The following is a 57,671-nucleotide window of genomic DNA, read 5'->3' on the forward strand; positions in this document are numbered from 1 at the left end:
CAGCCGTCGGACACAACTTCCGCCGCATCCTCGCCTGGCTGAGATATCTCTTGTGCCTGTTCCTGGCCCAGCTATGGCGCACGCTCGCCCGGCCAGCCTCGATCAATCCGGCTTCTTAACGGACGACTGTTCACCATCGAGAGATGGCGACATCACGATCCTAGCGGTGGAACCGATGCGTCCGAATTCACGATTGCGCGTCTTGCGCCGTTACCCGCCCGGCTGGGGACGGGGCGGCCCGATCGCTGTTCCGGTGGTCACTTCCGGAAGCCGCGATCGCGACCGCCCTCCCACTCCAGCCACGGTGCGGGAACTGCAATCGAACAAAAAAATGCGGGACGTTTGAAAATGACGGGAGTGGGCTTCGACGAAACGGCAAGATCGGCGCTTGCCGATCGGGCCAAGGATATTTCTGACTTCGTCACATTCCGCTCCCAACCGGGGACGTTTCTTCCTAGCAACAATTCGTCAATCGAAGGTTGCATAAGCCGGTCGGATTCGATTTTCAAGACACAGTCATCCGCGACGTTTTGTCCTGTTCCAGATGCCGGATGCGCGCGATGACTGTTTGAGCATCGGTTAACCATCGATGCGCGGCGCGAGACCTATGTGGCGCGCGAGCGGACGATCGACCGCGGCAACGACGCCAACAGCAGCACGAGGCAGACGCACAGAAGCACGATATCCTTGAACAGGAACTCGCCGGCCAGGTTCCAGGCCATCGGATCGGTCGACAGGCTCCATTTGACCACCCCCGGCGTCGTGAAGAAGAACGACCACGTCACCGCGAAGGTGATGACGCCCATCAGCGCGCCGATCGCCGAGAGAACCGGGCTGAACGCGCCGGCGGCGAGCAGCGCCGCGATGCCGAACTCGGTGACGCCGAGCACGTAGGCCTCGCCGCGGAGACCGAACACCGACAGCCACGAGATGAACGGGCTGTTGCTGATGAACTGCGCGATGCCCTGCGCCGATTGCAATGTGAACTTCTGCATGCCGAACGACACGAAGATCACGACCATGACCCAGCGCAGGATCGCGAGCGCACGATAAGACCCCTCGCCTTGTTCGGCGATGTTGAACGACAGATTCATGTGGATGTTTCTTCCCTCGCTGCGATGTCATCATCAGCCGCTGATGCGGCGTTCGTGGCAGAACTACGCCGCGCGCCGCGCGTTCGTTACGCGCGGGACAGCGTCTCGGCCTTCACGATGATGTGCGATGAGATGAGTAACAATCGCTGCGAGAGATGTCTTCGGCGCGCAGCCGGAGAGCGCGCCGCGTCGGTCTCAGGCGCGCTGGCGCAGCGGCCGCGCGGCGTCCTTTGCCGGCACCGGCATGGTGAAGCCGTACAGGAACAGGTCCACCACCATATCGGCGAACTCCCTTGGATCGATTCCGCCCTTCGGATCGTACCAGGTGTGGCTGAAGTTCAGGATGCCGAACAGCATCATGCTGTAGATCTTCTTGGTCCGCTTGACGATCTTGCCCTCCTTGTCGAGCTTGACCAAGAGATCCGAGACCGTGTCGACCAGCTGACGCTCCAGCGCCTTGATCGCATCCTGCTCGGTCTCGCCGAGGAACGAGAGGTCGTTGAGGATCACGCGCTGCTCGTCGCTCGAACGCGCATTCAGCGCGACGACGGCCTGGATCGCGGCGCGGAACTGCTCCAGCGTCGTCGCCTTTGCGGCCATCGCGGCTTCGACGTCCGCGATCATCTCGCGGATATGGGCGTCGAGGATCGCGAACAGGATCGCTTCCTTGGAGTCGAAATAATGGTACAGCGCGCCGCGCGACAGCTTGCAGGCATCCGCAAGGTCGGCGATCGAGGCACGCATGTAGCCCTGCCGCGCGAACAGGCCGCAGGCGGTGGTGAGAATGTTCCGCTGGATCTCGTCGTAATTTTCTGAGCGCGTCCGCGCCATTGCCGTCTCTCTCGTGCACCATCTGCGCCGCCGGAATCGGGCGACTGCCCCTCTCTATACTACCGCCGCCTCACGCTCTCCTCCCCTTTGCGGGCACCATCCACCAGAACTCTTCGATCGCCGATGATGACGCGACCTGCGTCAAAAGATAATTTGAACGACCGGTCGGATTATATTAGACTGCCTTCCATCAAGCAAGCGGATTGCGCACGCCGGGAGCAACCCGGCGGCATCGCGGGAGGTTGCGCGTGGATTCTCAGAGGATCGATGCTGTCGTGATCGGAGCCGGTGCCGGCGGGCTGTGTGCCGCGGCGCGCCTCGCCCATGGCGGGCTGCATACGCTCGTCGTCGACGACAGGGACCGGCTCGGCGGGCGCGCCTCGACCGAGGAGATCGACGGCTTCAAGGTCAATATCGGCGCGATCGCGATCGAGTTCGGTGGCGTGTTCGAGGAAACCTTCCACACCGTCGGCGCCCCGCTCGACATCCGCGCGCCGGAGCCCGCGAGCTCGTTCTTCATCGACGGTAAGGTGATCGATGTCGGCCGCGGCGGCTGGTCTCTGCTGCTCGGGCAACTGACCAAGCAGGCCTCGCGCATCCTGGAGAAATTCGCCGACGCCCGCTCCGGCAACCTGCCCGACGGGCGACAATCGACCGAGGACTGGCTGAAGGGCTACACCAGCAACGCCACCGTACACGCGCTGTTCCGCAATCTTTGCGCGGCGATCTTCGCCTCCAACGCCGCCGAGCTGCCGGCCCGCGCCTTCCTCACCTATTTCACCAGCAAGGGCGCCTTCAAGAAATTCGGCTTCTGCCCGCAGGGCACGATCGGCGTCTGGAACAGTCTAGGCAATGCCGTCAGGCGCAATGGCGACATCTGGCTGGAAACGCCGGCGACCACGATCCACACCGCGAACGGCAAGGTCGAAGGCGTCACCGTGCTCAGGAACGGCGAGCGGGTGCGGATCGACACCGATCTCGTGATCAGCAATGCGGGACCGAAGGCCACCGTCGCGCTCGCCGGCAGCGAGGCGTTCCCGGCGGATTATATCACCAGGGTGAAGAACGACCTTCGCCCGGCCGCCAACATCGTCATCAATGTCGCGAGCCGCGAGCCGCTGATCAGTCATCCCGGCATCGTCACCTTCGGCAAGACGCGCCGGCTCTGCAACATGGCCAACCTCTCCGCCACCTGTCCGGAATTGGCGCCGCCCGGCTGGCACCTCTATGTCGCCTATGCCGTGCCGGTACCCGCGCTCGGTGACTTTGACTCCGATGCAGAAGTCCAGCTCGCGCTCGAGGATCTGCGCGAGCAGTTCGCGAATTTCGACCAGGCAAAAATCCTCTCGATCCGGGTGATGCGCGACGACTGGCCGGCACAACGCAGCTGCGCCGGCTACGATTTGCCGCGCGAGACCGGTATCGAGGGCCTGTGGTGCGTCGGCGACGCGGTGAAGCAATATGGCAATGGCGGCACGCAGGCCTGCGCCGAGACCGCCAAGATCGTCACCGATGCGATCCTCGCCGCGCGCCCGCGCTTATCGGCAGGCCGGGTCTGAGCACGATGCCGACGACCATCCCGCATCCGATGCCGCAAGCAGCGCCGCAGGCCGCGCCGGCGCAGGATGGCTTGCTTGAATTCCGCAACATCCGGATCGTCTACGACAATGCGATCGAGGCGATCCGCGACGTCTCGATCGCGGTGCCCGAGGGCAACATCGTCGCCCTGCTCGGCTCCAACGGCGCCGGCAAATCGACGCTGCTGAAGGCGATGTCCGGCATCCTCTATACCGAGGAAGGCGTGATCGAGAACGGCAGCATCCGCTTCAGCAATGACGAGGTGCATCGCCTTGCGCCGGACGAACTGGTCCGCCGCGGCATCGTGCAGGTGCCGGAGGGCCGCCGCGTGTTCGCGGCACTCACCATCGACGAGAACCTGCAAATGGGCGGCTACACCAGGACCAGCGCCGAGGCGCGCGAGCGCCGCGACAAGGTGTTTGCGCTGTTTCCGCGGCTATATGAGCGGCGCGACCAGATCGCCGGCTACATGTCCGGCGGCGAGCAACAGATGCTCGCGATCGGCCGCGCGTTGATGACCGATCCCGTGTTGCTGGCGCTCGACGAGCCGTCGCTCGGCCTCGCGCCGCTGATCATCGACCGCATCTATGAGGTGATCGTCCGGCTGCGCGACGAACTGAAGATGACGGTGCTGCTGGTCGAGCAGAACGCGCAGCGCGCACTCGACATCGCCGACTACGGCTACATCCTGGAGACCGGTCGCGTCGTGCTCGACGGCACGGCAGCGAGGCTCACCGCCAACGAGGACGTCCAGGAATTCTATCTCGGCGTCTCCTCCGCCGGCCGCAAGAGCCTGCGCGACGTCAAGCATTACAAGCGTCGCAAGCGGTGGCTGTCGTGACGGCGCTGCTCACGGTCGAGAACCTGTCAAAGCGCTTCGGCGGCCTGCAGGCGGTCGCCGATGTCAGCCTGCGCGTCGCGCCCGGCGAGATCTGCAGCGTGATCGGTCCGAACGGCGCCGGCAAGACCACGCTGTTCAACATGATCTCGGGCGTGCTGCGGCCGAGCGGCGGCCGGATCAGCTTCGACGGCATCGACCTCTCGACGATCTCGCCGTGGAAATTCGCCGCCGTCGGTATCGGCCGCACCTTCCAGAATCTGGCGCTGTTCAAGCACGGCACCGTGGTCGAGAACATCCTGACCGGCCGCCACACCCATCTGCGCTCGACCGTGCTCGATGCGGTGTGGTTTTACGGGCGTACCCGCAAGGAGGAAATCGCGGCACGGCGGCGTGTCGAACACATCATCGAATTCCTCGAGATCGAGCACATCAGGGACGCCGTGGTCGGCACGCTGTCCTACGGCCAGCAGAAGCGCGTCGAGCTCGCCCGCGCGCTCGCCTGCGAGCCGAAGCTATTGCTGCTGGACGAGATGGTCTCCGGCATGAACCAGGAGGAGACCGAGGACATCGCACGCTTCGTGCTCGACATCCGCGACGAGCTCGGCATCACCGTCGTGATGATCGAGCACGAGATGCGCATCGTGATGGACATCTCCGACCGGGTCCATGTGCTGAATTTCGGCCGCAAGATCGCCGAAGGCACACCTGGTGAGATCAGGCGCGATCCGGCTGTTGCGGAGGCCTATCTCGGCGGCCAGCGCACTGACGCGATGGCAAAGGCAGGCGCGTGATGTCGACGCTGGATAGCCTGCGCACCGCTCATCCGCCGCTGCCAGCCAGCGCCGCACGCAGTGTGCCCGCGGCCGGCATCGACGCATTCCAGGTTGCGCTTGCGGATGCCGCCATCACTATCCCGCAATTGCTACGGCAGCGCGCAGCGATGCACGGCGAGGCGCTGGCGCTGCGCGAGAAGGACTACGGCATCTGGAATCCCTATTCCTGGCGGCACTATTACGACACCGCGCGCGCGTTGGCGCTCGGCCTGCTCTCGCTCGGCATCAAGCCGGGCGACCGGATCGCCATCGCCGGCGAGAACACGCCGGAATGGTTTTACGCCGATCTTGGTGCGCAGATGATCGGCGCGGTGGCGGTCGGCATCTATCCGACCAATCCCTGGGTCGAGCTGCAATATATCGTCAAGCATTCGGGCGCCCGCATCGTCGTCACCGGCGACCAGGAGCAGACCGACAAGGTGCTCGACGCGATGGCCAATAATGGCGGCCTGCCGGACCTCGAGGCCATCGTCTGCGTCGACATGAAGGGCCTGCGGCATTACCGGCAATCGGAGCTGATGTCGTTCGCCGCATTGTGCGAGCGTGGCAAGACCTACGCCCAGCAGAACCCGGAGGCCGACGCCACGCTCGACCGCCTGATCAGCCAGGGCGCGCCTGACGACGTCTGCATCCTCGTCTACACCTCAGGCACAACCGGCCCGCCCAAGGGCGCGATGCTGACCCATCGCAATCTCGTCTACGCCGCCTATGCCTATGCCAAAACCGTGGGCATTGCCGACAAGCCGTTCGAGGCGGTGAGCTATCTGCCGCTGTGCCATGTCGCAGAGCGCTGCTACGGCACGGTGACCCATCTGGTGCTCGGCGGCACCGTCTCCTTTGCCGAATCGATCGACACCGTCGCGATCAACATCCGCGAGATCGCACCGACCTTCTTCGTCGGCGTTCCCCGCATCTATGAGAAGCTGCAGCAGGGCTTTCTGTTCCGCCTCGGCGAGAGCGGCCGCCTGCGCCAGAGCTTCACCAGGGCCTGCCTCGCCTGGGGCCGCACGCTGTCCGACCGTCGGCAGGCCGGCAACGACAATTGGCTCAATCGCGCCGCCTATGGGCTGCTCTATCTCCTGATGTTCCGCAATTTGCAGCGCCATCTCGGCTTCGCCTACAGCCGGCACCGGCTCTGCGCCGGCGCCTCGATCTCGCCGGAGACGCTGCGCTTCTTCGACATCATCGGCCGCCCGGTGTCGCAAGGCTATGGCCTCACCGAAAGCGGCGGCGTCGCCTTCATCCAGACCGAAAACCATCACCGGATCGGCGGCTGCGGCGTGCCGCTGCCCCAGACCGAATGGAAGTGCGACACCGACGGCGAGATCCTGCTGCGCAACCCCGGCGTCTTCAAGGGCTACTTCCTCGACGAAATGGCCTCGACCGCCTCGCTGGAGCCCGGCGGCTGGCTGCGCACCGGCGACGTCATCGACGTGCTCGACAATGGCGAGATCGCCGTGGTCGACCGCAAGAAGGCGATCATCATCACCGCCGGCGGCAAGAACATCGCGCCGTCCGAGATCGAGAATGCGCTGAAGGATTCCGAATTCATCAAGGAAGCGATCGTGGTCGGCGAGGCCAGGAAGTATCTCGGCGCCATCATCCAGGTCGATTACGACAATGTCGGCCGCTGGGCGCGCGACCGGGCGCTCGCCTACACCAACTACAAATCGCTGTCGCAGCTTCCCGAAGTGAATGACCTGGTCGAGCGCGTCGTCAACGAGACCAACAAGCGGTTCGCCCGGGTCGAGAACATCAGGCGGTTCGCCATCCTGGAAAAGGAGCTCGACCATGACGACGGCGAGCTGACCGCCACCCAGAAGGTACGCCGCGCCATGATCGAGAAGAAGTTCGCCCGCGAGCTCGCCATCATCTACCGGGCGGAGGGCTGAATGCAGTATCTCATCCAGCTGCTGATCTCGGCACTCGCGATCGGCGCGATCTACGGGTTGATCGCGATGGGCTTTGCGGTGATCTACAAGTCCACCGGGCTGGTCAATTTCGCACAGGGCGAGATGACCATGATCACCGCCTATATCGCCTGGACGATCTCGACCACGGTCAGCGGCAATGTGTTCGTCGTCGCGGTGGGTGCGGTTCTCGCCGCTGTCCTGCTCGGCCTGATCATCGAGCGCCTCGTGATGCGGCCGATGCTGGGCGAGCCGGTATTCGCGACCGTGATGGTGACGATCGGGCTCGCCGTGATCCTGCGCTCCGCCATCAACTTCATCTGGGACGCCTATCCACACGGCCTCGACATCGGCATGGGCCGCGGCATCGTGCATCTCGGCGGAATCGGCGTGCGTACCGGGCAGATTGCCGTCATCGCGACGCTGCTTCTGCTGCTCGCCGCGATCTGGGCGTTCTTCCGTTACAGCAAGGTCGGGGTTGCGATGCGCGCGGTCGCGGCCGACGACCGCACCGCGCTATTGATGGGCATCAGCGCAACAAGAGTTCATGCGCTGGCCTGGGCCGCGTCTTCAGTGATCGCCGGCATCGGCGGCGTGTTCTTCGCGCTGTCTTATGATCTATCGCCAGCGATGTTCCAGCTCGGGCTGAAGGCGTTTCCGGCCACCATCCTCGGCGGCCTCGACGCCGTGCTCGGCTCCGGCCTCGGCGGCCTCCTGATCGGCATCACCGAAAACCTGGCCGGCGGCTATATCGGCTCCGGCATGAAGGAGGTCGCGGGCTTTGCCATGATCATCATCGTGCTGATGATCCGCCCATTCGGCATCTTCGGCGAACGCGACATCGAGAGGGTGTGATGCGCACCGGCGATTACAAGCAGAGCTATGGCGAACTCGTTGCGCTGATCGATTCCCCGCCGGTCTGGCTATGGTCAGCCGTGCTGCTGTTGGCGCTGATCACCGCTCCTTTTGTACTGAACTCCTACGCGCTGTCGTTCCTGATGATCATCCTGATCACGGTCACCGGCGCGCTCGGACTCAACATCCTGACCGGCTACACCGGTCTGATCTCGCTCGGCCATGTCGGTTTCCTCGTCACCGGCGCCTATGCCTATGCGGTACTGGTCTCGAAATATCACATGCCGCCGCTGGTCGGTTTCCTCGGCGCCGGCGTGGTGCCGACGCTGGCGAGCCTGATCGTCGGCGCGCCGTCGCTTCGGCTCAAGGGACTTTACCTCGCCATCACCACGCTCGCCTTCTCCTTCATCATCAACACCGTGATCCTGGAGATGCGCTGGCTCACCAACGGCGCACGCGGCATTCAGGTGCAGCGGCCCGAGATCTTCGGCATCAGCTTCGACGGCGATGCCGCCTTCACCTATCTCTGCCTCGGCATCGCGGGGCTGACGCTGTTCGCCACCCTCAACATCCGCCGCAGCCGGGTCGGCCGCGCCTTCGTCGCGATCAAGGACAACGACACCGCGGCGCGCGTCATGGGCATCAACCTGCATGCCTACAAGCTGTTCGCCTTCGTCACCTCGGCATTCATCACCGGCATCGCCGGCGCGCTGTACGGCATCTATCTCTCCTTCGTCAGCGTCGAGGGCTTTCCGTTCCTGCTCTCGATCGAGGCGCTGGCAATCCTGATCGTCGGTGGGCTCGGCTCGGCGCTCGGCGCAGTGCTCGGCACCATCCTGATCGTGCTGCTGCCCGAGGCGACACGGATCGTCTTCAGCCTGTTCAGCGCGCAGATGGACGCGACCTTCACGACCGGCGCGCAGGAGCTGAAGAGCATGCTCTACGGCCTCGTCATCATCCTGTTCCTGCGCTTCCAGCCGCGGGGGCTGGTCGGCGCCTGGCACGACATCAGGCGGGCCTGGGTGCACTGGCCGCTGCGCTACTAATCAAAAAAAGACGCAACACCATGAGGAGGAGACAATGATCAAACACCTGGCGGCGGCCGCGCTGCTGCTTTCCACGGCCTGTCTCGCGACCGGCCCGGCTGCTGCCGCCGATCCCGGGATCACCGACAGCGAGATCCTGATCGGCGACGTCGAGCCGCTGACCGGCCCGCCGGCGCTGCTGGGCGTCGCCGCCTCGATCGGCCACAAGATCGCGATCGCCGAGGCCAACGCCGCCGGCGGCATCAACGGCCGCAAGATCAAATATGTGCTGGAGGACGACGGCTACGTCACCGCGCGCACCATCCAGGGCGTCAAGAAGGTGATCGACGTCGACAAGGTCTTCGCGATGCTCGGCATCTCCGGCTCGGGCCAGTCGATCGCGGTGATGCCGGTGCTGGAGAAATCCGGCATCCCGACCGTGATCGACGTCGCGCCGGTCAAATTCCTGTGGGAGCCGGCGCGCAAGAGCGTGTTCGTGGTCGGGCAATCCTACGAGGAAGGCATCATCCATCTCGTCAACTTCCTTGCCGACAGGAACCCCGGCAAGAAATGGGGCCTGATCACCCAGGACGACGATTACGGCATCACGGTGCGCGACGGCTTCGATTCCGTGGTCAAAGTCAAGAAGCTGAACGTCGTCTACAGCGGCAACTACAAGAAGGGCCAACAGGACTTCTCGTCCGACATGCTGCAGCTGAAGGATGCCGGCGCCGAGGTGTTTTTGGCCGGCGGCATCATCGCCGAGAACATCGCGATGACAAAAGAGCTCGAGAAATTGAACATCAAGCCGGTGACCGGCATCTTCTGGCCCGGCCGCATCGAGCCGGTGCTGAAGCTGATGGGCCCGGCGGGCGATGGCATCTACGCGGTCGACTATGTCGAGCCGTTCGCCGGCGAGGCGGGCAAGGCGTTCCTCGAGAAGGCCAAGCCGCTGGTGTCTGAGGCCGAGTTCAAGGGCATCAACCGCTACACCATGACCGGCTATGCCGCCGCGAAGGTCTTGATCGCGGCGATCGAGCGCTGCGGCAAGCAGCCGACCTGGGCCTGCACCATCTCGGAGCTGGAGAAGACCAAGAATGTCGAGACCGGCGTGATGGCGCCGATCAGCTTCGGCCCCGGCGTCCGCTTCTCCAACCAGAAGCTGCAGATCATGCAGGCAGATGCCGCGACGCTCAGCTTCAAGCCGGTGAAATAGAGAGATGAAGGTCCTGATCGTCTTTGCCCATCAGGAGGCGCGGTCGTTCAACGCTGCACTGCTGGCGCGGTCGGTGGCGGAACTGACCGCGCTCGGGCACACGGTCAGGATCTCCGATCTCTACGCCATGCGGTTCAACCCGGTGGCGACCGCCGAAGACTTTGGCGCGCGGCGGTTTCCCGACCGGCTGCAATATGACCGCGAGCAGAAATACAATCTGCAGCACGGGGCGCTCAGCGGCGATATCGCCGCCGAGATCGAGAAGCTGCTGTGGTGCGACCTCCTGATCCTGCAGTTTCCGCTGTGGTGGTTCTCGGTCCCCGCCATCATGAAAGGCTGGATCGACCGCGTGTTCGTCAACGGCGCAATTTACGGCAGCGGCCGCCGCTACGACACCGGCGGCCTCAACGGCCGCCGCGCCATGGTCGTGACCTCGACCGCCGCCTATCCCGGCATGTGCGCGCCCGACGGGCTGGTCGGCGCGCTCGATGTGGTGCTGTGGCCGATCCAGAACGGCATGCTGGCCTATGCCGGCTGCAAGGTGCTGCCGCCGTTCGTGTCGTATTCAGTGAACTTCGTCGACGAGGCCACGCGGCACCGCTATCTCGACGACTATGCCGAACGGCTGCGGCAGCTTGAGACCACCGAGCCGCTGTTCTTCCATCCGCTCGCGGATTTTGGCGAGGACTGGCGGCTGAAGCCGGGTATTGCGGCGCAGACTGTCGGCCAGGGCAAGCCGCCGGCCCCGTAGGGGCTGAGCCCCTCACATCCGCTTGGCGACCTCCTCGAGCATCACCTCGGTGGCGCCGCCGCCGATCGTCAGCACCCGCGCGTCGCGCACCATGCGCTCGATCGGGGTGCCGCGCATGAAGCCTGAGCCGCCATGCAATTGCAGACAGCCATGCACGACCTCATGCAGCACCTCGGGCGACAGCGCCTTCACCATCGAGACCTCACGCAGGCAATCCTGCCCGGCCGCCGCGAGCTCGGCGGCCTGATAGGCCAGCGCCCGCGCCGCCGCCGCCTTCGCGGCAAGCTGGGCGAGCTTCAGCCGCACGCCCTGCTGATTCCAGAGCGGGCCGCCGAACGCCTGCCGCGTCTTCACGTAATTCGCCGTCAGCTCGATCGCCTTGGCGGATTCCCCCGCGCAGATGCCGCCGATGCAGATGCGCTCGTTCTGGAAGGTCTCCATGATGCCATAGAAGCCCTTGTTCTCCTCGCCGAGCAGATTCTCCGCCGGCACGCGCACGTCCTGGAACGCGATCTCGGCGGTGTCCGAGCAGAGCCAGCCATGCTTGTCGAGCTTGGTCGCCGTGATGCCCGGCGTGTTACGCTCGACGATGAACAGCGAGATGCCGCGGCTGCCCTTGGCATGCGGGTCGGTCCGCGCGGCGACGATCAGGATGTCGCCATAGACCGCGTTGGTGATGAACATCTTTGCGCCGTTGATCACCCAGCTGTCGCCGTCGCGCCGCGCCCGCGTCTTGAGGCCTGCGACGTCGGAGCCCGCATCGGGTTCGGTCACCGCGATCGAGCACACCGTCTCGCCGCGGATGATCGCCGGCAAATACTTCTGCTTCTGTTCCGGCGTACCGCGCAAGGAGATGTGCACCGCCGACATGTCGGTATGCACGAGGATCGACGAGGTGAAACCGCCGAAGCTGGAGCGCCCCAACTCCTCGGCGAATACCATCGAGGCCAGCGGCCCCATGTCGGTGCCGCCATAGTCGACCGCGTGGCGCATGCCGAGAAAGCCGAGCTCGCCCATGCGGCGATAGATCTCGCGCGGGATCTTGCCGTCGCGCTCCCACGCCTCGGCATGCGGCACCACCTCCTTCTCGACGAAGCGGCGCACCTGCTCGCGCAGCATGCGCAGCTCCTCGGGCAGATTGGGCTGTTCCGAAAAGTGGAATTCGGTCTCAGTGAACTGGCGCGGATCCGACGTCATGACGTTCATTGTGGCGCCCTCTCATGGCCGATGTGAAGATGGTTGCGCAAAAAAGCTGCCAGCGATGCGATCGCCTCGCTCGCCTGCGGAATCTCCGGGAACATCTGGAAGACGTGGATCATGCCGTCCCACACCTGCAGCGCGACGTCGACACCGGCAGCCTGCGCCCGTGCGGCCAGTTCCGTCGCATCGTCGCGCACGGTCTCGCGGTCGCCGACCTGCACCAGCAGCGGCGGCAGACGGCTGAGATCGGCATAAAGCGGCGAGGCCAGCGGATTGCTGACATCGCCGTCCTTGCCGAGATAATTCCTGGCAAGCGCCAGGATCATCGCACGCTGGTGGATCGGATCGGCCTCGGCCCTGCTCTGATAGCTGGCGCCGCTCGCGGTAAGATCGGTCCAGGGCGACATCAGCGCGGCGGCGGCGGGCAGCTGCAGGCCACGGTCGCGCGCCGCCAGCATCGTGCACAGCACGAGATTGCCGCCGGCCGAATCCCCGGCGAAGGCGATATCCGCCGGATGCAGCCCCTGATCGCGCAGATACTGATAGGCAGTCAGCGCATCCTCCAGCGCCGCGGGGGAGCGATGCTCCGGCGCAAGCCGGTAATTGATCGAGAGCACGCGGCAGCCGGATGCATCGGCAATCCGTGCGGCCAGGTCGCGATGCGACGCGACCGAGCCGATGCGGAAACCGCCGCCGTGAAAATAGAGGATCACCTTGTCGCGCGGTGCGTCCGTCGGCACGAGCCATTCGCCGTCGACCCCGCCGGCGGCGACCGGTTGGCGCGTCACCGGCACCGAGCAGCCGGCAAAGGCGGCGTCCCAGTCGTCGCGCATCTGCGCCACCGATGTATCGCGGGTCCAGCCGCGATAGATCGCGCGCAAACGCTCGATCGCGCGATCGACCGGCGTGATTGCGATATCGTCGTCTCCGCTGTCCATTTCAGCCGCCGATGCCCATGCCGCCGGAAACGCCGAGCGTTTCTCCGGTGATGTAGGCCGCCTGGTCGGAAGCCAGGAACAGCGCGGCAGCCGCGACCTCCTCCGGCTCGCCGAGGCGGCCGAGCAGCGTTGCGCCGGTCATTACCTGCAGGATCCTGTCGCCGCCTTTTGCCACGGCCTGCTCCAGCATTGGCGTGCGGATCGGTCCCGGCGCGATCGCGTTGGCGGTGATGCCATAGCGTGCATTTTCCCGCGCGATGCTCCGGGTGAACGAGATCACGCCGCCCTTGGCCGCGGAGTAGACGGCACCGCCCTTTGAGCCGAGCCGAGCCGCTTCCGAGGTGACGTTGATGATGCGGCCAAAGCGCGCCGCCTGCATCGCCGGCAGCGCGGCGTGGGTGCAGGCCAAGACCGAGGTGAGATTGACCGCGATCAGCCGCGCCCAATCTTCCGCCGTGGTATCTGTGAAGAAGGCGTGCTGATCGATGCCGGCATTGTTGACGACAATGTCGAACGGGCCGTCCTGCGCCATCACAGCCTGCACGGCCATGGCATCGCTAACGTCAAGTCCTGCAACGTTAGCGCCAGTCTCGCGCGCCTGCTCCGAGGCCGCGGCGACATCGAGATCGGCGATCACGACCCTTGCACCCGCGCCGGCAAAGCTGCGCGCGATCGCAGCACCGATGCCCCGCGCGCCGCCGGAGACGAAGGCGCGGCGGCCATCGAGACGTCCGAATGGCAAGCTCGCCACCTCAGCGCCCCGTGAATACAGGCTGGCGCCGCTCGATCACCGCGGCGAGCCCTTCGCGCGCATCGGCCATCCCCGAGAGTTCGGCGACGGTGCGCGCCTCTTCCGACAGGCACTGCTCGATGCTGGTGCCGGTGCCGGCCCAGACCAGCCGCTTGGTCGCCGCCAGCGCCTTCGGCGCGCCGGCCGCAAGCTCGCGGGCCAGCGCGAGCGATGCCTCGGCGAGCTCGGCATCGGGGACGACCCTGGTGACGATGCCGATCTGCAACGCTTCCGCCGCCGGGATCACCGGATTGGTCAGGAGGATCGACATCGCCCGCCGCAGGCCGACCAGCCGCGACAGCGTGACGGAGACGCCGGCATCCGGCGCCATCGCCACCCGTGTCGCGCCGGCAAGGAATTTTGCGGACTCCGCCGCGATCACGATGTCGGAAGCGCAGACCAGGCCGAAACCGCCGCCGCCTGCCGCAAAGCCCTGCACCGATGATATGACCGGCGCCTCCAGCCGCAGCAATCCGGTCACGGCATTCTGCAGATAGGCGGTGGCCTGGCGGATATAGTCCGGCAGCTTCTCGCCCATGGAGGCAAAGGCGCGGACGTCGCCACCGGCGCAGAAATTGGTGCCCTCGCCGCTCAGCAGCACGACGCGCAGATCGGAATGACCATGACAGACCATGATGGCGTCGCACAGCGCGCGGAGCAGCTCGACACTCATGCCGTTGGCCGCATCGGGGCGGTTGAGCCGCAACCGCGCGATGCCGTCGGTAATATCGAGCAGAACGGGGCCCTTGTCGATCATGGCGCGTTTCCTCTAGACCAGGAACGAGAGCGTGTAGATCGCCTTGTCGTTGTTGACGAGGATGACCTTCTTGGCGGCCATCCGCAATTCGCCATCGACATGGCGCAGCCGGTATTCATTGCGCGCCGCCCACAGCGTATCGTCGCGCAGGCTCGATTCGAAAATGAGGCTGTTGCTGGCGACCGCGATGTCGCCGTCGTCAGGCTGCTCGTCCATCAATTCGACGTTGGAGATCAGCCGGCGCAAATTCGACTGCGGCGTCTGGGTGAAGTGCTTGCCGGTCATCAGCTGCCGGACGCGCAGCGCAATCCGCGAGCGGTTGTCGTAGATGATCGACATCTGCCGTTCCGGATCGATGTCGGTGCCGTTGGCCGGCACCCAATAGACGCCGTCGTCGGTCCAGAGCTTTTCCCAGGCCTCGTATTGATGCTCGTCCTGCAGCCGCGCCTCGCGATAGAGGAAGGCGGTGATGGCGCTCATCAACGTGGCGCTGCTCTCGCGCGACAGCATCAGTTAGGCTCCATCAGCTTGCGATAATGAGTCCAGATGCCGCGCGAGGGCACCTCGTCGGTGACGTGGCCGACCGTGAAGCCGAGTTCGTCCTGCCGCTCGCGCTTCTCGCCGCGGCCGAGGAAGATCCACTCGGGATTGCGCGCCAGCACGCCGCGATGGCAGCGCTCGTACATTTCGGAATCGTCCGCCAGCAGGAAGCCGGCTGGGCCGACCGAGCCCATAGTCTGCTGGCGCAGCCTTCGGTTCAGATCGGGCGCGCCCTTGAACTGCAACGCGGTGACGTGCTGCACGCTGTCGTCGACTCCGAGCGGCTGGATCACGAACATCTGGATCTCGGCGATGAACAGGTTCGGGAAGATCATCACATGCGGCGTGCCGTCGATCATGATCTCCCGCGCGGCGGTGTCGCCATGGGCGGCCTTCATGCGGGCAGTATAGTCCGGCAACCGGTCCTCGCTGGTGCCGAACCAACTCATCGGCGCGTCGCGCTTGCGGAACTCGGGCCGCAGGTCGATCTCGGTATGGCCGTTGCCGTAGTCGCGCGTCAGCGCGGTCGAGGCGCCGCCATAGAGCTTGCCGATCATGCTGTCGGCGACACCGAAGATCGAGGTGTGCACGAAGGCCGGGTGATAGCCGTCGCACTCGTTCTCCAGGATGAACTTCCAGTTCGCCTTGACGCGATGCTTGAGGAAGCCCGCCGTGATCTCGACCTCGCCCTCCGGCGAGGTGCGCACCAGCCGATCGATGGTCTCGGCGGCGCCGCCGAGATGCTCCTTCAGCGTCGGGCCATCGGCCGCGAACGAGCCGAACACGAAGCCGCGATAAGACTCGACGCGCGTCACCCGCCCGAGCGCGAGCTGCGACTTGTCCTGCCCCTCATAGCCGTCGGGGAAGGCATAACCGACCAGGCGGCCGTCATTGGCAAAAGTCCAGGAGTGGAACGGACAGGTGAACGAGCGGGCATTGCCGCGGTCATAGGAGCAGACCTGGTTGCCGCGATGCGAGCAGCGGTTGAGCAGCAAATTGACCTTGCCCTGCTCGTCGCGCGTCATGATCACGGATTGCGGGCCGATCGACTTGACGACGTAGTCGTTGGCGTTCGGGACCTCGCTCTCATGCCCGACATAGACCCAGGTGCGGTACCAGATGTTCTTGAGCTCGGCCTCGAAGATGTCAGGGTCGGTGTAGAGCGATCCGTGCACCCGGTCGGGCCGGATCAGCCGCTCCCATGGCGGGACGCCGGTCATCATGTTCATCGCTCCGTCTCCCTCGCCGGCCGCTTGCCGCAGATGTCTATCGGCCATTCAATAATAATCCGAACGACCGTTCGGTGAATTAATAGCATGAGCGCCATGGACCGGCAAGCTTCTTTCCCGGGGCCATTAATGATCCCCGGAACACTGCGCAAAGATGCAATTCCGGGTAGCTAGCGATGCGACGGACTCAGTCCTGCGCCGCGCCACCGTCGCGTTCGCCGCCTGCGATCTGCTGCAGCATCGACTTCGGCGTTGTCGCGAGCTCGATCTTGAGCTGGTCGCAGGTCGCCCGCCGCAGCAGGCGTTCGATCTCGGTCGCGGCATTGCGATTGGCCACACGCGCGCCCTCGCCGGCCGCCCAGAGCAGAAGCTGCCCGAGCCGACGGTCGCCATCGTCGCGCAGCGCCTCGATCGCGCCAGCGTCGGACATGTCGCCCCGGACGCGGGGCGTTGCTGGAATCTCCGGATGCGTCATGCCGTCAGCCAATCGTTTGACTGCCACGAATGCATCGTCCTGCAGGCGCACCTGCTCGAGCAGCGGCGCGGCCTTCCAGTCGGCGGCGAGCTTCATGCTGTTCAGCGCGTAGATCGCGGAGAACACCTGACCGCGGACGAAATCATCGCTGCTGTTCGGCACGACGTGGCTTTGCAGTGCATCGATGATGCCGTCGATCAGCCGTTCGAATGACGCGCTCATGCCGCGGCCTCCAATGCGCGCTCGAAGGCCCGCACGATCGAGGGCATCTGGCTTGCCATCACGGCGAGCCGCATGTCGTTGAAGCGATCGACCTCGAAGGCGCGCACCGCGCACATCTGGATCGCTGCCGCCTGATACAGCGCATAGGCCTCGTAGAAGGCGAGGCTCTTGTCCGAGACCGAAATGCCGGAGGCGCGCTGATAGAGATCGATCACCTCCGTGCGCTCGAGCACGCCATAGAGCTTGCGGCTCCTGGCGTTGAAGGTCGGCATCATCGCCCAGGCCAGATCCTCGTGGGGATCGCCGAGATGAGTCAGCTCCCAATCCAGAATGGCGGCGATCCGCCCCTGGTGCTCGATGAAGTTCCCGATCCGGTAGTCGCCGTGCACGATGGTCAGGCGTGGCGGTTGCGGACAGTTGTCCTGCAGCCAGCTTCCACCCCAGTCGAGCAGCGGATAGTAACGCGCCGTCGGCCGCGCCAGCGAGGCGCGCCAGCCGGCGATGGCGCGGACTTCGGCACGTTCTCCGCTGTGATGCCGCGATGCGAATGGCGTCGCATCCGCGTCGATCTGGTGCAGCGACGCGAGGATCTCGACGAACTGCCGGGCGACCGCGCGCTTGTGGTCCGGATCGAGTTCGCTCGCCGCCCAGGGCGCCGGCACGTCGCCCTCGATGTGCTCGCAGATGAAGAACGGAAAGCCGATCTCGGCGCCATCCTGTTCTGATGACACCAACGCCGGCACCGGTACGCCGCTGCCGGCCAGCGACTGCAGCGCATAAACCTGGGGCAGCACCGAGTAAGGCGCAAACAGCCCGCTCGGTGGACCGACGCGCAGGATCAGTTTGCGGTCGCCTTCAGCCGCAGTGCGGGCCACGAACGCATAGGTGACCCAGGAGAAACCCGATGATTTGCGGCCGAAGCCGACAATCTCCGTCCGGCTTCCGGATATCCGCGACAGATGCTGAGCCAGTGCCGCCCGCACTGTATCGTCATCCACCGCGACCGGGCGAACCGGCTCCGGCGCGGCCGGTACATCATCGGATTGTTTCGCAGCCTCCGGCATCAATTGACTGACCTCGTATAGCCTTGCCACTTCTCCTCGCGCAGCGCTGACTTCATGATCTTGCCGGAGCCGGTCAGCGGCAATGGCTCGATGCGGATATCGACAGAACGCGGGCACTTGTAACCGGCGATCAAGGTGCGGCAGTGCGCGATCACCATGTCGGAATCGAGCCGCGCGCCGTCCTTCGGCACCACTATGGCGTGCACCGCCTCGCCCCATTGCGGATCGGGCACCGCGATAACGGCGCATTCCTTGACGTGCTCGTGCTGGAAGATGGCGTTCTCCACCTCGCCGGAATAGACGTTCTCGCCGCCCGAGACGATCATGTCCTTCAGTCGGTCGACGATATAGACAAATCCGTCCTCGTCCATCCAGGCGCCGTCGCCGGTGTGCAGCCATCCGTTGCGCAGCACGCGCGCGCTTTCCTCGGGCTTGCGCCAATAGCCGAGCATCACGCCGGCACCGCGGATCGCGATCTCGCCCACCGTGCCGCGCGGCACCTCATCGCCCGCGGGATCGATGATGCGGATTTCGACGCCTGGCGCTGCCCGCCCCGCCGATTTGCGCTTGCCCGCCAGCGGCCCTTCCAGCGCGTGATACTCCCACGGCAGGATGGTCGCCAGCGCTGCGCTTTCGGTCATGCCGTAGCCCTGATGGAAGCGCCAGCTCGGCAGCACGCGCATCAGCTTGACCAGCAGCGCGTCGGGCATCGGCGAGGCGCCATATTCGCAATCCTTGACGCTGCTCAGGTCATATGTACCGAAGGATGGATGGTTGAGCATCATGTTGAGCATGGTCGGCACGAACAGGCAGTAATCCACCTTGTGCTCGGCGATGGTCTTCATCGCGAGCTCGGGCTCGAACTTCGCGATGGTCACGTGCGTGCCACCGACCAGGGTCAGCGCGATCATCGGCGAGGTGCCCGCCAGGTGGAACATGCCGGCCGAGTGCAGATACCGGGTATCTTCACGGAACCGGAGCGCATAGATCCAGACCAGCGATTCATAGATGATGTTGGCGTGCGACAGCATCACGCCCTTGGGAAACCCGGTGGTACCGCCGGTGTAGAAGATGCCCGCGAGATCGTTGTAGGCGCCGGAGGCGTCCTCGATCGGCGCATGCGCTATGAGTTCGTCATAGCTTTGCATACCGTCGGGCACTTGCCCCTCGTCGAGATAGACCATCGCGGTTAGTGATTTTGCGCCGCGCAGCGCGGACGCAATCTCGGCAAAGGCCTTGTCGACCAGCAACAGTTTTGGCGTGGAATCGTCAATCGCATAGGCGTTCTCGGCGACCGCCCAGCGCGTGTTGAGCGGCACCGCGACCGCACCGGCCCAGGCGATGGCATAGAGCGCCTCGATATAGAGGTCGCTGTTGTGCGCGAGGATGGCGACGCGATCGCCGGCATCGACGCCGAGCCGTCGCAGCCCGCCCGCGGCACAGGCAACGCGCCGGCCGATCTCCTTCCAGCTCCGCGACCGTCCGGCGTGGATGGTGCCGGGTGCGTCCTTGCGCAATTGCACCGCCGCGATCAGCGCCTGCGTCAGCTTCATGTTTCCTCCACACCGTCATGCGGCCGCGCACGCCTGCGGATGTTTCCGTCCCGCATGAGGCCGATACGCCGTCCGGAGATTCCAGTTGATAATCCGGACAGACGGTCTATTATTGCATAACCGATGCGAGGGGTAAAGCCTTTCAAGGCTTCCATCGCCGGATCAACCAGCCCCGCAAAAGAGGGCATCATGGGAGGGGAAGATGCGGAAGCCAGTCGTCACGCTTGCCGTGTGGGCGTTCGCGCTCGCCGGCGCGCTCGGAACTGCGAACGCCCAGAAGGCCTATGGTCCCGGGGTCAGTGACAGCGAGATCCTGCTCGGCGCCAACGCGCCCTACAGCGGACCGGCGTCGATCTATGCGAGCTTCCCGAAAACCATGCTCGCCTATTTCACGATGCTGAACGAGAAGGGTGGCATCAACGGCCGCCATATCAACTTCCTGACCCGCGACGACGCCTATAGCCCGCCCAAGACCGTCGAGGTCACGCGCGCGCTGGTCGAGAACGACAAGGTGCTCGCGATCATGGCGCCGTTCGGCACGCCGACCAACGCCGCGATCCAGAAATATCTCAACAGCAATGGCGTCCCGCAACTCCTGGTGCAGAGCGGCGGCACCCGCTGGAACGATCCCAAGCAGTTCCCCTGGACGACGCCCTACTCGCCGACTTACGTCAACGAGTCCCGAATCATCGCGCGCTACGTGCTGCGCGAGAAGCCGGATGCCAGGATCGGCGTGCTGCTGCAGGCCGACGACATCGGCAAGGATTTTGTGCTCGGCCTGAAGGAAGGGCTCGGCGCCAAGGCCGAGACGATGATCGTCAAGGAGGCGATGTATCAGTCGACCGAACCTACGATCGATTCCCAGATCGTGAATTTGAAGGCGTCCGGCGCCGACACCATCCTGATCGCCGCGCAGAACAAGTTCGCCTCGATGGCGATCCGCAAGATCCACGAGCTCGGCTGGAAGCCGCTGATCTTCCTCGGCTCGACCGCGAATTCGATCGCCGGCGTGCTGGTGCCGGCGGGCATCGAGGCCTCGACCGGTATCCTGACCACGACCTCCTACAAGACACCGAACGATCCGGCCTGGGCCAATGACAAGGGCATGACCGACTATCTCGCCTTCGCCGCGAAATATATGCCGGGGATGGACCCGAACGACGTGATCGCGGTGACCGGCTACACCACGGCCCAGCTCGGCGCCATCATCCTGCAGCGCTGCGGCGACAATCTCACGCGCGAGAACGTGCTGAAGCAGGCCACCAACCTCAGCGGCATCGAGCTGCCGATGCTGCTCCCGGGCATCACGATCCAGACCACGCCGCAGGACTACGCAGCGATCACCGAGCGCCGTTTCGCCCGCTTCGACGGCAAGACCTGGGTGCTGTTCGGCGACATCGTGGGCGCGGGCCCGGCCAAGGACTGATCCCGCGCCACCCATCCGACCGAACCGGCTCAAACACAAGGACAAGAACAATGCTGACAGCCCAGGACGATCTCATCGGCCACCAGACGCCGCAACCGTTTGCCAAGGCAGGCGGCGGCGATGTCAGGTTCACCGAGCGCTACTGGTACACCGCGCATCCGATCGACGGCAGCGAACTGCTGATCGACATCGGGCTCGGCTATTACCCGAACCGTAACGTGATGGACGGCTTTGCCGGCATCACCATCGGCCGGCGTCAGCACAATTTCCGTGCCTCGCGCCGGCTCGGGACCCGTCCGCTAGAGACGGAAGTCGGCGGGCTCAGGATCGAGATCGTCGATGGTAACAGCCTGCATAGGATCTCGCTCGCCGACAATCCGTCCGGCATCAGCTTCGCGCTCGAATTCAAGGCGAGCTTTCCGGCGGCGCAGGAGAAGCAGAATTTTCGCGAGCGCAACGGGGTCGTCGAGGAAGACCTCGCGCGCGTCTCGCAATTCGGCCGCTGGCGCGGCTGGATCGTCGCCGACGGCAAGCGTTACGACATCGAGCCCGAGCTGTGGTGGGGGCAGCGCGACCGCTCCTGGGGCCTGCGCTCCGAGATGCGCACCGACGAGACCAGGCCGCCGGTCGCGACCCATCGCAATTTCTTCTGGACCTGGTCGATGTTCCAGTTCGAACAGTCGGCGCTGTCGATCTTCATCAAGGAGCGCACGCCGGGTAAGCCACATTACCTCTCGGGCACCGAGTTCCGCCGCGAAGCCGACGGATCGGTTTCGCATCGCGAAGTCACCTCGGTCGAGCACGCGATCGAATGGGCCGACGACGATCCGCTCGGCCAGACCATCGCGGTGGCCGACTTCACCTTCACTTTCGAGCGCGGCGAGCCGCGCCGCGTCAGGATGCACGGACTGCCGACGCGATTTTATCTGAAGGCCGGCATGTATGGCGGCCTGCAGGGCTGGACCCATGGCGACGACCGCGGCGAGAACCATGCCGCGCACGATATCTGGAACCTCGACGATGCGGCGACGCGCGCCATCGCACGGACGCTGTCGGATCATGTCGTCCGGCTCGAGAGCGGCAACGAGACCGGATTCGGCATCAGCGAATACGGCGTCGCCGCCGGCTATCCGCTCTACCCGGGACCGCAGAAATTCCCGGCGATGTGACCGGGATGGACGGGCAAGGCATGCGCGTCGCGGAGAGCAACGAAGCCGCGTGCGAACCATGGGACAACAAGGAAGCCGAGGCGCTGGTCTCGCTCGAGACCGTCGCACCGCTCCGCTATCGCAGCCGGTTCGGCGACGGCAATCTCAACGGCCGTTCCTACGGCGGCCAGATTCTTGGCCAGGCCATGATGGCCGCAACGCTCAGCGCGCCCGAAGATCGCCCGGCGGCGATGCTGCAGCTCTTGTTCCTGCGCGGCGCCGATCCTGTCAGGCGCATCACGTTTGACGCGGAGGTTCTGCAGGACGGCAAGCGATTCTCCTCCCGCCATATCGTCGGTACGCAAGGCGACGGGCGTACCGTGCTCAGCGCGCAGGCCACATTCTGCACGCCGCAGCCGGGCCCGCGGCACGGTGCCGTTCGCACGATCGGAGGATCCCGAAAGCCTGCCCGATCTGAGCATGATCCCCGACGCGCTGATGGCGCAGTTGCGGCCGCTCGGCCCATATTCCCAGCACATCAAGCCCAGCATGGATTTCCGCATTCCGGAGATCGAACGCCAGCTCTCGGCCACGACGGCAGGGCCATGTCTGCGCTTCTGGATCAGATGCAGGCAACCGCTCGCCGCCGGTTCCCGTGCCCAGGCCGCGGTGTTCGCCTATCTCTCGGATTGGTGGCTTAACTTCTCCAGCGTCGGCGGCCATCTCGGCGGTCTGCAGTCGCGCGCGCCACTCTATCTGTCGAGCCTCAACCATTGCATCTGGTTTCATCGCGTATTTTCGCCTGACGCCTGGATGCATGTCGAAACCGAGAGCCCATGCGCGGATGGCGGCCGCGGGCTGTCGATCGCGCGCGTCCACGACCGTGACGGCGCGATGCTCGCCACCGCGATCCAAGAGACGCTGATGGTCCATCCAGACGGCGATGCGTAGACGCCACGACGGTTGAGCTGATGCCGCGATCGCGGCTTAGTTGCAGTGCCGAGCTACGGCAAGTTCCACCCGGTGTTGAATCCTGGCAACACCGGCCAACAAAATGAACAAACGTTCAGCTTAGCTCGATCGCGACCACGACTGTGCCGCATCCCTGTCAAATCCTGCCTGCGGGTGGCGCAACAAAAACACTTTGGGGAAAACCTACATGCAGCAGGCACCGCTGGCCGCACGGAGTGCGGAATCGTCTGGATATGTTCTCTACTTCCAGCTCGCCAGCAACGGCACGAGGCGCGCGTGCAGTCTGACGATCCAGGCGGAAAGCGCCAACGAGGCGGCGCGGATCTTTCGCGAGAACTGGGGCACGATCGAATCCATGGCCCGCGACGGCGTGAGCACGGGAGTGGTCGGCAAGACGCCGGTCAGCCTGGCGTTGTCGTGAGGCGCATCGCGCAGCCTACGGCAAACCGTACACCTGAGATGTGACAGGACGACGGCTGCAGCCTCGGGCAACGATCGCACGGCCATTTGACGCGCAGACGCGACAAGCAGGTCACGAGGTTCAGGGCTCGCGCACACGCGCGAGCCCTGTCGTGTCTTAGAATGATTCAAATCTATTCCGGTTAGAGAGATTCAAGTCTGCTCCGGTTCTTTTCGCGCACGCCGACTGCTAGAGGCGCGCCGTGAACGAGTTCGCGTGAATCGGAAGTCCAAGAGTGCCTGTGAATGCTGATGGCCGGGTTGTCGGCGACCGTCGAAATGCCGCCGACAAGGGCCGCACCCATCTGCTGATCGGCGCAGCATTCCTGCTCGCCGATGTCGCCTCCCCGGCAACGCCGGCAAACGCCCAATCGAGCGTCCCGTTGCCGCCTGTTTCGGTCGACCAGCCGACGCCGAAGCGCAAGCCGGCCGCCGCGGCAAAGCCGGCGCAGCGAACGCTGGCGGCCGCCGCGGCACGGCAGCGCAGCCGGAATGCCCAACCGGCGCCGCCGACACCGTCGGAGCGCGCGGCAGCTGCCGCCGCGGCGCTCAACGAAGCCAAGCTGCACTACCGCGCGATGCCAAGCCCAACCACGCTGCGCAGCGGCGCCTCGCCGCTGGACACCTCGCAGACGGTCAACGTTGTGCCCGAGCAGGTGCTGAAGGATCAGCTGCCGCGCAACCTCGATGACGCGCTCGCCAATGTCAGCGGCGTCACCCAGGCCAATACGCTGGCCGGCACCCAGGATGCGGTGATGCGCCGCGGCTTCGGCGACAACCGCGACGGCTCGATCATGCGCAACGGCATGCCGCTGGTGCAGGGCCGCAGCCTCAACGCAGCGGTCGAAAGCGTCGAGGTGCTGAAGGGCCCGGCGTCGCTGCTCTACGGCATCATGGATCCCGGCGGCATCGTCAACACGATCAGCAAGCGCCCCGAGCTCTATCAGCACGGCTCGGTGACCCTGCTCGGCTCGACCTATGCCAACTCTAGGACCGGCGCCGACGGCACCATCGATATCACCGGCCCGATCGGCGATGGCGGTCTCGCCTATCGCTTTATCGGCTATGGCGTGAGCGAGGATTACTGGCGCAATTTCGGCCGCCATCGCGAAATGCTGGTCGCGCCGTCGCTGGCCTGGTACGGCGAGAACACCACCATCCAGCTCAACTACGAGCACCGCGAATTCATCACGCCGTTCGACCGCGGCACCGCATTCGATCCCGCGACCAAGGTGCCGCTGGCGATCCCGGCGACGCGGCGGCTCGACGAGCCCTTCAACAACATGTGGGGCACCTCCGACCTGATGCAGGCGTCGGTCGAGCACCGGCTGAACCAGGACTGGAAGCTGTTCGCGGCCTACAGCTACAACACCGAGACCTTCAGCGCCAACCAGCTCCGCATCACCGGCGTCAACGCCAAGACCGGCGTCGAGACCCGCAGCAATGACGGTACCCAGGGCTCGCTCAGCAATGCCAGCTACGGCACCTCCTATTTGCAGGGCAATGTCTGGCTCGGCAACATCCGCAACGAGGTGCTGTTCGGCGGCGACGGCCAGTATCGCACGATCTACCGCGACAACCTGATCCGGCAGGCAACGCCAAGCTTCAACTTCTACAATCCGATCTATGGGCTGATCACGCCGGGGACGACGGTGTCCGCCGCCGACAGCGCGCAGACCGACAAGCTCGGCCAGTGGTCGCTGTTCTTCCAGGACACGCTGCATCTGACCGAGCGCTTCGCGCTGGTCGGCGGTGTACGCTACATGGATTACGACCAGCTCGCCGGCAAGGGCCGCCCGTTCGTCACCAATACCAATGTCTCGGCCGACAAGGTGCTGCCGCTCGGCGGCGCCAGCTTCAAACTCACCGACCAGGTCTCGCTCTATGCGAGCTACACGCAATCGCTGAAACCCACCTCGACCATCGCGCCGCTTACCGGCGGCGTCGTGATCGGCTCCAACATCGCGCCCGAAGAGGGCACCCAATGGGAGACCGGCGTCAAGTTCGACTTCAACAAACAGATCTCCGGCACGCTTGCGCTCTACGACATCGACAAGAAGAACGTGTTGGTTTCGCAACTCAACGCCACGACTGGTATCGTCGAGTACCGTACGGCGGGCAAGGTTCGCTCGCGTGGCGTCGAACTCGACGTCACCGGCAGGCTATCAGACAATTGGAGCATGATCGGCAGCTATGGCTATACCGACGCACGCGTAACCGAGGACCCGACGCTCGCCGGCAAGGCCCTGCAGAACGTCGCGCTGAACACCGCATCGCTCTACCTCGTCTATGATTTCGGCACCACCCTGCCCGGCCGGCTTCGCCTCGGCGGCGGCGCGCGCTATGTCGGCGACCGGCCGGGCGATGCCGCGAACAGCTTCGTGCTGCCGGCCTACACGGTCGCGGACGTGTTTGCGACCTACGAGACCAAGGTCCAGTCGTTCCCGGTCATCTACCAATTCAACGTCAAGAACCTGTTCGACACGGTCTACTACCCTTCGGCCAACAGCATCCTGACGGTCGCGATGGGCGACGCGCGGCGCTTCTCGCTCTCGGCGACGGTGAAATTCTGATGAGTGACGTTTGGCGCCCGATCAAGGCTGCACTGCTGCAGGTCCATTCCCTGGTTGGCCTTGTGCTGGCGCTGCTGTGGGCCGTGGTCGGCCTCACCGGCGCGACGATGGCCTTTGAGGATGAGATCGAGGCCAGCCTGAACAGTCAGATGATGCGCGTCGAGGCCAGTGCGGCCCGGCGGCTCACGCCGGACGAGTTGATCGCGCGGCTAGCGGCGGCGGGCGATTTCGGCAAGGTCTCGGCCGTGACGATGTCGAGCGATCCATCGGCCGCGCACCGCATCCGTTTTGCTCGCAGCGAAGGCGGCACGCGGCCGTCCTCGGTCTATGTCGACCCCTATGATGGGCACGTGCTCGGCTCGCCGCGCGGCGAGGACTTTTTCGCAACCGTCCGCAAGCTGCATCGCTGGCTGCTGTTGCCGGGCGACGGCAATGGCATCGGCCGCAAGATCACCGGCTCAGCCGCAATCTGCCTGATCGTGATGCTGATCACCGGCCTCGTGCTGCGCTGGCCGCGTCGTGCGCGCAGCGTCAAGATGTGGCTGAAGCCGAATCTGGGACTGCGCGGCCGCGGCCTGCATCGCTCGCTGCACGCCGTGATCGGGACCTGGGTGCTGCCGGTCTATCTGGTGATGACGCTGACCGGCCTGTGGTACTCGTTCGAGTGGTACAAGGCCGGCGCCAACTGGCTGTTCGCGCGGCCTCAGGCCGCGGCGAACGCGACGCAGCCCAAACCGCCGCGCGGCGGCGCCGAGAGCAAGGGTGAAGCCAAGACCGAAACGAAGGCCGAGGCAAAGCCGCTTGCCTTCGATCACGTCTGGTCGGCGTTCCTGCAGCAAGAGAACAACAGTTACGGAAGGGCCCTCATAACGCTGCCGCCCGGCGCGGGCACGGCCGTGCGCGTGCGGTCATGGCCGCGGGACTCGTCGCGCGAGGCCGTGCGTGACGAATTCCGTATCGATGCCCTCACCGGCCGCGTCATCTCATCGGATCGCTACGACGACAAGACGTTTGGCGAACGCGTCCTCGCCAGCGTACTCGACATCCACCGCGGCGCCATCCTGGGATGGCCCGGCAAGCTCGCCTTCATGCTGGCCGCCGCCATGACGCCGCTATTCGCCGTGACCGGCCTGCTGCTTTATCTGTCCCGTCGCAGGCACCGGCGGCTCGCGCAGCAGCCGGTCGGCCACCTCGTTCCGGGCGAATGAAGCCGTCTCATCAATTTTGGCGATCAGCGAAATCGCACGCCGCGAGCCGGGCATGTAACTCTGCGTCCGTTTCGGCCGCGAGTTCAAGCAATCCACGATAGGGATCGCTTGATATCCCGAGCACGATAGCGAACGCAGGTTCGGTCTTGAGACCGCCTGCCCTCAATTCGCTGACGGCTCGCCGCAGCCGTCCATCATCCAGTGCAAGCAGCCGCCGTTCGACCTCGAAGTGGATCCAGCCCCGTTGCTGCTCCACCGGACGCTGATCACCGAACAGTTCGAACGGCCAGCCATCGCACACAAAGCGGGCAATCACCGGCCGCGTCCCCGAGGTCCATCGGAAGAGGACGAAATCATCGCACGCTTGATAGTGAGCCCAAACGATATCCGCAAATGCGTTCGGGTCGGACGCATGGCAGACGATATCGATGTCGCTGCCGGGAACGGCAAGGCCGAGCGGCAGCGTTCCGACGATACGGGGATCGAACGGCCTCAGCAGTTCCATCACGGCGGAGCTGGTGACGGCGGATGCGTGGTGCCCGACAGTCATCGCGTGGCATGCCCTCGAGATCGCAGCGACGCATTACCACACGGGCGTGCAACGCGCGAACCTCTGCAAGTGGGCGGGCTTGAAGGGAAGCGGGCCTAAAAAAGTCGCGGGGCGATCTCGACCGCGTTACCGTGGTCGAAAATCGCCCCGCCAAGGCGGACAGGCAAGGCTGCTCGCGCGCCAGCCTGTCCAGCCGATGTCGGAATGATCCGTTCGATCGATCAGCCGAACTGGTTCATCGTGTTGTGGGCGCCGCCCGCCTTGAGGGCAGCCTCACCGGCGAAGTACTCCTTGTGATCGTCGCCGATGTCGGAGCCCGCCATGTTCTGATGCTTGACGCAGGCGATGCCCTGACGGATCTCCGCGCGCTGCACGTTCTTGACGTATCCAAGCATGCCCTGCTCGCCGAAATACTCCCTCGCGAGATTGTCGGTCGACAGCGCAGCCGTGTGATAGGTCGGCAGCGTGATCAGATGGTGGAAGATGCCGGCGCGCTTGGCCGAATCCGCCTGGAAGGTACGGATGCGCTCGTCGGCTTCCTTCGCCAGCGGCGTGTCGTCGTACTCCGCCTTCATCAGCTCGGCGCGGTTATACTTGCTGACGTCCTGGCCGGCTTCCTTCATCGCGTCATAGACCTGCCAACGGAAGTTGAGGGTCCAGTTGAACGACGGCGAGTTGTTGTAGGCCAGCTTCGCATTCGGAATGACCTTGCGGATGCGATCGACCATGCTGGCGATCTGCTCGATATGCGGCTTCTCGGTCTCGATCCACAAGAGGTCGGCGCCGTTCTGCAGCGAGGTGATGCAGTCGAGCACGCAGCGATCCGCACCGGTGCCGGGACGGAACTGGTAGAGGTTGCTGGGCAGACGCTTCGGACGCATCATCTTGCCGTTCTGGTTGATGATGACGTCGCCGTTGCGCGCATTGGCCGCCGTCACTTCCTCGCAGTCGAGGAAGCTGTTGTACTGATCGCCGAGGTCGCCGGGCTTATGGCTCACGGCGATCTGCTGGGTCAGGCCGGCGCCGAGCGAGTCGGTACGGGTCACGATGATGCCGTCTTCGACGCCGAGCTCGAGGAACGCATGGCGGCAGGCGCGGATCTTCGCGATGAACACCTCGTGCGGCACGGTGACCTTGCCGTCCTGGTGGCCGCACTGCTTCTCGTCGGAGACCTGGTTCTCGATCTGCAGCGCGCAGGCGCCCGCCTCGATCATCTTCTTGGCGAGCAGATAGGTCGCCTCGGCATTGCCGAAGCCGGCGTCGATGTCGGCGATGACGGGCACGACGTGGGTCTGGAAGTTGTCGATCTTCTCGATCAACGCCTTTTCCTTGGCCTTGTCGCCTTCCTTGCGCGCCGCGTCGAGCGCGCGGAAGATGTCGTTGAGCTCACGCGAATCCGCCTGGCGCAGGAAGGTGTAGAGCTCTTCGATCAGCGCCGGCACCGAGGTCTTCTCGTGCATCGACTGATCGGGCAGCGGGCCGAACTCGGAGCGCAGCGCCGCGATCATCCAGCCGGACAGATACAGATAGCGGCGGTCGGTATTGCCGAAGTGCTTCTTAATCGAGATCAGCTTCTGCTGGGCGATGAAGCCGTGCCAGCAGCCGAGCGACTGGGTGTACTTGGTGCTGTCGGCGTCATAGGCCGCCATGTCGGCGCGCATCAGCGCAGCCGTGTAACGGGCGACATCCAGACCGGTCTTGAAGCGGTTCTGCAGGCGCATCCGCGCCACGGCTTCGGCGGTGACGCCGTTCCAGGTGTCCTTGGTCTTGAGCAGCGCTTCGGCCGCCTCGATCTCGCTCTGATACGAAGCCGGTCCCTGGATGGCCCGGTCGCTGATCCCGCGCGGTTGGAAGTTCATGTCCGTGATCCCTCGGTGACGAAATAACTGCACCGTTTGTGACGCGCGGCGTCATCGGGAGCTAGACCTGGCGCGGAAAACTTGTCATAACTTACAAGAAACCGATGTATTGTTGTAAGAACCTTACAAACCTTGGATAAGGCGATGGTAACCTCAAGCGCCCGTTCCGTTTTCATGGGCCCGCGGCTGCGCCGGCTGCGGCGCGACCTCGGGCTGACCCAGGCCGACATGGCCGCCGATCTCGAAATTTCGGCCCCCTATGTGGCGCTGCTGGAACGCAACCAGCGCCCGGTGACGGCCGACATGCTGCTGCGGCTTGCCCGCACCTACAAGATCGATCTGGCTGATCTCGCTGGCGATGGCGGTGCCGATCACACCGCCCGCATGCAGTCCGTCCTGAAGGAGCCGATGTTTGCCGACATCGACATCCCCGCGCTTGAGGTCAGCGACCTCGCGGTCAGCTATCCCGGAATGACCGAGGCCTTCCTGCGCCTCTACACCGCCTATCGCGAAGAGCAGCTGGCGCTTGCGGAGCGCAGGGCTCCGGACATGGCGATCGCTTCACCGGGCCAGGAGAACTTTGACGCCAACGATCCCGTTGCGGAGGTCCGACGTTTTCTCGCCGCGCGCCGCAACAATTTTGCCAGCCTCGACGATGCCGCCGAGCGGCTCGTCCACGAACCTGCCGGGCCCGCCGGATTTATCGAGCGGCTTCGGGAGCGACATAAACTCCAGGTCCGCTATCTGCCGCCGAACGTCATGCTGGGTTCGATCAGGCGACTGGACCTTCATCGCAGACAATTGCTGCTGGAGGACTCGCTCGATACCGCGGGCCTCAATTTTCAGCTGGCCAAGCAACTTGCCTATCTGGAACTGGAAAACGAGATCGGCGCCGCCGTCGAAGCCGGCAAGTTCACGACCAAAAGCGCCGAGCTGCTGGCGCGCCGTGCGCTTGCGGCCTACGCTGCCGCCGCACTCATCATGCCGTATTCGGTGTTCGCGAAAGCGGTCGAGGCGCGCCGCTACGATCTGGAGGCACTGGCGCGTCAATTCGGCACCAGCTTCGAGCAGATCGCGCACCGCGTCACGACCTTGCAACGGCCGGGTCTCGAGAAGGTCCCGTTCTTCCTGATCCGGGTCGATCCGGCCGGCAACATTTCCAAGCTGCTTGACGGTGCCGGCTTCCCGTTTGCAAAGCACGGCGGCGCATGTCCGCTGTGGTCAGTGCACGATATCTTCAAGACGCCGCGCCAGATCGTCACGCAATGGCTGGAATTGCCCGACGGACAGCGGTTCTTCTCGATTGCCCGCACCGTGACCGCCGGCGGCGGCGCGTTCGGCGCCATCCGCGTCGAGCGGGCGATCGCGATCGGCTGCGCCGCCGAACATGCGGGCCAGTTGATCTACACGCGCGACGGACAGGGACCGAATGCCGACGAGCCGACGCCGATCGGCGTCGCATGCCGGGTCTGTCATCGGCCGAGATGCGCGGCGCGGTCGGCGCCGCCGATCGGACGCGAGATTCTTCCGGACGATTTCAGGACCTCGAGTGTGCCGTTCGGGTTCTCGGCGGATTGACGAAGTCGATCACCCCTGCGGCCGGTTCGCGTCATACAGCACCCGCACGCGGATCGTGCCGTCGATGGCTTTCAAATCGGCCAGCAGTCCCTCGCCCTCGCCGCCGACCACGTCGGTCTCGAGCACGACATAGCCGACTTCCGGATCGGTCTGCAGATATTGCGCCAGGATGTTGATCCCGTGCCGGGAGACCGCGTCGTTGACCTGGCGCATGACGCCGGGAACGTTGCGATGAACATGGATGAAACGGGTGCCGGTCGGTCGCGCCGGCAATTGCACCTGCGGAAAATTGACCGCGCCGAAGGTCGACCCGACATCGGAATAGTCGATCAGCTTGCGCGCAACTTCGCCGCCGATGCGATCCTGCGCTTCTTCCGTCGAACCGCCGACATGCGGCGTGAGGATGACGTTGGGCAGACCTTGCAGCGGCGAGACAAAGCGCGCCTCGTTCGACACCGGCTCGACCGGAAACACGTCGACCGCAGCACCCGCCAGCCGGCCCTCACGCAGGGCGCTCGCCAGCGCCTCGAGATCGACCACGGTGCCGCGCGAGTTGTTGATCAGATAGGCCTCAGGCTTCATCAGCTGGAGCTGGGCGGCGCCAATCATGTTGGCGGTGGCCGGCGTCTCCGGCACATGCAGCGATACGACATCGCTGGCTGCGAGCAACGCGTCGAGCGATTCGGCGGGCTCGGTATTGCCATGGCGGAGCTTGTCGGTCTGATCAAAATAGATCACGCGCATGCCCATGGCTTCGGCGAGGTTCGACAGCTGCGAGCCGATGTTGCCGTAGCCGACGATGCCGAGCGTCTTGCCGCGCACCTCGCGGCTGCCTTCGGCGGACTTGTCCCAGCCGCCGGCATGTGCGGAGACTGAGCGCGGAAAGATCCGGCGGAACAGCATCACGATCTCGGCGATGGTCAGCTCCGCCACACTTCGGGTGTTGGAGTATGGCGCGTTGAAGACGGGGATTCCCAGCTTCCGCGCGGCGTCGAGATCGACCTGATTGGTGCCGACCGAAAAGCAGCCGACAACGAGCAATCGGTCGGCGGCCTCCAGGATGTCCGCGGTCAACTGGGTCCGCGAGCGAATTCCCAGCATGTGGATGCCCGACAGCGCCTGCCTGAGTTCTTTTGGTCCCAGCGCCTTGGGCAGACGCTGCAGCTCGGTATAGCCGTTCGCCTCGAACATCCGGGCCGCGGATTCGTTCACGCCCTCCAGCAGCAGCACGCGTATTTTGGTCTTGGGAAGCGACAGCATCATCGAGATCCGGATTCGTAAGGTTCGGGCAGATCCTGCCACGAGCGCAGTTTCGACGGATCGCGTGATAGCATGGAAAACGGTCGCGTCAGAAGCGGCCGTGGGCCGCCCGCTCCGCGATTCCCGATGAAGCCTCTCGATCCGCGCATCCAGGCGCGGAACGGGAACCCGTTCAGTCAAAGGTCCTGGCCAATTCGCCGGCAGGAGCCGCGTTTGTGGCTCCTGGGGCGCTCGAAAACCTGCTCCGGCTCACGGGCCGGAGCTCCATTCGTGCTCAGCGCGGCGCCGAGGGTTATTGTCTGGCGCGGCAGTTTCACTCCGCCGTTCCGGCGCCGCAAGCCTGCGGCTGTCTCACTGGCAAGGATACCGCCGGCCGTCCTTTGCCTGGAACGTATTCGAGGCCGCATCGTAGGAGCGATAGCGCTGGGCGCAGGACGCCGCGTGCTGCTGGGCGGCGGCAGCTTCCTGCTGCGCGGCGGCGTTGGCTGCACCGGCCGCGATGACGCCGCCGATGAGACCACCGACCAATCCACCGACGGCCGCGCCGCCGCCATTGTCATAGCACTGCCCGTAACGGCACCAGACCTTCTCGGTCAACGACGGCACTGCCGCCGCAACGCCGGCAGCGTGCTGCAACGGAGCCGAAATGGCGGAGGCCGAAAACGCCATGGCACCGGTGGCGGCCATCAAAACAACTTTCACAAAGCGAGCCCTACTCATCACATCTCCTGCTTCATTGCTGTCGGCGCAGGCCGGCACCTGCGTCCCGATTCCCTCGACATGGATGGGCTCGTCTGGTTCCGGACCGGACGACACCCGGACACGCGCGGCCGGTTACAATTCGCGCGTCAGCCTGCTTCACGGATGGGCGGCGTTCATTGGCCGGCCGCGTTCACGACGCGGCAGAGGTTATCGCCGACACCCGGAGCCAACTGTCCCGGCGGCAAGCTGAAGGTCGCATCGACGCGGCTACCCTTGCCGTCCTTGCGGACGACGACCTGCAACGTTTGTGGCCGGCCGGATCCGGTGGTCTCCTGCTGGGTGGTCAGCGTGCCGAGTTTCTTGTCGACGTTTACGCCGACAAAGCCCTCCGCCAGAACGGCACGGGACACCTTGTCGAGGGCGGCACCGGGATTGACCGCCGGAAAGATCATCCAGGTCTTGTGCGTCATGCCCGTTACCATGGGAACGCCGGTGCTCTGGACGTGATCCGCGCAACCATCGGCCAGCGCAGGCATGGACGAAAGAACTGTAAGCGCGAGTACGCAAGTAATCCTTGTAAGCATGCTCTCATAACCCGTTTGAGTTGGTCGTGACGATTTAGGCCAAATGGGCTACGAGTCCATGGACGACGTCGCATTCCGGATGGAGGCCTTCGGATTGTGGCTAGAACAGTCGATCGCGAATGCTGTGCATTCGCTGCGGCTCTCGAACGTTGGCGCGGCGGATTGAATCGGAACTGTCGCGCGATGCAGGCGAGCGGATGAGATCTAATGTCAGCTTTCGCGGCTCGATTGCGCGATCTGGATATTCTGTTCGTCATTCGGACATTGAAGGAATTGTGAGAAAGGGCACGCGCCCCGAAATCACCTAAGCTGTGCTAGTGTGTGGACGGCGCCCTGAACGGTGGAAGACCGGCTTGATGGATCGGGCAATCCGCGAACAGCAAAACATCCGATGGTTGGGATTTGATGGTCGAAGACGTACTCGCTGCACCTCCCACGCGATCGGGATCTTCGTTCGAAGAACTCCTTGAAATGCTCCACCCCCACGGGATCAATGCGCATTCCTCGCCGCGGCCTGACGAATCGTTTCGCTGGCATGCGGATATAGCCATCGGCGCGGAAATTGACGTCGTGCGGGCCGATCTGTCGGCCGGTTGGGATTGGCGCTATTCATACGAGAATTCTGCCGGAGAGCTTGCAATAAGCCTGCTGAATGCCGGCCAGGCCGAAATGCTCATTGCAGGAAAGAGCATCCAGCGGACTCCCTCCGAGATCGCCATCGTGCCCCTTCCAACGATGCAAGCGCAGCGGGTCGAAGCGGTCGATGGACGATACTCAAGCGTCACGCTCACCTTGCATACGGGCGTAGTTGCCAAGGTGCTGTCTGCGACGTTCGGGAGCACAGCGCTGGAAGATCTCAACCTGACGCCGATCGTCGACTTGTCGACCGGCGTTGGACAGACCCTTCTTCAGCTTGTCCGTACGAGCACCACCGGTCTGTATGACGGGATCCTGGTACGCTCTCCGAAAGCCAGCGCGCTGCTATCCGAAGCGGCGATACAGCTCATCCTTGAGAACGTCCCCCATCGGTTGACCGACCGGTTGAGCCGCCACCCGCTGGATGCGCCGCCGCGCTACATTCGCCGTGCCGTCGAGTATATGCGGGCCAATCCGCATCTGCCTCTGACGATATCGGATATTGCCGCAACGGTTGGGGTCAGCAGCCGTTTGCTGCAATTGGGCTTCCGCAAAATTCACGGCACGACGCCGGTCGCCTATTTGCGGCAAATTCGGCTGGAGGCAATCCACGATGAGCTGTCGCGACCGGAGAACATGCTCCCGATCAGCGAAGTGGCGCTGAAGTGGGGCTTTACCCATATGGGCCGTTTCGCTGCGGTGTACCGCTCGGCTTTTGGCCTGTATCCGTCCGATACGGTCCGGCGCGCGCGAGGGTTCTGCAGCTAGGCAGGCGGTTGTCGAGCCAGGCTGCGGCGGATCAGCAAATAGCCGTCCCAGACGCCTTGTCGAACAAGTGCGTTCGCTCAAGATCGAGCGCGACGTCGATGACATGATCCGGTTCCGCGGCGACGCCGACCGGCATTTGCGCCGTGAACACGAATGGGCCGACGGTCCCGATCACCAGCGTGTGCGGTCCGAGCGGCTCCACGTCTTTCACAAGGATCCGGATCGAAGAGCCCGCCGGCGCGTCTTGCCGCAACACATGGTCGGGCCGGACGCCGAGCACCACGGGCTTGCCGATGCTGCCGGCATAGGCCGCCTCGCGTGACTTCGGCACTCTCAACGCCGTGCCCGACGGCTCGGTAAAAATGAGCACGCCGTCGCGGGCGACGAGCTCGCCATGGATGAAATTCATGCTGGGCGCGCCCATGAAGCCGGCGACGAAGAGATTGCTGGGCTTCTCGTAGATCGTGATCGGATCGGCCGCCTGTTCGATCCGGCCGCGGTTCATCACCACGACGCGGTCGGCCATGGTCATGGCTTCGACCTGGTCGTGCGTGACATAGACGATCGTCTTGGCGAGACGGCGGTGCAGCGCCTTGATCTCGGTCCGCATCTCGATGCGGAGCTTGGCGTCGAGATTGGACAATGGCTCGTCGAACAGAAACACATCCGGGCTGCGCACGATGGCGCGGCCGATCGCCACGCGCTGGCGCTGCCCGCCCGAGAGCTGTTTGGGCCGGCGCTGCAGATATTGTTCGAGGTCAAGCACGCGTGCCACGTCATTGACGGCCTTCTCGATGCTGGCGCGCGATTCGCCGCGCACCTTCATGCCGTAGCCGATGTTCTCTCCGACCGTCATATGCGGATAGAGCGCGTAGTTCTGGAACACCATCGCGCAATTGCGCAAGCCGGGACGCAATTGCGTCACGTCGCGATTGCCGATGCGGATGGTTCCGCTCGTCACCGCCTCCAGTCCCGCGATCATGCGCAACGTCGTGGTCTTGCCGCAGCCGGACGGGCCGACAAGCACGACAAACTCCTCGTCGGCCACGTTGAGGTCGAGCCCTTCGATGATCTTGTAGGGTCCGTATGCCTTGCTGACGTTCTCGATCTCGACGTGCGCCATGGAATCCTTTTCCGTCCCTTCGTCGACGGCAAGTAAAGTCCCGGACGATGCTCGCGCATCATCCGGGACGTCTCGCTGGAAAGCTAGTTCTTCGGCGGAAGACCCATCGCCGCGCGATAGGCCGCGAGCTGCTTGGCCCGGCCGAACTCGTCGGTCAGCCGATTCCACTCCTTGGCCATCGCGTCGAGCGCCGCCTGCGGCGTGGTCTGGCCGGCCAGCGCCTTGCCGAGCTCGATCTCGACCACCTCGGTGTAAGAGAAGTAGCCGGGCAGACGCATGTCGAGCGCGACGTTCTTGGCATTGATGGAGTCGGATTGCGCGCCGAGATATTCCTTGGCCTCTTCCGGCGAGAAGATCTTGCTCCACAGTTGCAGATTGGCAGTGTGCGATTTGCGATAGGGATTGACGCCGCTGCCGCCGGTGATCGCAGCCTGGCCCGACACTTCAGGGCTTGTCAGTGTCTTGACGAAATCCCATGCCGCCTTCTGGTTCTTGCCGGCCTTCGGCACCGCGATCTGCCAGCCGCCGAATGCCATGAACGGGCCCGGAAGCACGCTCGGGAACTTGTCCCACTTCTTGGTCTTGGCGTTCCAGATCTCGTCCGAGCCGGGCAGCATCGCCGAACCGACCTTGCCCGAGATCTTCGACTGCTTCGGGTCGGCGGCGATGACGCCGGTGTCGCCCCAGCCGATCGATTCCGCTACCTGGCCGCCGGCCACGGCGGCGTTCACCTCGCCGAACGAGAAATTCAGCGCGTTGGGCGGCCCGAGCTTCGATGCCCTGATGTATTCCTCGAGCCCCTTCACCCAGCCCGGATTGTTGATCTGCGCGTCCATCGTCTCGGGATCGAAGAACATCGCGCCCGGATAGTTCGGATTGTTGGCGTAGGCCGCCGCATGGCTGAAGAAGAACCAGAACTGCTGACCGCCGCGGCGGAAGGCTTCGGCCGTTCCCCACAGCCCCTTGTCGGGCCGCTGGAAAAACTCCGCAATGTCGAGATACTGCTTCCAGGTCTTCGGCGGCGCGAGGTCGTAGCCGTATTTGGCCTTGAAGGCGTCCTTCTCCTTGGGATCGCTGAACAGGTCGGTGCGGTAGGTATAGGTGTGGACGTCGCCATCCATCGACTGCGAGTAGATCTTGCCTTCCCACACCATCAGCCGTTCGCGATAGGCCGGCTCGATATCGTCCCAGTCCTTGCCGGACTGCATCTCCTTCGGCATCTCGCTGAGATAGGGCACAAAATCAGGCAGCCAGGCCGGCGCGAAGCTGACGAGGTCGAACGTCGCATCCGACGCCGTCAGCGATGTCGCGATCTTCGGATAGAGCTCGGACCACGGGAATTCGACGACATTGACCTTGCCGCAGGTCTTCTTGGCCCATTCGTCCGCGCCGAGCTTGAGCGCGGAGGCAATATACGGCCCGGTCTGCGACGCCACCGTCAGGGTGACGCCGGTATAGTCCGGACTGCAGGCAGCATTCGCCTGGCTCGCGGCACAGGCCATCGCGAGCGAGGTGGTCAGCATCAGGAACGTCCGTCGCAACATCGTCTAGTCCTCCCTACAAGGTTTTTTGCTATTTGATGGCCCCGAGCAGCAGGCCCGACCGCATCATCCGGCTGAGGAGGCCCGCCATGATCATCATGGGAACGATGGCGACGAGCGCCGCAGCCGATATCGCCCACCATTCGTCGCCGCGCTGGCTGTTCTGTCCCGCCACCAGGATAGGCAGCGTCTGCCATCTGGAATTGGTCAGGAACAGCGCGAACAGAAACTCGTTCCAGACGAAGGCCAGCGTGATCATGAACGTCGCGAGCAACCCGTTCATCGACATCGGCACCACGATGCCGAAGAAGATGCGCCAGCTCGGCACATTGTCGACCATCGCCGCCTCCTCAACCTCGATCGGCACAGCCTCGAAGAAGTCGCGCATCAGCCAGACGACGATCGGCAGCGAGAAAGCGACGTAGCACAGCGTCAGGCCGACAAAGCTGTCGATCAGCTGGAAGCCGAGCCGGCCGACCTCGCTGTAGAGCAGATACAGCGCAAAGGCGGTGACGATGGGCGGGAACATGCGCTGGCTGACGAACCAGAACAGGATGTCCTCGTTGCCGAGGATCGGTCCTGGCAACGGCAGTCGGTTGGCGGCGACGGCCACGATCAGCGCGATCGGAAAGGCCAGCAACAGGGCCTGCGGGCGGGTGAACCCGAACGTCGTGTTGAACAGCAGGTAGCCGCCGAGCGCGAGCAGGAAGAACACGAGGCCCGCGCCGAAGCGGACCTTGAACTCGAACCGCACCAGCGCATAGGCCGCCATCGCGCCGATCGCCGTGGCGATCGCCGCCGCGGACAGGCCAACGATGGTCGAGTTCAGGAAGGGCCGGAAGAACTCGCCGCGGATGCCCTGATAGAGATCGATGAAGGGCTGCAAGGTCGGCGTGAAGTCGATGAACGGCAGATAGGTAGGTCCGCCGACGACGCCGGGCGGCGTCTTGAATGCGGTCACCACCACCCAATAGAGCGGAAACACCGTGATCAGACACCAGATGAGAACGCCGGCAGCGACCAGGCGGCGGCCCCATGGCGACAGTCCCGTCAAGCCCTGCCCGCTCATCGGCGCTTCTCCAGATGCGGCCGCAGCAGCGCCAGATAGGTGACACCGATGATCGTGATCGCGATCAGGAACAGGAAGCTGAGCGCCGATGTGTAGCCGAGATTGAACTTCTTGAAGCCTTCCTGATAGGCGAACAGCGTCAGCGTCTCGGTGTCGACGCCCGGCCCGCCGCCGGTCATCACGAACACCGTGTCCATGATCTTGTAGCTCTCGATCAGGCGAATGAAGACGACGGCAGCCGAGATCGGCAGCATCATCGGAAAGGTGATGCCCCAGAACTGCTGCCAGGCGCTGGCATTCTCGAGCTCGGCGGCCTCGTACACGTCTTCGGGAAGCGTTTGCAGCCCGGCCAGCATCATCAGGATGACGAACGGGGTCCACTGCCAGACCTCGACCGCGATGATGCAGGCGAGTGCCCAATGTCCATTGGTAAGGAACGGCAGGTTCACGAGGCCGAACTTCGACAGGAACTGATTGAGCGGTCCCATCGTCGGATTGAAGATCATGCGCGCCACCAGCGCGACCGCGACGGGCGCCAGCAGCATCGGCAGCAGCAGGGCGACGCGGAACAGCCGCTCGCCCGGCACCCGCGCGTTCAAGGCCAGGGCGACGCCGAATCCGATCGCGTATTGCAGCCCGACCGCAATCAGCGCAATCAGCGTTGTGGTGAAGAGCGCATTCCAGAACCGCGGCTCCTGCAACAACGTCGCATAATTGCCGAGCCAGACGACGCGCGGCGGGATCGGCGGAATCAGGCGGTAGCTGAGGAAGCTCGTGGTCAGCGAATAGATCAGCGGAAAAATCGAGATCGCCAGCACGACGAGCACCGCCGGCCAGATGAAGACATGCTTGATCGGATCATTCCGCATCATCGCAGCATCATCCCCTCAGCAGCGCTTCGATCTCCGCGCGCCGCGGCATCGCGGGCGCGGTGCCCGGCCGGGTCACCGAGATTCCCGCCGTAGCCGAACCGAAGCGCGCGGCCTCGAGCGGATCGACGCCGTCCGCGAGCGCCGCCGCGAAGCCGCCGACGAAGGCATCGCCCGCCCCGGTGGTTTCGACGACCGTGCCGGCCGCGAAGGGCGGCACGTGCAGCGAGCGATCCCGCGCATGGAATAGCGCGCCGCGCTCGCCGAGGGTGATCAGCGCCGTGCCGGCGCCTTTGGCCAACAGGGCGTCGCCGGCGCGGCGGGCGCCGGCGAGGTCGCCCACCGCGATGCCTGTGAGCGCTTCGGCCTCGGTCTCGTTGGGAACGACATAATCGCACAGCGCAAACAGGCCATCGTCGAATTGGATCGCCGGTGCCGGATTGAACACCGTGATGCTGCCGGCGGCGCGCGCGATCTCGAGCCCGCGGCGCGCTGCATCGACCGGCTGCTCGAGCTGCGTCACGAACACGCGACTGTCGCGGATCGCGTCCGCCACCGCGTCGACATCGGCCGGGCCGATACCGCCCGCTGCACCCGGCACCACGATGATGGCGTTGTCGCCGCGCGTCTCATGGACATAGATAAACGCCGCGCCGGTCGGCGCATCCGCGGTCCTGGCCACGCGCGGCCGGATTCCCTCGGCCTCCCAGGTCCTGATCGCAAGCTCGCCGAAGGCGTCGCTGCCGATCCGGGAGATGAAGCTCACGCCGGCGCCGGCCCGCGCGGCCGCGACAGCCTGGTTGGATCCCTTGCCGCCGGGCCCCATCGCGAATCCTGAACCGGCGATGGTCTCGCCGATCGCCGGCATGTTGCCGGCGCGGAACGCCAAGTCTACGACGAAGACGCCGAGGACGGCGACGCCACTCTTGCTCATCTCGTCACTCCCCGTCCGGCCCGATCACGCCCTTGCTGAACAGGAAGCAGCCGTAGAAGCGCCGCTCGCCCGTCGCGATCACGCAATAGGCCGTCTTCGCCTTCTCGTAGAAAGCGTGGCGCTCGACGCCGACCAGCGGCCAGGACCGTCCCTCCGCGCGATCGATCGCGGCCTGCACCTCGCGCTGCACGGGTGGAACTTCCTGAGCCTGGCCGACAATCTCCATGCGGATCGCGGCATCGTCGACAAATGTATCGAGCGGCATCACCGACAGGATCGCCTCGATCGCCCTGGCCGCGCTGACATTGTCGATGCGCAGCAACCGGCCGAGAACTGTCTGCCGCGCGATCGAGTCGGCTGGAAAATTGGTATCGCACACCACCAGGCGATCACCATGCCCCATCGCCCGCAGGGCATAGAGCACGTCGGCATTGAGCAGTGGATCGATGCCCTTGAGCATGTTGCGTCCCTCCCTTGTCTTCAAACTCGCCGGACTCTGACGGTCCGAACCCCTATCGACATCACCGCAAGGTGACGTCGCTAGTCACCGTACGGAATCCAGATGTTCTTCACCTGCACCGCGTGGCGGAGCAGGATCGGACCCTCACTCGCGGCCTTGTCGTACCAATCGAGCGCGAGGCCATGATCGACCAGCGTCCGCTTGAGATTGCCGATCGAGTGCCGTTCGGCTGTCATTGAAGCGTCCTGCGATCCGAACGCCCAGAGCGCGTCGACATCGTCGTGCTCGGCAAGCACCCTGACCAACTCGCTGTGATCGCCGGTGACGATGTTGACCACGCCGCCCGGCACGTCCGAGGTCTCCAGCACCTGGTAGAAGTCGGTCGCGGCGAGCGGATGCCGCTCGCTCGGCACGGCGACGACCCGGTTGCCCATCGCAACCAGCGGCGCCACCAGGCTGATGAAGGCGAGCAGCGGTGCCTCGTCGGGACAGGCGACGCCGACCACGCCGATCGGCTCATGCATCGCGAGCGCCACGCCGCGCAGCGGCGGCGCGTGGATGGATCCTTCGAATTTGTCCGCCCAGGCGCCATAGCTGAACAACCGCTCGATGCTCGCATCGATTTCCGTGCGCGCCTTCGCAGCCGACACGCCGGTCATGTCGGCGATGCGGCGGGCGAATTCGTCGCCGCGCGCGGAAAGATTCTCGGCAAGGTAATAGAGGATCTGGGCGCGATTATGCGCCGTCGCCCGCGCCCAGGACTCGGCGGAGCGCGCCGCGGCCACCGCATTGCGGATATCCTTGCGATTGCCCTCGCCTGCCTCGCCGAGGCGCCGGCCTTTCGGCGACAGCACCGCACGCGAATAATTGCCGTCCGGGCGCACCTGCTTGCCGCCGACGAACAGTTTTGCCGTCCGATCGATCGGCGGCACATCGAATCCTGCGCTGGCGCCGGAAGCCGTCAGCAGCGGCGATGCCTTGGCCCGCGCCTTGCGCCCGCTCCAGGCCTTCGGCTTGAGATACTCGTACATGCCTTCACGGCCGCCCTCGCGGCCGAATCCGGACTCGCGATAGCCGCCGAAGCCGACGCTGGCGTCGAACAGATTGGTGGCGTTGACCCAGACCACGCCGGCCAGCAGCTTCGGCGCGATATCGAGCGCCAGCCCGATCGTCTCGCTCCACACGCTGGCGGCAAGACCATAGCGCGTGTTGTTGGCGAGCATCACGGCCTCGTCAGGAGTGCGGAACGTCATCGCCACCACGACCGGGCCGAAGATCTCTTCGGTCGCAACCGTCGAGGACGGATGCACATTCCAGAGCAAGGTCGGCGGATAGAAACATCCCTCCGCCGGGATCGCACCGGACCCCTGATATTTCTCGGCGCCTTCCCTCACCCCTGTCTCAACCAGCGACTTGATCCGTTCGAGTTGCACCGGCGCGACCACCGCGCCCATGTCGATCGCCTTGTCGAGCGGCATGCCGACGCGAAGCGTCTCCATGCGGCGGATCAGGCGCCGGCGGAAAGTCTCCGCGATCCCCTCCTGCAGCAGCAGTCGCGAGCCGGCGCAGCAGACCTGACCTTGGTTGAACCAGATGGCATCGACCACGCCTTCCACCGCGCCGTCGATATCGGCATCGTCGAACACGATGAACGGCGACTTGCCGCCAAGCTCGAGTGTCAGCGATTTGCCGGTCCCCGCGGTCGACTGGCGGATCAGCCGTCCGACCTCGGTCGAGCCGGTGAACGCGATCTTGTCGACGCCGGGACTTTCGACCAGCAGCGCGCCGGTGGCACCGTCGCCGGTCACGACATTCAGCACGCCCGGCGGCAGGCCGGCCTCGGCCGAAAGTTCGGCGAACAGCAGCGCCGTGAGCGAGGTGAACTCCGCCGGCTTCAGCACCACCGTATTGCCCGCGGCCAGCGCCGGCGCGATCTTCCACGCCAGCATCAGCAGCGGAAAATTCCACGGAATGATCTGCCCGATCACGCCAACCGGCACCTGATCGGCGAATTCGCGCTCCTGCAACTGCGCCCAGCCGGCGTGATAGAGGAAATGGCGTGCGGCGAGCGGCACGTCGAGATCGCGGGTTTCCCGGATCGGCTTGCCGTTGTCGATCGCCTCCAGCACGGCGAACAGCCGGGCGTGCCGCTGCAGCACGCGTGCCAATGCATAGAGATGACGCGCGCGGCCGTGGCCGCCAAGCTTCGCCCAGGCTGTCTGCGCGGTGCGCGCGGCGCTGACCGCCGCCTCGACATCGGCGGCAGCGCCCTGCGCGATGCGCGCCAGCGTCTTGCCGGTGGCAGGCTCGGTCGTCGTGAGGTGCTTGCCGGCATGCGGCGCCGTGAACTTGCCGGCGATGAAATGCCCGAACGTGGCGCCATGCCGCGCCAGCCAGGCGCGTGCCTCGCCGTCCGCCTCCGGCGCGGGGCCATACTCCATGGTCTCGAAATAGCTTGCGACGCTCATCGCTGGAGTCTCATCCCACGGGGTGGCGATTGAAGGCCGAATAGTGGCCGGTCACGTGATGCTCGAGCTGTCGCTCGATATCGGCGAGCAAGCTGGAGGCGCCGACGCGGAACAGATCCGGCTCGAGCCAGTCACGGCCCAGTTCCTCCTTCATCAGGAACTGATAGTTGAGCACGTCCTTTGCCGTCGAGATTCCGCCGGCCGGCTTGAAGCCGATCTGGTAGCCGGTGCGCTCCTGATAGGCGCGGATCATCCGCAGCATCGCGAGCGTCACCGGCAGCGTCGCGTTGACGCTTTCCTTGCCGGTGGAGGTCTTGATGAAGTCGGCGCCGGCCATCATGCAGACCATCGACGCCTTGGCGACGTTGCGCAGCGTCTTGAGATCGCCGGTGGCCAGGATCGTCTTCAGATGCGCGTCGCCGCAGGCGGCGCGGAAATCCTGCACCTCGGCGTAAAGCGCCCGCCAATCGCCGGTCAGCACATGCTCGCGCGTGATGACGATGTCGATCTCCTGCGCGCCGTCGCGGACCGACGCCTCGATCTCCTTCAGCTTCAGATCATGCGGCACGAGACCGGCGGGAAATCCGGTCGAGACCGCCGCGACCGGGATGTCCGATCCGTCGAGCGCTTCGACGGCGGTCGCCACGAACCGATGGTAGACACAGACCGCGCCGGTATGCAGCTCGCGGCCGGCAAAGCCGAGCCGCTCGAGAAGGTCGCCGCGCACCGGCGCTTTGGCCTTGGCGCAGAGACGCTTCACCCGTTCGGTCGTATCGTCGCCATTGAGCGTCGTCAGGTCGATGCAGGTGATCGCCTTGAGAAGCCACGCCGCCTGCGCGTCCTTCTTGACCGTGCGCCGGCCCGGCAGGCTCGCGACACGGCGTTCGGCGGCCGACAGATTGATCCTGATCTCATCGATCCAATCCATCTCGATCGCGCGGCCAGCGTTGCGCGGCAGCGGATGTTCGCCGCCCGGAGAAGGCGGCTGCGCGGCCAATGGGGACGGATTCTGTATGAAGACGCTCTGCGTCATGGAGGCGCCGTGCGGTCCTAGCGAATCGACGAGATCGCCAGATAGACTGAATGTGTCGATCGCAACTCCCCTGACCTTGCCGCGGGGTTTGCCGACTGCCTGAGGACGACACCGTCCCCGACCCTCGATCAGCCCGCCGGACTGGATGTTATTATTATAACAAATCGACGTTGATAAACTCACAACATTGTAAGATCATTGTCAATCGGATAAGCAAGCCCGGCGATCAAAATGGCTGAAACATCGAACGCACGACCAAGCGAGACGCGCGTGCAGCGCCTGCAGAGGCTGCGCCGCGCCGTCGAATCGAGCGGCACGCTGCATCTGAAGGACGCCGCCGAGCTCCTCAAGGTTTCCGAAATGACGGTCCGGCGCGATCTCGCCGGGCCGGACGCCGCGCTGGCGCTGCTCGGCGGGTACGTTGTCAATGCGGCGTCGCCGACCGGGGTCAAGTACACGTTCGAGCAGGAGATCGATCAGCACACCCAGGACAAGCGTCTCGCCTGCCGGTCTGCCGCGGCCTCGATCAAGGAAGGCGATACGATCTTCATCGATTGCGGCACGACGATGCAGTCGCTGGCGGACTGCCTGCCGGAGGACCTGCCGCTTTCGGTGATCTGCTATTCGATGAACGTGGCGTCGATCGTGACGCGCCGGCCGGCCACGCAGGTGATGCTGATGGGCGGCCTCTACCATCCGTCGTCGCAGTCCTTTGCGTCGGACGACGGCCTGTCCTATCTGCGGCGGCTCGGCATCAACAAGGCCTTCATCTCCGCGGGCGGCGTACACTGGACCCGCGGCGCGAGCTGCTCGAATTTTCACGAGGTCGCCGTCAAGCAGGCCGTCATCGAGACCGCGATGGAGAGCATCCTGGTGATCGACGCGAGCAAGCTCGGCAGCCTCAAGTCGGCATTCTTCTCCGATATCGGCGCGTTCTCGCGCATCATCGTCGGCGGCGCGGCGTCAGCGGACATGCGCAAGCACTTCCGGAGCCTCCCCGTAGAATACGTGACCAGCGCAACCTGATCCGAGCGGGGGCCGGCACGCCCGGATCAGGCTGCTCACGATGCGCGGGCTCGCGTGACCACGCATCGAACTCCTGCGGCTCAGTTGCAGGCAGGCTTCGCCTTGTTGCAGGCGTCGGTCAGCTCCGGCGGCGGCTCCTTCTTGAACACCGTCTTGTAGGATTCCAGCACGTTGGACTGCGTCACCGGCAGCGACTGCACACCGATCCAGCCCGGCGTTTCCTTGCCGAGCAGCGCGTTCATCATGGCCATCGCTTCGGCGACACCCTGGTCATAGGGGCGCTGCGATCCGGTCGCTTTCAGCGGTCCGCCCTTGGCGATCTCGATCGCCGATTGCAGGCCGAGGTCGACGGTGGTGACCGGAATGTCGATACCCTGCGCGCGCATCGAGCTCAGCGTATCCAGCGCCGGCTGATCCCAAACCGCGAACAGGCCCTTGATATCCGGATTGCCGGTGAGGAAGTCGCCTGCGATCTGCGACACCTTCGGCGGGTCGGTGAAGTCGACCTGCTTCATCTTGATGTCCGGGCGGTTCTTCTGCATCCACTCGCGGACACCCTTGGTGCGCTCGTTGGTGCTGAAATAGTCGACGCCGAAATTGACGAGGCCGATGGTGCCGCCCTGCGCGACGCAGGACGCCAGGATCTGGGCCGCGATCAGACCGTTGCCCTGGCTGTCCGCCGAGATCATCGAGGCATATTCCTCGGGATGCTTCAGTCCGGTCGGAATGCTGTCCATCAGCACGAGCTTGATGCCGGCCTTGGCGATCTTCTTGTAGGTCGGCGCGGTCGCGGTGAAATCGACCGGGATCGAGATGATGCCATCCGGATGCTGCTGGATGGTGTTCTCGATGTCGGCGATCTGCTTGTCGACCTGATACTCGGCGGACGCGACGCCGGTGACGGTCACACCATACTTCTTCAGCGTGTCGGTGATGCCCTGGATCTGCAGTTGCGCCCAGTCGAGATTGACGGTCTGCATGGAGATGCCGACCTTGAAATGCTTCTCCCTGATCTTGGCGGCATCGGCGTCCGACAGCGCCAGCACTTCGGGCGAGGCGGCCTTCTCGCCGTGCGGCCCCTGACCGACGATCGATTTCGGTCCAAGCGTCGCGAGATCGACGCCCTTGACGCAGGTTGCAGGCACTTCGGCGCGAGCCGAGGGGGCGATCGAAATGGCCGTCGCCGCGATCAGCGCGGTCAGCGGCAGGGTTTGTCGCAAGATTGGCTTCATTGTTTCCTCCCGTTTTGGTCGCCGATTGACCGGAGGCCGGCGACCTTGCCCTTACCCTTGCAACGCCTGGCCTTGCGGCCCATGCGCTGCGCCGTCGTGCTCTAGCGCTTCGTGAAGGCGACTGCGGCCACGATGATCGCTCCCTTGATGACGAGTTGCAGTGGCGAGCTGACGCCGAGCAGCACGAGGCCGTTGTTGAGCGTGCCGATGATGAGGCTGCCGAACAGCGTCCCGAGGATGTAGCCGCGCCCGCCGAACAGGCTGCAACCACCGAGGATCACGGCGGCGATGACGTCGAGCTCCATGCCCTGCACGACGTCGGGCCGCGCGGCGTGCGAGCGCGCGGACAGCACCAGCGCCGCAAGTCCGGCCAGCGCGCCGGTCAGCACAAAGGCCGCGGTCGTCACCCACTTGGTGTTGATGCCGGAATACAGCGCCGCGGTCGGATTGCCGCCGACCGCATAGATGCGGCGGCCGAACACGTTATAGTGAAGCAGCAGGATGCCGACGATCATCGCCACCAGCGTCCAGGCGATCGGAACCGGTATGCCCAGGAACGAGCCTTCGCCGAAGATCGCAAAGTATGTCTCGTTGGTGATGATGACAGGCTTGGTATTGGTCACCATCATCGCCAAACCGCGCGCCATGCTCAGTGAACCCAGCGTCACCAGGAACGACGGGATCGAGAGCTGCGTGGTCAGGATGCCGTTGAGCAGCCCGACCAGCGCGCCGGTGCCGAGCCCGGCGGCAGCGCCGACGATCCAGCTGTTGTTGATCTGGCTCATCGCGAGCGCCGCGGCCATTCCCGACAGCGCCAAGGTCGACGCGACCGACAGATCGATCTGGCGTGCGATGATCACAAAGGTCATGCCGACCGCGATGATCGAGACCAGCGTGGTCTGGCGTCCGATGTTCAGGAAATTGTCGACCGACAGGAACCAGGGCGAGGACAGGCTGAACACGACCAACAGCACCAGGAAGGCGATGTACAGCATGTAGGGCCGCTCGCCCCGCAGCAGATTCTGCAGCAGCTTGCGGCGACGATCGGATCGGGTCGACGAGGCGACGAGGTTGGGCGCGGTCAATTCGGTCATGCGGGCAGCTCTTGCAATACGCCTTGTTCGGAAGCCTGGTAGATCTGCAGCAGATGATGGAGCTCTTCGGCATCATCGATCTCCCCGCGCACCAGCGTTCGCGCCACGCGTCCATCGACGATCACGGAGATGCGGTCGCAGAGCTCGATCAGTTCGACGAGGTCCGACGAGACCACCAGGACGCCGGTGCCGTCGCGGGCGGCATTGCGGATCACGCCGTAGATCTCCTCGCGCGCGCCGACGTCGACGCCGACCGTCGGCTCGTCCAGCAGCAGCACGCGCGGCCGCGGATCATTCCATTTTCCGAACACGACCTTCTGCTGGTTGCCGCCGGACAATGTCCTGACCAGGCTCGAGGCGCCTTGCGCCTTCACCGACAGCCTCGCCACCGCAGCATCCGCACGCCGGGCGGCGGCGCGCTGCTGCATGAAGCCCCAGCGCGAGAATTGCAGAATCCGCGGCAAGGTGATGTTGCGCTCGATCGAATGATCCAGCACCAGGCCCTGCATGTGCCGGTCTTCCGGCACCAGCGCGACGCCATGGTCGATCGCATCGGCCGCGCCGTTCGGCAGCCACGGCCGGCCCTCGATCGCCAGTGTGCCGGTCTCGACCGGCCGAAGGCCGAAGATCGTCTCCAGGATCTCGGTGCGCCCGCTGCCGATCAATCCGGCAAGGCCGTGGATCTCACCGTTCATCACGGACAATTCGACGGCTGACAGGCGGTCGTTGGACACGCCCGACAGCGACAGAATCGGCGACGGATCGAACGAACGCGCGGCCGCAGCCTCGGCGCGCGACACCGCGGGCGCCAATCGATCGGTGCCGATGATGGCGTTCACCAGCCGCTTCATGTCGGTCTCGGCGGTGACGAATGTGCCGGCATTGGCGCCGTCGCGCAGCACCGTGACACGCTGCGAGATCTCGAAGACCTCGTTCAGCCGATGGGTCACGTAGATCACGCCGACGCCGCGGCGCGTCGCCTTGCCGATCGCATCGAACAGGATGCGAACTTCATCCGAAGTCAGGGACGATGTCGGTTCATCGAGGATCAACAGGCGCACCTCGCCCATCAGTGCCTTGGCGATCTCGGTCATCTGGCGGTAGGCGAACGGCAGCGAGCCGACTGTTGCCTTGGTATCAAGGGGAATGCCGAGTTCGCTCAGGAACGCCCCGGCCCTGGCCATCAGTTCGCGCTTGCGGACAAAGCCGAACCGCGTACGCGGCTCGCGGCCGAGCAACAAATTGTCGGCGACGCTCAGCGACTCGACGAGACTGAGGTCCTGATAGACGACGGCGATGCCTGCCTCGCGCGATCTAGCCGGACTGTCGAACGTAGCCGGTTTGCCGGCGATCTCGATCGTGCCGCTGTCGGCCGCGTGGACACCACTGAGGATCTTGATCAGCGTGGACTTGCCGGCCCCGTTCTCGCCCAGCAGCGCGTGCACCTCGCCGGCCCGGACCTCGAGGTTGACGTCGCGCAACGCCCGCACGCCGCCGAAGCGCTTGTTGATGCCACCGACCATCAACAGCGCCGTCGACGGCCGAGGCTCGGCTGCGATCGAACCGGACAATTCCAAATTTTCCTCCCGTCGACCGCGCGCGGCGCTGGTACGATGGTGACATATTGTTATTTTTGCAACTTATCTTGTTATAATTCTATCACATCGGCCGACCTGTCAATGGGAGATCGCGCTAGCGGGCGCTCGAATTGAAGGCGGCGATCGGATCCTGCACCGCCATACATGCGGCCGGCCTCCGCCAGGTACGATGGCAGCCGGAAGGTTGTGCTAAGCTGCAATTGCTCTCTTCATCAAAGCCAACGCCGGTGAATCACGATGAAACTGAGTGCTGCGATTGCCGTCGCCCTGATCTCGTCTTGCCTGCCCGCCGCGGCGCAGCAAGCCGGTGCCGACCTCTACGCGCAACGCTGTGCGCAATGTCACGACAGCAGCAACGCGGCTATTCGCGCGCCGAGCCGCACCGCGCTGCAATCCAGATCGTTCGACGAGGTGCTTGGTGCGATCTCCACGGGCCCGATGGCATCCTTCGCGCAGGGACTGACCAGCGACGAGCGGGCGGCGATCGCCTCGCTCGTCACCGGAAAGGCCGCGTCGCTCGCGGCAACCGAGAGCGCGGGCCAATGCCCGCAGAACGAGACCGGCTTTCCGACGCCGATCGACGGGCCGCGGTGGAACGGTTGGGGCGCGGATATCAACAACAGCCGGTTTCAGCCGGCGGCAATGGCCAGCCTCGCGCAAGACCAGGTCCCGCGGCTGCGTCTGAAATGGGCGTTCGGATTTCCTGACACGTCCAACGCCAACGCGCAGCCGGCTGTCGTCGGCGGCTTGCTGTTCGTCGGTGGCGGTGACCGCAAGGTCCACGCCCTCGACGCCAAAAGCGGCTGCACGCGCTGGGAGTTTCCGACCGAGGCGCCGGTGCGGACGGCCATCAGCTTTGCCCCGCTGGACAACGGCCAGCCTGCCATCTTCTTTGGTGATGTGCGCGCCAACGTCTACGCCCTGAATGCCGCGACCGGCAAGCTGATCTGGAAGAGCAAGGTCGACGATCATGTGGCGGCCCGGATTACCGGTGCGCCAGTGTTCTATTCCGGCGCCGTCTATGTCGGGGTTTCATCGATCGAGGAGGCTATCGGGTCTCGTCCCACCTACCAGTGCTGTACGTTTCGCGGCAGCGTCGTTGCGCTGAAAGCCGAGACCGGTGCGCAGATCTGGAAGGCCTATACGATTCCCGAGGCACCGCATCCGACACGGGCGAACGCCCTCGGGACCCAGTTGTTCGGTCCGGCCGGCGCGTCGGTCTGGTCCGCGCCGACGATCGATGTGCAGCGCCAGGCGCTCTATATCGCGACCTCGAACAGCTATGCCGACCCGGCAACCGACACCAGCGATGCCATCCTCGCGTTCGATCTCACGACCGGCCGAATGCTTTGGCACCAACAGGCCACGCCGAAGGACAGCTTCGTCGTTGCGTGTTTCGGCACCGATCAGAGCAATTGTCCGGAAGACCGCGGCCCCGACCATGATTTCGGCCAATCGCCGATCCTGGTGAGCTTGCGCAACGGACAGCGCGTGCTGGTGATCGGCCAGAAATCCGGCGTGGTCCACGCGCTCGATCCCGACCACGAGGGCAAGATCCTGTGGCAGACGCGGATCGGCAAGGGTGGCGCGTTGGGCGGGACCGAATGGGGTTCCGCCGCCGACCAGGACCGAATCTATGTCGCCAATTCGGACGTACGATTTCTCCGGGACGGCACGCGACGTCTGAATTCAAGCGAAGGTGGCGGCCTGTTCGGGCTCGATCTTGCGACCGGGAAGATCGCGATGCAGGTCGCGCCGGTGGCCTGTGGCGACCGCCCGCAGTGCAGTCCCGCGCTCTCCGCGGCGGTCACCGCCATTCCTGGCGTCGTCTTCTCGGGCGGCGTGAGCGGCTTCCTGCGCGCCTACGCGACCGATGACGCACGGCTGCTCTGGGAGATCGACACCGCCCGCGACTACACCACGGTCAACGGCGTTGCGGCCCATGGCGGCGCCATGGACGGACCCGGCCCGGTCGTCGTCGACGGAATGCTGTACGTCAATTCCGGCTACGCGCAATGGAGCGGGCTGCCCGGCAACGTTCTGCTGGCCTTTGAGGTCGGCAACCCCTGACAGGTATTTGCGCCGGCAAGCTGAGCACTACTCGCGGCGGGCTATTCGTGCTTTGATGTCGGACAGGATCAGCCGAGAGATCCGAAGGGAGAGCGTGTGGTGCTTGGTGACGTGCTACGCAACATCACGTCAGGGGCCGTTACCCTCGTGCGCTCCAATGGTCCCGAATCGCCGATATCAGGGACCGGCGTCCCGAAATCGACCGACATGGCAGCCGCGCTTCAAATCGATGCGCATGTCGTTGCGCACGAAAAACACAGAAACTATAAGTGCTTGAAAGAATGGTCGGAGTGGCAGGATTCGAACCTGCGACCCCTGCGTCCCGAACGCAGTGAGCATCTTCTAACTTATTGATTTTTCTTGTGTGGTGGCCACTCCCGTCCCGTTTTGTTCACGGTCGTTTCACCCAATTCATTGCGATTTCGTTGCGGCATTTCCTGACGAGAACGGCGCTCGCTGAGATGTCGAGCCGGCGAGCTGCAATGTGACCTGACCAAGTTCAAAATCAGCATCTGATCGCAACGAGAAGCAATCCTAGCGATTTCCGAGCGCCCCTAAACTCTGCCGCATGAACACTGGTTTTTACGTAACAAGCTCAGTTCTTTCAGAAGACCGACCCTGATGACGTCTCCGGAAAAGGTGATCTGGCGGCGCCCACGATCGGCACCGATTGCACCCGGCCATCGACCGGACCTGCCGCTCGCCAACTTCCTTGACTGCGTCGGTGACGAGTTACTCCACGACTGCTCCAAAGCGCCACCCTCGGGCTTGTCTGGGTAGCCAGCTAAAACAGTAAGCCAAGTCTTTTCACTACTCATGCATTTCATTGCTGGCGCGGGAGGGATCCGACCGCCGAATGACGAAAACAAGATACGTCGGCGTCGCCAGCTCTATGCTGTGGCTGGTCCACCGTAAAAATCTTGGTCCGTTTTCTGACAGCGACGTAAGGTCATGTCAGGATCGCCACACTGCGCGTCGGGTTCAGATTTTTCAAAGCACAGTTTGCCGCTTACTGCGCGCTTGCGGCGTTGGCACGACCATTGCTCCAGCAAAGATCAGCTTCAAAGATACAGAGGAAAACGGTTATGCTCTTCTTCCCTAGTTCGCGCGTCCTACACCGAACAGCGATCCGCGCGTTTACTTGACCGGGCGCAATACTAGACATACGGATCCGCAATTGTCCGATCGCAAATGCATTTACCGCCGCGGTACTTGCCTTAGGTTCATTCGCCCATGAAATCCGCGATTGTGTTCGACTGGAATGGCACGCTGCTCGATGATGCCAATGCGGTGCTTCAAACCATCAATGCAATTTTGAGCCGCTTCGGTCGCGCAGCCGTAGATATGCGCAGGCTTCGAGAGGAATTCGAACTCCCTCTTTCGGTTCTCTTCCGCAACCTAGACATGTCGAAAGATGAAATCGACGTCGTGGAGAGAAATGACAGCGCCATTTTTCATGACACTTACGAATTCTTGGCGCGCAACGCTGCCTTACGCAAAGGGGCACGAAATGTTTTGCTCGCCGCTGATCACAGAGCCGTTCACACCATTATTGTCAGCAATCACATTGTTGAACCAATTCGCGCGCAAGTGCGAAGACTTGGAATCAAGACTCACGTCACGGACATTTTGGCATTTGAGAACCGCGCAACCCAGTTTAAGAGCGTGAACAAGGAAGAACGTCTGCGCTTGTATATGCAGGCCAATGATATACCTCCACAAAGAACCGTCATCGTGGGTGACATGCCAGTTGAGACGGAGATTGCCCGCAATCTCGGTCTTATCAACGTATCAATAATGGGGGGATTCGTTTCCGAAGCACGCTTGCGCGCCGCGGGGCCTGATTACATGATTCATGACCATCACGAATTATTACCCATTTTGCAGAAGCATTGCATTCTTCCGATCGGATGAGTCACCACAATAGCAGAACAGAAGAATCTGCCGTTTGCGCGCTCTTGCTGTCCGCTTGGTCTTCACACCATTCGACGAGAGTGGTCGGCGATCAAGTTCTTTCGTCACACGGGCGAACTATCAGTCAGTTCAGTCCGAAAGCTTGCGCCAAATATCGCGATCCGCTCGGCGCCCATGTGAGTCTACATGGTCGGCCTGAGTCCGTCACATGGCACGATGCTTGCTGGAATCATTCGCTACCGAGAGGCGAGGAAGACACTGCGAGGGGCTTGGAAAAACAACATGAGCAGAACGACTGTGATCGGTGACGTCATTTCAGGCACCGATGTTGTGAAGCGTGCAGCGCGCATCGGTGCCGAAGTCAAAAATATCAAGCTATCGGGCGATCTACCGGACCACACGATCGACGCTATTAACAGCTTGTTGCTCGAGCACAAGGTGATCTTCTTCCGCAATCAAGGACATCTCAATGACGCCGAGCATGAGCGCTTTGCCGCTCGCCTTGGAAAGCTAGTTCCCCATCCGATGCTCGGTCCTACCAAGGGGATGGCGTCGCTCCTCGAACTGGACTCCAGTCGCGGCGGCGGTCGCGCCGATGTTTGGCATGCGGATGGGACCTTCGCCGAAGCCTATCCCAAAACTTTGGTCCTACGAGCCGTTGTAATGCCAACGTTCGGAGGCGACACCGTGTGGTCGAACACAGCGGCTGCTTATCTTGATCTACCGGCACCGCTACAGCGGCTTGCAGAGGAACTATGGGCCGTTCACAGCAACGTTTTCGATTACGCCGGAATCGCGCGCGTCCGCGAGGTCGACAAGAGACACTTTGACGAGGTGTTCACCAGAACGGTTTTTGAGACCGAGCATCCCGTCGTGCGCGTCCACCCCGAAACAGGCGAGCGGGCGCTGGTGCTCGGCGCCTTGGTGAAGCACTTTATTGGGGTCCCTAAGTACGACGGACAAAAGCTGTTCGATCTGTTCCAGTCTCACGTCACCGCGCCCGAAAACACTGTGCGCTGGAACTGGCTAGAGGGCGATATCGCGATATGGGACAATCGCGCAACACAGCATTACGCAGTCAACGATTACGGTGACCAGCATCGCGTCGTACGTCGGGCCACGATCGATGGTGACGTGCCCATCAGCGTAGATGGCCGGAGCAGTGTAACGCGCCTGAAGGTAACCGAATAGCGGCCCATCGACGCCCAGCGCCCTCGCATTGAGAATGGATAAACCTGGTTTGCCGGCGTTGCTTCGGGCAGAGGTGGAAACACGCATTCCCACACGATATGTCAGCTGTTGGGCCAAACTCGGCGGCGCCTAGGTTTATGCATCGCATTAAGCGTCGCGCGACAGCTTCGAGAAACCTTAGGCATCACTGTCTTGCGCCGGCGACCGGTGCGTCGCCTCGACGTTTCAGTTTAGAAAACCCTCGATCGGTGGCCATAAAGCGCGCTAACATGGGAGCGATAAGCTTAGTCGGTTCGACGACTTGACCACCTTGAAGCGAAAGGGCCTCTGCATATGCAATGAGATCACGATGCACGGCCGCCGGCAGCTCCGTACTCACTTTGACCGGCTTGTCGTCTGGAAGCTCTCCTATTTTGAGTTTTGGCATGTTGTCACCCTCTATACGGCGTAACTATGAGGTCACGATTGACAAGGACACGAACCGGGAAACCAGGCCGCACGGTCAAAGTGGGCTGGATATTGAGACTGCGTCGAACCACCTGCTGTCCGGTTTGGTTTAGTGAGTCGGAGGCGCCGTGTCGCAACGCCTGGATGATGGCGCTGTCGTTGCTATTGGTGTCCGAACCAGCCCCTAGTTCGGTCCCGACCGCCAGAAACGTCGATAGTGCCGCAGCCTTGAATAGCTCTGCCCAGTGATTGTCGACTTGGTCTTCCAGACCCGCATACCCAGCGCTATCAGCGCCAGGCTGCCGCTCGAGAACGATAGAATGTCCATTCGGCATAATCAGCCGCGTCCAGACCAGTAGGACACGGGACTGGCCGAAAGTAACCTGACTATCGTATGTGCCGATCAGACGCGCTCCCTGAGGCACAAGCAGAAAGCGGCCGGTCGGCGTGTCAAAAACATTCTCGGTGACCTGCGCGGTAATTTGGCCCGGCAGGTCCGATCGGATCCCGGTAATCAGGGCTGCCGGAATGACCGTCCCAGCCTGCACGACATATGGTGAAGCCGGCTTGGTGATGCGGTCGGGGCTGACCGTGCGACGGTCCACAGAAGCATTCACGAAGGCAAGCTTTCGGTCTTGACCGTTCTGCGCCAATCCGTCGTCGCCAGTGCTCGATAAGTTCGGCGACGCGACGCGGTCGCCTTCAACAGCCGCAGCGGCAGGCGGACGTCCTTCTCCTCCCTTGGTCGGAGCGAACAAATGGCTAATGCGGGCTGCGTCGGTCTCCTGGTCTCGGCGCTGCTGTTCCGCATCAGCCCCGATCGCCGGCGAGTGGCCTTGGGCAGCAAGGATTGGCCGACCGAGGTCGCCAGGGAGTGGCGGACCAAGCTGCGGTATTGGCTGGCGCGGAACGCCAGCATAATCCTTCGGCAGCGTCGTAAGGCCATCGGCAACATTGTGATGGTCAGTGCTGTAGAGTTCATCGGCCGCCTGGTTTCGGGGACGATTGTTCTGCAGCGACCACAGGACTGCTCCACCAATGACAAAGAGGGCAAGCGCGCTCCCTCCGGCCAGGACTTTTCGCGACAACCGTGTCACGCGCGGATGCTCCGCTCTCAGTCGGAAGCTTTTGGACTGCTCCTCTTGTGTCTCCGGCGGATCTGCTTGCTCGTGATCGTTTCCACTCTGGCTGATCATGACGACGGCCTCCCGTCGGTCCTGACAATCCTGACCTTTTGCTGGCGCTCACTGCCGAGCCTCAGCTCAGCTGCTCCAAACAGCCGATCGACGATTAACACGTTACCGTAGGCGCGATAGTTGACGAGCTCGGTCTTCCCGTCAGGGCCGATGACAAAGAGCGGTGGCATCTCTCCCTGGACGATACCTTTAGGGAATTCGACGTAGACCTTGCGGCCATCGTCGTATGCGGCGAGCGGCCGCCAGGGTGGACGGTCCCCTTCAATGGCATAGCGGGAGATACGCTGCCCTGGATCCGGAAGAGGGGGTCTCAGAGCGACTGAACGGGATCGTTCGCGCGCTGTTTCAGGATAGTACCAGGCAACAGACGGCATATATGGCCGCTCGCGGGAGCGGAGCTCAATCAGGTAGGTGCGCCGGTCGGTATTGACAATGAGGTTAGTCTCGATCGATGCGCGGGTCGGCTTGACCAGGATATGGACGCGTCGCGTATCGCCGCTCCCGCTCTCAGTATCGCCTACGACCCAGCGTACGGTATCTCCGGCCGCGATGGGCCCTGATCCCGTCAGTTGCTCTCCCTCCTCGAGCGCGACGTCCGTGATCTGCCCCGGCGCGGCATAGATCTGATAGAGCGCCCCGGGACTGTAGGCGTAGATCTGCGCTGCGTTGAAATATCCCCGCTTCCGCGGTTCGACCCGGGCTGCGCTGTTTGCCGTCTCAACCCGGCTCACAGGGTCGGGCTCTTCCTTCCCTCCTGACTTGCCGCCGAGAGCCGGCTTCCAGAGCGGTGGAACGTGAAGCGGTCGCGACTTGTCATCCAGAGGCGCTGGCGGCGCCGGCGGCGGCGGGATTTCCGCGTCATAGCTGATCTGTGGCGGGATGTAGGTCGCGCACCCACCGAGCGCCGACGAACAAAGCAGAAGAGCGGATAGAAATGCTCGCTTCGATGTCACAAGCTCGGACCAAGTCGAATTGCACCTA

Annotated in this window: 51 protein-coding genes and 1 tRNA gene (1 of these 52 running past the window's edge); 20 read left to right on the forward strand and 32 right to left on the reverse strand. The window is 63.9% G+C overall.

The window, feature by feature from the left end; translation table 11 throughout:
- Positions 1-605 precede the first annotated feature (605 nt).
- Together I6F38_RS04440 and I6F38_RS04445 are read right to left on the reverse strand one after the other, a co-directional pair.
- Positions 606-1,094, reverse strand: coding sequence for a DUF417 family protein (locus I6F38_RS04440; RefSeq protein ID WP_225159214.1), 489 nt, complete (start codon positions 1,092-1,094; stop codon positions 606-608).
- Positions 1,095-1,289: 195 nt separating this feature from the next.
- Entirely contained in the window at positions 1,290-1,925 is a 636-nt protein-coding gene (locus tag I6F38_RS04445; protein ID WP_225159215.1) for a TetR/AcrR family transcriptional regulator, read from the reverse strand.
- A gap of 248 nt (positions 1,926-2,173) precedes the next feature.
- On the opposite strand from I6F38_RS04445, the gene I6F38_RS04450 reads away from it, so the two are divergent.
- Genes I6F38_RS04450 through I6F38_RS04485 form a run of 8 tightly spaced genes read left to right on the forward strand, consistent with a single transcriptional unit; the run spans position 2,174 to position 10,934 of the window.
- A complete protein-coding gene (locus I6F38_RS04450; RefSeq protein WP_225159216.1) occupies positions 2,174-3,484 on the forward strand; it encodes an FAD-dependent oxidoreductase in 1,311 nt (436 codons plus the stop codon).
- 5 nt (positions 3,485-3,489) lie between these two features.
- Positions 3,490-4,344 (forward strand): ABC transporter ATP-binding protein, encoded by an 855-nt coding sequence (locus I6F38_RS04455; RefSeq protein WP_225159217.1) that lies wholly within the window; start codon positions 3,490-3,492, stop codon positions 4,342-4,344.
- Positions 4,341-5,135, forward strand: coding sequence for an ABC transporter ATP-binding protein (locus I6F38_RS04460; protein WP_225159218.1), 795 nt, complete (start codon positions 4,341-4,343; stop codon positions 5,133-5,135). The genes I6F38_RS04455 and I6F38_RS04460 overlap by 4 nt, the downstream gene beginning before the upstream one ends.
- Positions 5,135-7,069, forward strand: a complete 1,935-nt coding sequence (locus I6F38_RS04465; protein ID WP_225159219.1) for an AMP-binding protein — start codon at positions 5,135-5,137, stop codon at positions 7,067-7,069. Before I6F38_RS04460 ends, I6F38_RS04465 begins: the two co-directional genes overlap by 1 nt.
- Complete coding sequence (locus I6F38_RS04470) at positions 7,070-7,942, forward strand: branched-chain amino acid ABC transporter permease (protein WP_225159220.1); 873 nt, start codon at positions 7,070-7,072, stop codon at positions 7,940-7,942.
- The gene (locus I6F38_RS04475) at positions 7,942-8,988 is read left to right on the forward strand and encodes a branched-chain amino acid ABC transporter permease (RefSeq protein WP_225159221.1); all 1,047 of its coding nucleotides are present in this window, start codon (positions 7,942-7,944) and stop codon (positions 8,986-8,988) included. The genes I6F38_RS04470 and I6F38_RS04475 overlap by 1 nt, the downstream gene beginning before the upstream one ends.
- Positions 8,989-9,022: 34 nt before the next feature.
- Positions 9,023-10,183 (forward strand): ABC transporter substrate-binding protein, encoded by a 1,161-nt coding sequence (locus I6F38_RS04480; protein ID WP_225159222.1) that lies wholly within the window; start codon positions 9,023-9,025, stop codon positions 10,181-10,183.
- 4 nt (positions 10,184-10,187) lie between these two features.
- Positions 10,188-10,934 carry an NAD(P)H-dependent oxidoreductase gene (locus tag I6F38_RS04485; protein ID WP_225159223.1) on the forward strand — a complete coding sequence of 249 codons (747 nt, stop codon included), beginning with the start codon at positions 10,188-10,190 and terminating at the stop codon, positions 10,932-10,934.
- A 12-nt stretch (positions 10,935-10,946) separates the two neighbouring features.
- Here I6F38_RS04485 and I6F38_RS04490 read toward each other — a convergent pair whose 3' ends face one another.
- The 9 genes from I6F38_RS04490 to I6F38_RS04530 all read right to left on the reverse strand — a co-directional run bounded on the left by I6F38_RS04490 (position 10,947) and on the right by I6F38_RS04530 (position 19,702).
- The gene (locus I6F38_RS04490; RefSeq protein WP_225159224.1) at positions 10,947-12,140 is read right to left on the reverse strand and encodes an acyl-CoA dehydrogenase family protein; all 1,194 of its coding nucleotides are present in this window, start codon (positions 12,138-12,140) and stop codon (positions 10,947-10,949) included.
- Complete coding sequence (locus tag I6F38_RS04495) at positions 12,137-13,072, reverse strand: alpha/beta hydrolase (RefSeq protein ID WP_225159225.1); 936 nt, start codon at positions 13,070-13,072, stop codon at positions 12,137-12,139. Before I6F38_RS04495 ends, I6F38_RS04490 begins: the two co-directional genes overlap by 4 nt.
- Before the next feature lies 1 nt (position 13,073).
- Entirely contained in the window at positions 13,074-13,823 is a 750-nt protein-coding gene (locus tag I6F38_RS04500; RefSeq protein ID WP_225159226.1) for an SDR family oxidoreductase, read from the reverse strand.
- 1 nt (position 13,824) lies between these two features.
- Complete coding sequence (locus I6F38_RS04505) at positions 13,825-14,619, reverse strand: enoyl-CoA hydratase-related protein (RefSeq protein WP_225159227.1); 795 nt, start codon at positions 14,617-14,619, stop codon at positions 13,825-13,827.
- 12 nt (positions 14,620-14,631) lie between these two features.
- Positions 14,632-15,129 (reverse strand): aromatic-ring-hydroxylating dioxygenase subunit beta, encoded by a 498-nt coding sequence (locus I6F38_RS04510; RefSeq protein WP_225159228.1) that lies wholly within the window; start codon positions 15,127-15,129, stop codon positions 14,632-14,634.
- On the reverse strand, positions 15,129-16,388 hold the full coding sequence (locus I6F38_RS04515; RefSeq protein WP_225159229.1) for an aromatic ring-hydroxylating dioxygenase subunit alpha: 1,260 nt from the start codon (positions 16,386-16,388) through the stop codon (positions 15,129-15,131). The genes I6F38_RS04510 and I6F38_RS04515 overlap by 1 nt, the downstream gene beginning before the upstream one ends.
- Positions 16,389-16,575: 187 nt before the next feature.
- Complete coding sequence (locus tag I6F38_RS04520) at positions 16,576-17,085, reverse strand: hypothetical protein (protein ID WP_225159230.1); 510 nt, start codon at positions 17,083-17,085, stop codon at positions 16,576-16,578.
- Positions 17,082-18,179, reverse strand: a complete 1,098-nt coding sequence (locus I6F38_RS04525; RefSeq protein ID WP_225159231.1) for a phosphotransferase family protein — start codon at positions 18,177-18,179, stop codon at positions 17,082-17,084. Before I6F38_RS04525 ends, I6F38_RS04520 begins: the two co-directional genes overlap by 4 nt.
- The gene (locus tag I6F38_RS04530) at positions 18,149-19,702 is read right to left on the reverse strand and encodes a long-chain fatty acid--CoA ligase (RefSeq protein WP_225159232.1); all 1,554 of its coding nucleotides are present in this window, start codon (positions 19,700-19,702) and stop codon (positions 18,149-18,151) included. The genes I6F38_RS04525 and I6F38_RS04530 overlap by 31 nt, the downstream gene beginning before the upstream one ends.
- A gap of 202 nt (positions 19,703-19,904) precedes the next feature.
- Here I6F38_RS04530 and I6F38_RS04535 point away from each other — a divergent pair, with 202 nt between their 5' ends.
- Entirely contained in the window at positions 19,905-21,128 is a 1,224-nt protein-coding gene (locus I6F38_RS04535) for an ABC transporter substrate-binding protein (RefSeq protein ID WP_225159233.1), read from the forward strand.
- Between the two features lie 50 nt (positions 21,129-21,178).
- Positions 21,179-22,297, forward strand: coding sequence for a hypothetical protein (locus I6F38_RS04540; protein ID WP_225159234.1), 1,119 nt, complete (start codon positions 21,179-21,181; stop codon positions 22,295-22,297).
- Here I6F38_RS04540 and I6F38_RS43925 read toward each other — a convergent pair.
- Entirely contained in the window at positions 22,264-22,839 is a 576-nt protein-coding gene (locus I6F38_RS43925) for a hypothetical protein (RefSeq protein ID WP_276573475.1), read from the reverse strand. The genes I6F38_RS04540 and I6F38_RS43925 overlap by 34 nt on opposite strands.
- On the opposite strand from I6F38_RS43925, the gene I6F38_RS04550 reads away from it, so the two are divergent.
- The 4 genes from I6F38_RS04550 to I6F38_RS04565 all read left to right on the forward strand — a co-directional run bounded on the left by I6F38_RS04550 (position 22,826) and on the right by I6F38_RS04565 (position 27,488).
- Positions 22,826-23,227, forward strand: a complete 402-nt coding sequence (locus tag I6F38_RS04550; protein WP_346657088.1) for a hypothetical protein — start codon at positions 22,826-22,828, stop codon at positions 23,225-23,227. The two genes, I6F38_RS43925 and I6F38_RS04550, sit on opposite strands and share 14 nt — an antisense overlap.
- A 208-nt stretch (positions 23,228-23,435) precedes the next feature.
- Positions 23,436-23,669, forward strand: a complete 234-nt coding sequence (locus tag I6F38_RS04555) for a hypothetical protein (RefSeq protein ID WP_159109512.1) — start codon at positions 23,436-23,438, stop codon at positions 23,667-23,669.
- A 280-nt stretch (positions 23,670-23,949) separates the two neighbouring features.
- Positions 23,950-26,280, forward strand: coding sequence for a TonB-dependent siderophore receptor (locus I6F38_RS04560; RefSeq protein ID WP_225159340.1), 2,331 nt, complete (start codon positions 23,950-23,952; stop codon positions 26,278-26,280).
- Positions 26,280-27,488 (forward strand): PepSY-associated TM helix domain-containing protein, encoded by a 1,209-nt coding sequence (locus tag I6F38_RS04565; RefSeq protein WP_225159236.1) that lies wholly within the window; start codon positions 26,280-26,282, stop codon positions 27,486-27,488. Before I6F38_RS04560 ends, I6F38_RS04565 begins: the two co-directional genes overlap by 1 nt.
- A 10-nt stretch (positions 27,489-27,498) precedes the next feature.
- Here the strand turns inward: I6F38_RS04565 and I6F38_RS04570 are convergent, their stop codons facing one another.
- Positions 27,499-28,038 (reverse strand): DUF4269 domain-containing protein, encoded by a 540-nt coding sequence (locus tag I6F38_RS04570; RefSeq protein ID WP_225159237.1) that lies wholly within the window; start codon positions 28,036-28,038, stop codon positions 27,499-27,501.
- Positions 28,039-28,259: 221 nt separating this feature from the next.
- Positions 28,260-29,897, reverse strand: a complete 1,638-nt coding sequence (locus I6F38_RS04575; protein WP_074125889.1) for an isocitrate lyase — start codon at positions 29,895-29,897, stop codon at positions 28,260-28,262.
- A 144-nt stretch (positions 29,898-30,041) separates the two neighbouring features.
- On the opposite strand from I6F38_RS04575, the gene I6F38_RS04580 reads away from it, so the two are divergent.
- Entirely contained in the window at positions 30,042-31,475 is a 1,434-nt protein-coding gene (locus tag I6F38_RS04580) for a helix-turn-helix transcriptional regulator (protein WP_225159238.1), read from the forward strand.
- A 9-nt stretch (positions 31,476-31,484) separates the two neighbouring features.
- Here I6F38_RS04580 and serA read toward each other — a convergent pair whose 3' ends face one another.
- The 3 genes from serA to I6F38_RS04595 form a co-directional block, all read right to left on the reverse strand.
- The gene (gene serA, locus I6F38_RS04585; protein ID WP_225159239.1) at positions 31,485-32,738 is read right to left on the reverse strand and encodes a phosphoglycerate dehydrogenase; all 1,254 of its coding nucleotides are present in this window, start codon (positions 32,736-32,738) and stop codon (positions 31,485-31,487) included.
- A 348-nt stretch (positions 32,739-33,086) separates the two neighbouring features.
- Positions 33,087-33,455, reverse strand: a complete 369-nt coding sequence (locus I6F38_RS04590) for a BA14K family protein (protein ID WP_225159240.1) — start codon at positions 33,453-33,455, stop codon at positions 33,087-33,089.
- A 155-nt stretch (positions 33,456-33,610) separates the two neighbouring features.
- Entirely contained in the window at positions 33,611-33,973 is a 363-nt protein-coding gene (locus tag I6F38_RS04595) for a hypothetical protein (protein WP_225159241.1), read from the reverse strand.
- Between the two features lie 453 nt (positions 33,974-34,426).
- On the opposite strand from I6F38_RS04595, the gene I6F38_RS04600 reads away from it, so the two are divergent.
- On the forward strand, positions 34,427-35,425 hold the full coding sequence (locus I6F38_RS04600; RefSeq protein ID WP_225159242.1) for an AraC family transcriptional regulator: 999 nt from the start codon (positions 34,427-34,429) through the stop codon (positions 35,423-35,425).
- Between the two features lie 31 nt (positions 35,426-35,456).
- Here the strand turns inward: I6F38_RS04600 and ugpC are convergent, their stop codons facing one another.
- The 8 genes from ugpC to deoC form a co-directional block, all read right to left on the reverse strand.
- A complete protein-coding gene (gene ugpC / locus I6F38_RS04605) occupies positions 35,457-36,548 on the reverse strand; it encodes a sn-glycerol-3-phosphate ABC transporter ATP-binding protein UgpC (protein ID WP_225159243.1) in 1,092 nt (363 codons plus the stop codon).
- A gap of 83 nt (positions 36,549-36,631) precedes the next feature.
- Positions 36,632-38,071 (reverse strand): extracellular solute-binding protein, encoded by a 1,440-nt coding sequence (locus tag I6F38_RS04610; RefSeq protein WP_346657090.1) that lies wholly within the window; start codon positions 38,069-38,071, stop codon positions 36,632-36,634.
- A gap of 49 nt (positions 38,072-38,120) precedes the next feature.
- Complete coding sequence (locus tag I6F38_RS04615) at positions 38,121-39,158, reverse strand: carbohydrate ABC transporter permease (RefSeq protein WP_225159245.1); 1,038 nt, start codon at positions 39,156-39,158, stop codon at positions 38,121-38,123.
- Positions 39,155-40,030: a sugar ABC transporter permease gene (locus I6F38_RS04620; RefSeq protein WP_038387425.1), complete on the reverse strand. Its 876-nt coding sequence runs from the start codon at positions 40,028-40,030 to the stop codon at positions 39,155-39,157. Before I6F38_RS04620 ends, I6F38_RS04615 begins: the two co-directional genes overlap by 4 nt.
- A gap of 7 nt (positions 40,031-40,037) precedes the next feature.
- Entirely contained in the window at positions 40,038-40,961 is a 924-nt protein-coding gene (locus I6F38_RS04625; protein WP_225159246.1) for a ribokinase, read from the reverse strand.
- 4 nt (positions 40,962-40,965) lie between these two features.
- Entirely contained in the window at positions 40,966-41,421 is a 456-nt protein-coding gene (locus tag I6F38_RS04630) for an RbsD/FucU family protein (protein ID WP_225159247.1), read from the reverse strand.
- Positions 41,422-41,501: 80 nt separating this feature from the next.
- Complete coding sequence (locus tag I6F38_RS04635) at positions 41,502-43,889, reverse strand: aldehyde dehydrogenase family protein (protein WP_225159248.1); 2,388 nt, start codon at positions 43,887-43,889, stop codon at positions 41,502-41,504.
- A 10-nt stretch (positions 43,890-43,899) separates the two neighbouring features.
- Positions 43,900-44,817 (reverse strand): deoxyribose-phosphate aldolase, encoded by a 918-nt coding sequence (gene deoC, locus I6F38_RS04640; RefSeq protein WP_225159249.1) that lies wholly within the window; start codon positions 44,815-44,817, stop codon positions 43,900-43,902.
- A gap of 336 nt (positions 44,818-45,153) precedes the next feature.
- Here deoC and I6F38_RS04645 point away from each other — a divergent pair, with 336 nt between their 5' ends.
- Positions 45,154-45,948: a DeoR/GlpR family DNA-binding transcription regulator gene (locus I6F38_RS04645; RefSeq protein WP_057018878.1), complete on the forward strand. Its 795-nt coding sequence runs from the start codon at positions 45,154-45,156 to the stop codon at positions 45,946-45,948.
- Positions 45,949-46,028: 80 nt separating this feature from the next.
- Here the strand turns inward: I6F38_RS04645 and I6F38_RS04650 are convergent, their stop codons facing one another.
- From I6F38_RS04650 to I6F38_RS04660, 3 genes are all read right to left on the reverse strand, one after another.
- On the reverse strand, positions 46,029-47,180 hold the full coding sequence (locus I6F38_RS04650) for a substrate-binding domain-containing protein (protein ID WP_225159250.1): 1,152 nt from the start codon (positions 47,178-47,180) through the stop codon (positions 46,029-46,031).
- Positions 47,181-47,281: 101 nt separating this feature from the next.
- Entirely contained in the window at positions 47,282-48,274 is a 993-nt protein-coding gene (locus tag I6F38_RS04655) for an ABC transporter permease (protein ID WP_038387432.1), read from the reverse strand.
- On the reverse strand, positions 48,271-49,851 hold the full coding sequence (locus I6F38_RS04660) for a sugar ABC transporter ATP-binding protein (protein ID WP_225159251.1): 1,581 nt from the start codon (positions 49,849-49,851) through the stop codon (positions 48,271-48,273). The genes I6F38_RS04655 and I6F38_RS04660 overlap by 4 nt, the downstream gene beginning before the upstream one ends.
- A gap of 258 nt (positions 49,852-50,109) precedes the next feature.
- On the opposite strand from I6F38_RS04660, the gene I6F38_RS04665 reads away from it, so the two are divergent.
- Positions 50,110-51,942 carry a PQQ-binding-like beta-propeller repeat protein gene (locus tag I6F38_RS04665; protein WP_225159252.1) on the forward strand — a complete coding sequence of 611 codons (1,833 nt, stop codon included), beginning with the start codon at positions 50,110-50,112 and terminating at the stop codon, positions 51,940-51,942.
- Positions 51,943-52,224: 282 nt separating this feature from the next.
- Here the strand turns inward: I6F38_RS04665 and I6F38_RS04670 are convergent.
- Positions 52,225-52,327: transfer RNA gene (locus I6F38_RS04670), tRNA-Ser, on the reverse strand.
- An 848-nt stretch (positions 52,328-53,175) separates the two neighbouring features.
- Here I6F38_RS04670 and I6F38_RS04675 point away from each other — a divergent pair.
- Together I6F38_RS04675 and I6F38_RS04680 are read left to right on the forward strand one after the other, a co-directional pair.
- On the forward strand, positions 53,176-53,856 hold the full coding sequence (locus I6F38_RS04675; protein ID WP_225159253.1) for an HAD hydrolase-like protein: 681 nt from the start codon (positions 53,176-53,178) through the stop codon (positions 53,854-53,856).
- Positions 53,857-54,138: 282 nt separating this feature from the next.
- Positions 54,139-55,047 carry a TauD/TfdA family dioxygenase gene (locus tag I6F38_RS04680; RefSeq protein WP_225159254.1) on the forward strand — a complete coding sequence of 303 codons (909 nt, stop codon included), beginning with the start codon at positions 54,139-54,141 and terminating at the stop codon, positions 55,045-55,047.
- A gap of 184 nt (positions 55,048-55,231) precedes the next feature.
- Here I6F38_RS04680 and I6F38_RS04685 read toward each other — a convergent pair whose 3' ends face one another.
- The 3 genes in view from I6F38_RS04685 to trbG are tightly spaced (at most 4 nt apart) and all read right to left on the reverse strand, a layout consistent with a single transcriptional unit that may run on beyond the window.
- Positions 55,232-55,474: a DUF2274 domain-containing protein gene (locus I6F38_RS04685; RefSeq protein ID WP_097670121.1), complete on the reverse strand. Its 243-nt coding sequence runs from the start codon at positions 55,472-55,474 to the stop codon at positions 55,232-55,234.
- A gap of 4 nt (positions 55,475-55,478) precedes the next feature.
- On the reverse strand, positions 55,479-56,690 hold the full coding sequence (locus I6F38_RS04690) for a TrbI/VirB10 family protein (RefSeq protein ID WP_225159255.1): 1,212 nt from the start codon (positions 56,688-56,690) through the stop codon (positions 55,479-55,481).
- Positions 56,687-57,671, reverse strand: the 3' portion of a protein-coding gene (gene trbG / locus I6F38_RS04695) for a P-type conjugative transfer protein TrbG (protein ID WP_198964450.1). The gene runs 50 nt beyond the window's last position; only the last 985 of its 1,035 coding nucleotides appear in the window; the start codon falls outside the window, past its right edge; the stop codon is at positions 56,687-56,689. The genes I6F38_RS04690 and trbG overlap by 4 nt, the downstream gene beginning before the upstream one ends.

The organism is Bradyrhizobium sp. BRP56 (assembly GCF_020194035.1).
Lineage (GTDB): Bacteria > Pseudomonadota > Alphaproteobacteria > Rhizobiales > Xanthobacteraceae > Bradyrhizobium > Bradyrhizobium australafricanum.

Bases quoted from the DNA above. Each gene is read 5' to 3' on its own strand.
- I6F38_RS04440 (WP_225159214.1), bottom strand. From the start codon at position 1,094: ATGAATCTGTCGTTCAACATCGCCGAACAAGGCGAGGGGTCTTATCGT.
- I6F38_RS04445 (WP_225159215.1), bottom strand. From the start codon at position 1,925: ATGGCGCGGACGCGCTCAGAAAATTACGACGAGATCCAGCGGAACATT.
- I6F38_RS04455 (WP_225159217.1), top strand. From the start codon at position 3,490: ATGCCGACGACCATCCCGCATCCGATGCCGCAAGCAGCGCCGCAGGCC.
- I6F38_RS04465 (WP_225159219.1), top strand. From the start codon at position 5,135: ATGTCGACGCTGGATAGCCTGCGCACCGCTCATCCGCCGCTGCCAGCC.
- I6F38_RS04470 (WP_225159220.1), top strand. From the start codon at position 7,070: ATGCAGTATCTCATCCAGCTGCTGATCTCGGCACTCGCGATCGGCGCG.
- I6F38_RS04475 (WP_225159221.1), top strand. From the start codon at position 7,942: ATGCGCACCGGCGATTACAAGCAGAGCTATGGCGAACTCGTTGCGCTG.
- I6F38_RS04480 (WP_225159222.1), top strand. From the start codon at position 9,023: ATGATCAAACACCTGGCGGCGGCCGCGCTGCTGCTTTCCACGGCCTGT.
- I6F38_RS04485 (WP_225159223.1), top strand. From the start codon at position 10,188: ATGAAGGTCCTGATCGTCTTTGCCCATCAGGAGGCGCGGTCGTTCAAC.
- I6F38_RS04490 (WP_225159224.1), bottom strand. From the start codon at position 12,140: ATGAACGTCATGACGTCGGATCCGCGCCAGTTCACTGAGACCGAATTC.
- I6F38_RS04495 (WP_225159225.1), bottom strand. From the start codon at position 13,072: ATGGACAGCGGAGACGACGATATCGCAATCACGCCGGTCGATCGCGCG.
- I6F38_RS04505 (WP_225159227.1), bottom strand. From the start codon at position 14,619: ATGATCGACAAGGGCCCCGTTCTGCTCGATATTACCGACGGCATCGCG.
- I6F38_RS04510 (WP_225159228.1), bottom strand. From the start codon at position 15,129: ATGCTGTCGCGCGAGAGCAGCGCCACGTTGATGAGCGCCATCACCGCC.
- I6F38_RS04515 (WP_225159229.1), bottom strand. From the start codon at position 16,388: ATGAACATGATGACCGGCGTCCCGCCATGGGAGCGGCTGATCCGGCCC.
- I6F38_RS04520 (WP_225159230.1), bottom strand. From the start codon at position 17,085: ATGAGCGCGTCATTCGAACGGCTGATCGACGGCATCATCGATGCACTG.
- I6F38_RS04530 (WP_225159232.1), bottom strand. From the start codon at position 19,702: ATGAAGCTGACGCAGGCGCTGATCGCGGCGGTGCAATTGCGCAAGGAC.
- I6F38_RS04535 (WP_225159233.1), top strand. From the start codon at position 19,905: ATGCGGAAGCCAGTCGTCACGCTTGCCGTGTGGGCGTTCGCGCTCGCC.
- I6F38_RS04540 (WP_225159234.1), top strand. From the start codon at position 21,179: ATGCTGACAGCCCAGGACGATCTCATCGGCCACCAGACGCCGCAACCG.
- I6F38_RS04550 (WP_346657088.1), top strand. From the start codon at position 22,826: ATGGATTTCCGCATTCCGGAGATCGAACGCCAGCTCTCGGCCACGACG.
- I6F38_RS43925 (WP_276573475.1), bottom strand. From the start codon at position 22,839: ATGCGGAAATCCATGCTGGGCTTGATGTGCTGGGAATATGGGCCGAGC.
- I6F38_RS04555 (WP_159109512.1), top strand. From the start codon at position 23,436: ATGCAGCAGGCACCGCTGGCCGCACGGAGTGCGGAATCGTCTGGATAT.
- I6F38_RS04565 (WP_225159236.1), top strand. From the start codon at position 26,280: ATGAGTGACGTTTGGCGCCCGATCAAGGCTGCACTGCTGCAGGTCCAT.
- I6F38_RS04570 (WP_225159237.1), bottom strand. From the start codon at position 28,038: ATGACTGTCGGGCACCACGCATCCGCCGTCACCAGCTCCGCCGTGATG.
- I6F38_RS04575 (WP_074125889.1), bottom strand. From the start codon at position 29,897: ATGAACTTCCAACCGCGCGGGATCAGCGACCGGGCCATCCAGGGACCG.
- I6F38_RS04580 (WP_225159238.1), top strand. From the start codon at position 30,042: ATGGTAACCTCAAGCGCCCGTTCCGTTTTCATGGGCCCGCGGCTGCGC.
- serA (WP_225159239.1), bottom strand. From the start codon at position 32,738: ATGATGCTGTCGCTTCCCAAGACCAAAATACGCGTGCTGCTGCTGGAG.
- I6F38_RS04590 (WP_225159240.1), bottom strand. From the start codon at position 33,455: ATGAGTAGGGCTCGCTTTGTGAAAGTTGTTTTGATGGCCGCCACCGGT.
- I6F38_RS04595 (WP_225159241.1), bottom strand. From the start codon at position 33,973: ATGCCTGCGCTGGCCGATGGTTGCGCGGATCACGTCCAGAGCACCGGC.
- I6F38_RS04600 (WP_225159242.1), top strand. From the start codon at position 34,427: ATGGTCGAAGACGTACTCGCTGCACCTCCCACGCGATCGGGATCTTCG.
- ugpC (WP_225159243.1), bottom strand. From the start codon at position 36,548: ATGGCGCACGTCGAGATCGAGAACGTCAGCAAGGCATACGGACCCTAC.
- I6F38_RS04610 (WP_346657090.1), bottom strand. From the start codon at position 38,071: ATGCTGACCACCTCGCTCGCGATGGCCTGTGCCGCGAGCCAGGCGAAT.
- I6F38_RS04615 (WP_225159245.1), bottom strand. From the start codon at position 39,158: ATGAGCGGGCAGGGCTTGACGGGACTGTCGCCATGGGGCCGCCGCCTG.
- I6F38_RS04620 (WP_038387425.1), bottom strand. From the start codon at position 40,030: ATGATGCGGAATGATCCGATCAAGCATGTCTTCATCTGGCCGGCGGTG.
- I6F38_RS04625 (WP_225159246.1), bottom strand. From the start codon at position 40,961: ATGAGCAAGAGTGGCGTCGCCGTCCTCGGCGTCTTCGTCGTAGACTTG.
- I6F38_RS04630 (WP_225159247.1), bottom strand. From the start codon at position 41,421: ATGCTCAAGGGCATCGATCCACTGCTCAATGCCGACGTGCTCTATGCC.
- I6F38_RS04635 (WP_225159248.1), bottom strand. From the start codon at position 43,889: ATGAGCGTCGCAAGCTATTTCGAGACCATGGAGTATGGCCCCGCGCCG.
- deoC (WP_225159249.1), bottom strand. From the start codon at position 44,817: ATGGATTGGATCGATGAGATCAGGATCAATCTGTCGGCCGCCGAACGC.
- I6F38_RS04645 (WP_057018878.1), top strand. From the start codon at position 45,154: ATGGCTGAAACATCGAACGCACGACCAAGCGAGACGCGCGTGCAGCGC.
- I6F38_RS04650 (WP_225159250.1), bottom strand. From the start codon at position 47,180: ATGAAGCCAATCTTGCGACAAACCCTGCCGCTGACCGCGCTGATCGCG.
- I6F38_RS04655 (WP_038387432.1), bottom strand. From the start codon at position 48,274: ATGACCGAATTGACCGCGCCCAACCTCGTCGCCTCGTCGACCCGATCC.
- I6F38_RS04665 (WP_225159252.1), top strand. From the start codon at position 50,110: ATGAAACTGAGTGCTGCGATTGCCGTCGCCCTGATCTCGTCTTGCCTG.
- I6F38_RS04675 (WP_225159253.1), top strand. From the start codon at position 53,176: ATGAAATCCGCGATTGTGTTCGACTGGAATGGCACGCTGCTCGATGAT.
- I6F38_RS04680 (WP_225159254.1), top strand. From the start codon at position 54,139: ATGAGCAGAACGACTGTGATCGGTGACGTCATTTCAGGCACCGATGTT.
- I6F38_RS04685 (WP_097670121.1), bottom strand. From the start codon at position 55,474: ATGCCAAAACTCAAAATAGGAGAGCTTCCAGACGACAAGCCGGTCAAA.
- I6F38_RS04690 (WP_225159255.1), bottom strand. From the start codon at position 56,690: ATGATCAGCCAGAGTGGAAACGATCACGAGCAAGCAGATCCGCCGGAG.